The organism is Colwellia sp. NW0002-52-1, from assembly GCF_057550865.1.
On the sequence record NZ_BAAJLU010000009.1, the window covers coordinates 115,343 to 162,804 of the forward strand.

The 47,462-nt window shown below is 38.7% G+C and carries 27 protein-coding genes (1 of these 27 cut by a window edge); 23 read left to right on the forward strand and 4 right to left on the reverse strand.

From position 1 onward, the window contains the following. From AC27H3_RS10970 to AC27H3_RS10995, 6 genes are all read left to right on the forward strand, one after another. A protein-coding gene (locus tag AC27H3_RS10970; protein ID WP_487106206.1) for a glycogen/starch/alpha-glucan phosphorylase crosses the window boundary here: on the forward strand, positions 1 to 950 show its end. 1,516 nt of this gene lie to the left of the window's left edge; only the last 950 of its 2,466 coding nucleotides appear in the window; its start codon lies off the left edge, out of view; the stop codon is at positions 948 to 950. A 147-nt stretch (positions 951 to 1,097) separates the two neighbouring features. Continuing rightward, positions 1,098 to 2,366, forward strand: coding sequence for a glucose-1-phosphate adenylyltransferase (gene glgC / locus AC27H3_RS10975; RefSeq protein ID WP_487106152.1), 1,269 nt, complete (start codon positions 1,098 to 1,100; stop codon positions 2,364 to 2,366). A 174-nt stretch (positions 2,367 to 2,540) separates the two neighbouring features. Then, the gene (glgB, locus tag AC27H3_RS10980) at positions 2,541 to 4,775 is read left to right on the forward strand and encodes a 1,4-alpha-glucan branching protein GlgB (RefSeq protein ID WP_487106154.1); all 2,235 of its coding nucleotides are present in this window, start codon (positions 2,541 to 2,543) and stop codon (positions 4,773 to 4,775) included. Positions 4,776 to 5,013: 238 nt separating this feature from the next. After that, on the forward strand, positions 5,014 to 6,666 hold the full coding sequence (locus tag AC27H3_RS10985) for an alpha-D-glucose phosphate-specific phosphoglucomutase (protein ID WP_487106156.1): 1,653 nt from the start codon (positions 5,014 to 5,016) through the stop codon (positions 6,664 to 6,666). Between the two features lie 104 nt (positions 6,667 to 6,770). Next, positions 6,771 to 8,345 carry a glycogen synthase gene (locus AC27H3_RS10990; RefSeq protein WP_273311956.1) on the forward strand — a complete coding sequence of 525 codons (1,575 nt, stop codon included), beginning with the start codon at positions 6,771 to 6,773 and terminating at the stop codon, positions 8,343 to 8,345. 245 nt (positions 8,346 to 8,590) lie between these two features. Continuing rightward, entirely contained in the window at positions 8,591 to 11,293 is a 2,703-nt protein-coding gene (locus AC27H3_RS10995) for a M14 family metallopeptidase (protein ID WP_487106158.1), read from the forward strand. A gap of 244 nt (positions 11,294 to 11,537) precedes the next feature. Here AC27H3_RS10995 and AC27H3_RS11000 read toward each other — a convergent pair whose 3' ends face one another. Continuing rightward, positions 11,538 to 12,728, reverse strand: a complete 1,191-nt coding sequence (locus AC27H3_RS11000; protein WP_487106160.1) for a multidrug effflux MFS transporter — start codon at positions 12,726 to 12,728, stop codon at positions 11,538 to 11,540. 283 nt (positions 12,729 to 13,011) lie between these two features. On the opposite strand from AC27H3_RS11000, the gene AC27H3_RS11005 reads away from it, so the two are divergent. The 11 genes from AC27H3_RS11005 to nhaA all read left to right on the forward strand — a co-directional run bounded on the left by AC27H3_RS11005 (position 13,012) and on the right by nhaA (position 29,888). After that, positions 13,012 to 13,584 carry a MiaE family protein gene (locus AC27H3_RS11005; protein WP_487106162.1) on the forward strand — a complete coding sequence of 191 codons (573 nt, stop codon included), beginning with the start codon at positions 13,012 to 13,014 and terminating at the stop codon, positions 13,582 to 13,584. Positions 13,585 to 13,667: 83 nt separating this feature from the next. Continuing rightward, on the forward strand, positions 13,668 to 14,993 hold the full coding sequence (locus AC27H3_RS11010) for a hypothetical protein (RefSeq protein WP_487106164.1): 1,326 nt from the start codon (positions 13,668 to 13,670) through the stop codon (positions 14,991 to 14,993). A 427-nt stretch (positions 14,994 to 15,420) separates the two neighbouring features. Further along, positions 15,421 to 16,350 (forward strand): AAA family ATPase, encoded by a 930-nt coding sequence (locus AC27H3_RS11015; RefSeq protein ID WP_487106166.1) that lies wholly within the window; start codon positions 15,421 to 15,423, stop codon positions 16,348 to 16,350. 119 nt (positions 16,351 to 16,469) lie between these two features. Next, on the forward strand, positions 16,470 to 17,546 hold the full coding sequence (locus AC27H3_RS11020) for a DUF58 domain-containing protein (RefSeq protein WP_487106168.1): 1,077 nt from the start codon (positions 16,470 to 16,472) through the stop codon (positions 17,544 to 17,546). A 7-nt stretch (positions 17,547 to 17,553) separates the two neighbouring features. After that, on the forward strand, positions 17,554 to 19,725 hold the full coding sequence (locus AC27H3_RS11025) for a transglutaminase TgpA family protein (protein WP_487106169.1): 2,172 nt from the start codon (positions 17,554 to 17,556) through the stop codon (positions 19,723 to 19,725). Positions 19,726 to 20,073: 348 nt separating this feature from the next. Continuing rightward, entirely contained in the window at positions 20,074 to 20,985 is a 912-nt protein-coding gene (locus AC27H3_RS11030; protein WP_487106171.1) for a LysR substrate-binding domain-containing protein, read from the forward strand. A 219-nt stretch (positions 20,986 to 21,204) separates the two neighbouring features. After that, a complete protein-coding gene (locus tag AC27H3_RS11035) occupies positions 21,205 to 22,344 on the forward strand; it encodes an NAD/NADP octopine/nopaline dehydrogenase family protein (RefSeq protein WP_487106173.1) in 1,140 nt (379 codons plus the stop codon). 46 nt (positions 22,345 to 22,390) lie between these two features. Beyond that, positions 22,391 to 23,800 (forward strand): YfcC family protein, encoded by a 1,410-nt coding sequence (locus AC27H3_RS11040; protein ID WP_487106175.1) that lies wholly within the window; start codon positions 22,391 to 22,393, stop codon positions 23,798 to 23,800. A 153-nt stretch (positions 23,801 to 23,953) separates the two neighbouring features. Then, positions 23,954 to 26,440: a TonB-dependent receptor gene (locus AC27H3_RS11045; protein WP_487106177.1), complete on the forward strand. Its 2,487-nt coding sequence runs from the start codon at positions 23,954 to 23,956 to the stop codon at positions 26,438 to 26,440. A gap of 151 nt (positions 26,441 to 26,591) precedes the next feature. Then, a complete protein-coding gene (locus AC27H3_RS11050; RefSeq protein WP_487106178.1) occupies positions 26,592 to 28,154 on the forward strand; it encodes a tetratricopeptide repeat-containing sulfotransferase family protein in 1,563 nt (520 codons plus the stop codon). Positions 28,155 to 28,532: 378 nt separating this feature from the next. Continuing rightward, on the forward strand, positions 28,533 to 29,888 hold the full coding sequence (gene nhaA, locus AC27H3_RS11055) for a Na+/H+ antiporter NhaA (RefSeq protein ID WP_487106180.1): 1,356 nt from the start codon (positions 28,533 to 28,535) through the stop codon (positions 29,886 to 29,888). Positions 29,889 to 30,017: 129 nt separating this feature from the next. Here the strand turns inward: nhaA and AC27H3_RS11060 are convergent, their stop codons facing one another. Both AC27H3_RS11060 and lgt read right to left on the reverse strand, forming a co-directional pair. Then, the gene (locus AC27H3_RS11060; protein ID WP_487106181.1) at positions 30,018 to 30,797 is read right to left on the reverse strand and encodes a ribonuclease H family protein; all 780 of its coding nucleotides are present in this window, start codon (positions 30,795 to 30,797) and stop codon (positions 30,018 to 30,020) included. Positions 30,798 to 30,829: 32 nt separating this feature from the next. Beyond that, positions 30,830 to 31,618 carry a prolipoprotein diacylglyceryl transferase gene (gene lgt / locus AC27H3_RS11065; RefSeq protein WP_487106183.1) on the reverse strand — a complete coding sequence of 263 codons (789 nt, stop codon included), beginning with the start codon at positions 31,616 to 31,618 and terminating at the stop codon, positions 30,830 to 30,832. Positions 31,619 to 32,093: 475 nt separating this feature from the next. Here lgt and AC27H3_RS11070 point away from each other — a divergent pair, with 475 nt between their 5' ends. From AC27H3_RS11070 to AC27H3_RS11090, 5 genes are all read left to right on the forward strand, one after another. Beyond that, complete coding sequence (locus AC27H3_RS11070; protein WP_487106185.1) at positions 32,094 to 35,072, forward strand: TonB-dependent receptor; 2,979 nt, start codon at positions 32,094 to 32,096, stop codon at positions 35,070 to 35,072. A 25-nt stretch (positions 35,073 to 35,097) separates the two neighbouring features. Then, the gene (gene pulA, locus AC27H3_RS11075; protein WP_487106187.1) at positions 35,098 to 39,378 is read left to right on the forward strand and encodes a pullulanase-type alpha-1,6-glucosidase; all 4,281 of its coding nucleotides are present in this window, start codon (positions 35,098 to 35,100) and stop codon (positions 39,376 to 39,378) included. Positions 39,379 to 39,992: 614 nt separating this feature from the next. After that, complete coding sequence (locus tag AC27H3_RS11080; RefSeq protein ID WP_487106189.1) at positions 39,993 to 42,818, forward strand: TonB-dependent receptor; 2,826 nt, start codon at positions 39,993 to 39,995, stop codon at positions 42,816 to 42,818. 128 nt (positions 42,819 to 42,946) lie between these two features. Then, positions 42,947 to 44,437: a tryptophan halogenase family protein gene (locus tag AC27H3_RS11085; protein ID WP_487106190.1), complete on the forward strand. Its 1,491-nt coding sequence runs from the start codon at positions 42,947 to 42,949 to the stop codon at positions 44,435 to 44,437. A 106-nt stretch (positions 44,438 to 44,543) separates the two neighbouring features. Continuing rightward, positions 44,544 to 45,464 carry an aldo/keto reductase gene (locus AC27H3_RS11090; protein ID WP_487106192.1) on the forward strand — a complete coding sequence of 307 codons (921 nt, stop codon included), beginning with the start codon at positions 44,544 to 44,546 and terminating at the stop codon, positions 45,462 to 45,464. A gap of 356 nt (positions 45,465 to 45,820) precedes the next feature. Here AC27H3_RS11090 and AC27H3_RS11095 read toward each other — a convergent pair whose 3' ends face one another. Next, a complete protein-coding gene (locus AC27H3_RS11095; protein ID WP_487106194.1) occupies positions 45,821 to 46,801 on the reverse strand; it encodes an integron integrase in 981 nt (326 codons plus the stop codon). Between the two features lie 261 nt (positions 46,802 to 47,062). On the opposite strand from AC27H3_RS11095, the gene AC27H3_RS11100 reads away from it, so the two are divergent. After that, positions 47,063 to 47,449 (forward strand): hypothetical protein, encoded by a 387-nt coding sequence (locus tag AC27H3_RS11100; protein ID WP_487106195.1) that lies wholly within the window; start codon positions 47,063 to 47,065, stop codon positions 47,447 to 47,449. Positions 47,450 to 47,462 lie beyond the last annotated feature (13 nt).

Sequence of the window (47,462 nt, forward strand, 5' to 3'; positions counted from 1 at the left end):
TTGCTGATTTTACCCATGTTGAGCAATTAGCAAAATTTGCAGAAGATCATGCATTTCAACAACAATGGCAAGAAAGTAAAAAAGCTAACAAGGTTGTTTTAGCTGACTTCGTAGAGAAGGCTACAGGTGTTAAGTTTGATGTAGATATGATGTTTGACGTACAAGTTAAGCGTATTCATGAATACAAACGTCAATTACTCAACATTTTACACGTTATAGGCTTATATGACCGAATTCGTAAAGGGGATACTGCAGATATAACACCTCGTTGTGTGCTTATTGGTGGTAAAGCCGCGCCAGGTTATGTAATGGCAAAAGAGATTATTAAGTTAATCAATAATGTTGCTGACACTATTAACTTAGATCCCAAAGCGGCTAAGTATTTAAAAGTTGCTTTTGTACCGAATTACAATGTTTCTGCCATGGAAATTATTTGTCCAGCTACTGACTTGTCTGAGCAAATATCTACCGCAGGTAAAGAAGCTTCTGGTACCGGCAACATGAAATTTATGATGAATGGCGCCTTAACTATTGGTACCTTAGATGGTGCAAATATTGAAATTAGAGATGCCGTTGGTGAAGAAAACTTTTTCCTATTCGGCGCTGAGGCTCATGAAATTTCAGATATTCGAGAAAATTATCAACCTAATGAAATCATAGCTAATTCTGAAACATTATCAGCAGTTATGCATTTGTTAGAAAGCGGTCACTTTAATTTATTTGAGCCAAATATTTTTGACTCTATTATAAAAACAATACGTGACCCGCATGATATGTGGTTAACAGCGTACGATTTTGACAGTTATTTTCAAGCACAGCGAAGTGTAGATAAAGCCTATCAAGATCAAACGTTTTGGACCAAAATGAGTATTTTAAACACTGCAGCAAGTGGTGTGTTTTCGAGCGATCATACGATCAGGCAGTATCGAGATGAAATATGGAAGCTTTAGTAATTTACTGATGTACTCGTTGGTTAATATATTGACCATTTTTATGTTAAATAAGAGTGGTTAGGTTATTAATCAACGCAGTATTAAAAAAAGTAAAACGCTATTTATTGAACGTTAATTAATGTTTGTAAAGGTAAAGGATACGTTATGCCCAATTATGTAGAAAGAAGAATAAGTAGTTTAACAAAAGAAACTTATGCGTTGGTTTTGGCTGGGGGGCGAGGTTCGAGACTCTATGAGCTAACAGACAAACGAGCTAAACCTGCTACCTTTTTTGGTGGTAAGTTTAGAATCATCGACTTTCCTTTATCAAACTGTATTAACTCTGGTATTAGGCGTGTTGGTATTGCTACTCAATATAAATCACACTCGCTAATTCGTCACGTTAACCGTGGTTGGGGACACTTTAAAAAAGAGTTGGGTGAATCAATTGAAATTTTACCGGCTTCTCAACAAAAGGGTGACGGCTGGTATCTCGGTACCGCAGATGCGGTATTTCAAAACATTGATATTATCAGACATGAGTTACCTAAATATGTCATGATTTTATCTGGTGATCACGTTTATCGTATGGATTACGGCCCGTTGCTTGCACAACATGTCGCTAACGAAGCTGATATGACCGTTTGTTGTATTGAAACATCGGTAGAAGACGCGGCAGGTCAGTTTGGTGTAATGACCGTTGACGAAGACAGCCGTGTTTGTCGTTTTGATGAAAAACCAGCTAATCCTTCTGAAGTTCCTGGCAAGCCAGGTGTAACTTTAGCCTCAATGGGTAACTATGTATTCAACACTGAGTTTTTATTTGAGCAACTAGAAAAAGATGCTGCTGAAGAAGGTTCTAGTGGTGATTTTGGTAATGATATTATTCCTAGAATAATTGAGTCTCATCGTGTTTTTGCTTTCCCATTTAAAGATCCCGATAGTGAGAAACAACCTTACTGGCGTGATGTAGGTACATTAGACTCTTTTTGGGAAGCTAACATGGAGTTAGTTGCACCAGAGCCACAGCTTAATATGTATGATGAAAACTGGCCAATATGGACTTACCAAGAACAAACAGCACCCGCTAAATTTGTATTTGACCAAGATGATCGCCGCGGTATTGCCATAGACTCTACGGTTTCTGGTGGTGTGGTTGTTTCAGGCTCAACGGTAAAAAGATCCTTGTTATTCTCAAAAGTTAGAGTTAATTCTTACTGCGATATTGACGAGTCGGTTATTTTGCCTGGTGCTGTTATTAATCGAAATTGTAAAATTAAAAAAGCTATTATCGACCGAGGTTGTACGATCCCAACAGGTATGGAAATTGGTATTAACCATGATAATGATCGTGCAAATGGTTTCAGAGTAACCGATAAAGGTGTTGTTTTAGTCACCATGACTATGCTCGAAAAATTGAAAAGTGAAAGTTAATCACTTTAGATGATCATGTCTTTATGTGCAGGGTAATTTCAAATTTAATGAAATTACCCACATTATTGTTTATTTTTAAGTTTATATTAAAATTAATTATAAAGTACAATCACATACAAAATAACCTCAGTAATGTAATCGTATAAAAAGTTAACGGTATACTAGGGAAAAACAATGAAAAACCTAGCAAAAAGCTTGTTAGATAACGAAGAAGTTTCAGCAATAGTTAATGTTAAACACAGGGATATATTTTCGGTATTAGGTATACATAAACACCCTATGACCAGTGGCTTAATTGTTCGCGCTTTTTTACCTGAAGCACTCAGTGTTGAAGTTATTGATACTAAAACGGATGCTTTGGTGGCTGAGCTTAACCAAGTAGATCAAGCGGGATTATTCGAAGGAAAATTAGGCCGAAAACGTAATGTTTTTGACTATCGTTTACGTGTTTCATACAAAAATGAAACCGTTATTGTTGACGACCCATACCGTTATCCTTCGCTATTAAAAAGTGAAGATCTGTACCTTTTTTGTGAAGGTACACATGAACAAGCTTATCAATGGATGGGCGCTCATGAAATTACAGTTAACGATGTTAAAGGCACACACTTTGTTGTTTGGGCACCAGACGCATCACGCGTTTCTGTGGTAGGCGACTTTAACTTTTGGGATGGACGCCATCATGTTATGCGTAAACATCCTGGTTCAGGCGTGTGGGAAATATTTCTGCCTAATGTTTGTGCTGACGCTAGCTATAAATATGAAATCTTGGATAAATATGAGCAAATTCAGCCATTAAAAGCTGACCCGTATACCTTTTCTATGCAATTAGCGCCTGAGACAGCCTCTAAAGTTATTCAAAACAGTGAATACCAGTGGCAAGATTCGCAATGGATGAACCAGCGCGATAGCGCAGCTAATCATTACCATGGTGCGGTTTCAATTTATGAAGTACACCTGGGCTCTTGGAAACGAAATTTAACCAATAACAGCGGTAATTCACACTCACCAAGTTATTTAACTTACCGTGAATTAGCTGAGCAATTAGTACCTTATGTGGTTGAAATGGGCTTTACTCACCTGCAACTTATGCCGGTAAGTGAATATCCATTTGACGGTTCTTGGGGCTATCAGCCTATTGGGCTTTTTGCACCTACTGCGCGTTTTGGTAGCGCAGAAGACTTTAAATACTTTGTTGATTGTTGTCATAAAGCTGGCATTGGCTTATTACTTGATTGGGTGCCAGGGCATTTTCCTACCGATGAACATGGTACCGGTAAATTTGACGGTTCATGCCTTTATGAACATGAAGATTTACGTAAAGGTTTCCACCCAGATTGGAAAACCCTTATCTATAACTACGGGCGCTCAGAAGTACAAAGCTACTTACTCAGCAACGCTATTTACTGGTTAGATCAATACCACATAGATGGTTTACGTGTTGATGCCGTTGCTTCTATGTTGTACCTAGATTACAGCCGTGAAGATGGGCAATGGTTGCCTAACGAACATGGCGGAAGAGAAAACTTAGAAGCGATTGAGGTATTACAAAAAGTAAATACCCGCTCTTATGCAAAACACTCCGGTGTTATGATGATTGCTGAAGAATCTACAGCCTGGCCTGGTGTGTCAAAACCGGTTGATACCGGTGGTTTAGGTTTTGGTTTCAAATGGAATATGGGTTGGATGAATGACACGTTGAAATATATGGAACGTGATCCTATTTATCGTCAACATCATCACAACGAAATGACTTTTGGTTTAGTTTATAGTTTCAGTGAGAATTTTGTTTTACCTATTAGTCACGACGAAGTGGTTCACGGTAAGGGCTCTTTATTAAATAAAATGCCCGGTGATGATTGGCAAAAATTTGCTAACTTACGTGCCTATTACGGCTTTATGTGGACTCATCCGGGTAAAAAACTCTTGTTTATGGGCTGTGAATTTGCGCAACGTAACGAGTGGAATCATGATCAAAGCTTAGATTGGCATTTACTTGAACACGATAGTCATAAAGGCATACAAACGCTGATTAAAGACTTAAACCACGCTTATAGAAACATTCCTGCATTGCATGAACTCGATTGTGACGGCAATGGTTTTGAATGGTTAGATTCGCAAAACAGTGCGCAATCAATTTTGGTTTATTTACGTAAAGGCCAAGAGGGCACTGCTCCTGCTTTAGTTGTTGTTAACCTAACACCCACAAGTTACGAAGACTTTGCTGTTGGTGTTCCACAAGCAGGTTTTTACCGAGAATGTTTAAATACAGATAGCAGTATTTATGGCGGTAGTAATGTTGGTAATGGCGGCGGTGTTAACTCGGTAAATGAGGCTTATGCAGGGCAGGCGCATCAAGTTTTATTGTCTGTACCGCCACTTGCGACCATGATTTTTGAATTACAGTAAAAAGCTAAAACTAAAGCATGCTAAGTCGTTTTTTGTAGGTCGGACTTTAGTCCGTCAATCACTTAGCATGCGGTTAATCTGAAGGGTTAAATAAGTTTATCGTGAGGTTGATGTATTAGAACGGCATTGATCAAGGCAACCATTAATTCAGTATTCAATCTAATGGAATAAAGTTCAGCCTAAGCAAAGTCTTCATGTAATTAAAACGTATAACAATAATATTTTTTAAGGGTAAATTATGACAATTGAACATGTGAACCAAGCGAAGCAAATAAAAACTCAAGCGTTTACCGACCAAAAACCAGGCACGTCAGGCCTTAGAAAAAAAGTTAAGCAATTCCAACAACCGGGTTATTTAGAAAACTTCGTTCAAGCCGTGTTCAATACCATAGCGCCTTGTGCAGGTAAAAAATTAGTTATTGGTGGCGATGGGCGTTTTTATAATCGTGAAGCGATACAAGTTATTATTAAAATGGCTGTCGCGAATGGTTTTTCTCATATTTTAGTTGGACAGGGCGGAATTTTATCAACACCCGCTGCCTCATGTGTTATCAGAAAAAATAAAGCTTGTGGTGGTATTATTTTATCAGCTAGTCATAACCCAGGTGGTCCTGATGAAGATTTTGGTATTAAATTTAATGCTGAAAATGGTGGTCCCGCACCTGAAAAACTTACCGATGCGATATTTCAACAAACCTTATCGATGGCGCAATATTCAACTATTGATGCCGACGATATTAACCTTGATAACCTAACAACACTACAACTTGCACAATGCCAAATTGATATTATTGACCCCGTAAGCGATTATGCCGATTTAATGGAATCAATGTTTGATTTTTCAGCCATGAAAGCCTTAATTTCAACCGGTGATTTTCGTTTATGTTTTGATGCTATGCATGCGGTAAACGGTCCTTACGCCAAAGAAATTATTGAAAACCGCTTAGGTGCGCCCGTTGGCTCGGTTATTAACGGCGTGCCATTAACCGATTTCGGTGGTGGTCACCCTGATCCTAACTTAGTTCACGCTCATGAATTAGTAGATTTAGTTTATGGTGAAAAAGGCTTAGATTTTGGCGCTGCCTCAGACGGTGACGGCGATCGAAACATGGTACTTGGTAAAGCGTTTTATATTAATCCGTGCGATAGTTTAGCCATATTAACCGCTAACGCTAGCCTAATTCCTGCTTATGCGAAAGGTATTGCTGGTGTGGCGCGTTCAATGCCAACAAGTAGAGCGGTTGATCGTGTCGCCGAAGCAATGAATATTCCGTGTTTTGAAACGCCAACAGGTTGGAAGTTTTTTGGCAACTTATTAGATGCAGGAAAAATAACCTTATGCGGTGAAGAAAGCTTTGGCACCGGCTCTGATCATATCAGAGAAAAAGATGGTTTATGGGCAGTATTGTTTTGGCTTAATTTAATTGCGGTTAAAAAGCAGCCAGTAAGTGAAATTGTTGAAAACCATTGGTTACAATATGGTCGAGACTACTTTACTCGTCATGACTATGAAGCAGTAGACAGTGCTAATGCGCATGAGATGATCAGTCAATTAAAAGCTAAAATCCCTACTTTATCTGGCCAAGAAATCTTAGGCGTTAAAGTGACATCAGCTGATGACTTTGAATATATTGACCCCGTAGATAACAGTAAAACTACCGCACAGGGGGTTCGCATTTATTTAGAAAATGGCGGAAGAATTGTCTTTAGGCTTTCAGGTACCGGAACACAAGGTGCCACCTTAAGAGTTTACTTAGACTGTTTTCAACAAGACTCAGCTTTGTTAGCACAAGAAACACAACAAGCCTTGAGTGAACTGATTAAAATCGCAGAATCTGTTGCAGGCATTAAACAATTTACTGGCAGAACTCAGCCTGATGTTATTACATAATAATGACTTTTGAATCGCTAGACTGCGCTAAATTAGCACCTAAGTTAGCAAGCACATAAGCACGTAAAATAAGTAATAAATAGTTAAGAGAAAAAAGGGAAAGCATGAAAATACTAATGGCAGCCGCTGAAAACGATGCATTACCTCGCGGAAAAGTTGGTGGCATAGGTGATGTTGTTCGAGATATTCCTATTGCCCTAGGTAAAATTGACCAGCAAGTCGATGTGGTTACACCTAGCTACGGTTCTTTTTCTAAATTAGAAGGGGCAAAGTACGTAACATCCATTGATGTATCGTTTGGCTCGCATCAAGAGAAAGTTGATATTTTTAAAGTATCGTTTAAAAAGTCGGCAAAAAACTCATCGAAAAATGTTACACAGTGGGTTATTGAACATCCTTTATTTGCCATAGGTGGTGAAGGAAAAATTTATTGTGATGATCCAAGTAACAGACCTTTTGCTTCAGATGCTAGTAAATTCGCTTTGTTCAGTGCAGCAGTAGCTAAAGCCATTATTAGTGATGTGTTTGGTAAAATTGACGTATTACATTTACACGATTGGCATACGGCTATGGTGTCAGTGTTACGTGCTTTTGCCCCTGAATATCAGCAACTAAAAGCCATTAATACTGTTTTTACTATTCATAACATTGCCTTACAAGGTATTAGGCCGTTTGATGGCGATCAGTCTTCATTAAAAGCTTGGTTTCCAAACTTGGCTTTTGATTACAGTAAAATTAACGACCCTCGTTATCACGATTGTTACAACCCAATGCGCGCTGGTATTACCTTGTCAGATAGAGTACATGCGGTTTCGCCAACCTATGCGAAAGAGATATTACTGCCAAGCAATGTTGAACAAGGCCATTTTGGTGGCGAAGGCTTAGAGCTAGATTTACGCCATGCCGCCGATACAGGCCGTTTACATGGTATTTTAAATGGTTGTGAATACCCTGATAGCACAAAAGCGCCGCTTAAGCTCAAAGCTTTATTAACATTATCAGCCAAAGAAGTGGTTAAATGGTTAGGCGATAAGCCATTAGTTGAACAAGCACATTTAGTTGCCGCTGCTCGTTTAGCGCAAGTAGCGAATAAAAGTTATAAAAACCCGCCATTGGTATTAACATCTGTTGGTCGAATTACCGATCAAAAAGTACGCCTTTTTCAAGAAATAATGTCGAATGGCAAAACCGCATTAGAACATTTATTAGCGATATTAGCCGATGATGGCGTTTTTATTTTATTAGGCAGTGGTGATAAAGAGCTTGAAGAATTTTTAACAAATATTGCCATTAAGCATAGTAATTTTATATTCCTCAAAGGCTATTCTGAAGCTTTATCATTGAATATGTATAACTCAGGTGATTTATTCTTAATGCCAAGTTCATTTGAGCCTTGTGGTATTAGTCAAATGTTGTCGATGCGAGCAGGCCAGCCTTGTTTAGCGCATAGTGTAGGCGGCCTAAGCGATACCATTAGTCATAATATTAATGGCTTTAGTTTTAACGGCGCTGATCCACTTCAACAAGCACAAAACATGCTCAGTTGTTTTCAATCAGTTTTAGCGATGAAAAAACATAGTCCAACAGAATGGGCCGCGATATCTGATAATGCGTTAAAATCACGATTTTTATGGAGCGATGTTGCTCATGATTATATTAAATATTTATATAATCATTAATAAAGCTGTGCGTGCTTAATAAGCTAAATTACTTACTTAAAATTGCTACAGGCGTAGAATATGGTTAATTCCATCTAATGTGTTGTAGAAAGTTTAGTGTTGGGCATTCAGCTTATATTTTATAAATTTCATCGATAAAGTGGGTACTTAGCTTAAGTTTTGACGTAGTATTTTAGTGATGTAGTCGTTATACCTATATTCATTAAATCCTGATTTAACCTCAGGACTGCTGACAGAGAAACTCTATGCTAAAAAATTGTGCCCAAATATTTTCATCTCTACTTATTGGCCTTATTTGTTCCTTATCGGTTTATGCTGAATCAACAGAGCAAATGTGGCCAGGAAGCGAATATAACCCATTAATACCCACTTTCAAAAGCGTGCTAGGTTATGACGTAGGCGAGAGAATATCTAATCATGGCGATATGTTACGCTATTTTGAAGCATTAGAGCGTGCAGCGCCTTCGCACATTAAACTCTTTGAGTACGGTAGAACATGGGAAGGTCGTAAACTCATTTATGCTGCAATTGGTAACGCAAAGGTTATTGCAAACCTTGATGATTATTCCGAGAAAATGCAAAAATTGTCTGATCCACGCCTGACTGACAAAAGTGCGGCTAAAAGCTTAATTGAGCAACTTCCGTCGTCTGTTTGGTTAGGGTACAGTGTACATGGCAATGAAATCAGTGGTACAGATGCTGCTATGATGACAGCTTACCACTTACTCGCCGCGCCAAATGAAACGACAAATAGTAAAATTTTAAAGAATACTTTGGTCTTTATTGATCCGCTGCAAAATCCTGACGGACGTAGCCGGTTTACTAGCCGCTATTATGCAACTGTGGGTATGCAACATAGCGATGATAGATTAAGTGCTGAGCACAATGAACCGTGGCCTAGTGGCCGTTCAAATCATTATTTATTTGATATGAATAGAGATTGGTTAGCGATAACTCAGCCTGAAACAGCTGGGCGTATTAAGGCTATGAATCACTATCGCCCGTTAGTAGTGATTGATTTACATGAAATGGGCGGTGACAGCAGTTACTACTTTTCACCTGCTGCAAAACCTTTTAATCCGCATATGACCAAAACGCAAATTGATAATATGTCTGCCATTGGTGAAAACCACGGTAAACATTTTGATCGTTTAGGTTTTGACTATTTTACCCGAGAAATATTTGATGCTTTTTACCCCGGTTATGGCGATAGCTGGCCCGTGTTTTATGGCGCTTCAGCTTCAACCTACGAAGTTTCTTCATCGCGTGGTGAGTTATTCAAAAAGCAAACTGGCGAAACGCTAACCTATAAAAATACCGTTCAACGCCATTTTGTGGCATCAATTTCTACCGCTGAAGGCGTTGCAGATAATCATCAAAAGCTTTTAAACGATTATTATCATTATCAAACCAGTGCAATTAAAGCGGGTAAAAATAATAAAGAACGGGTTTATATCTTGCCGAACAAGCGCAATGTTGCAGGTAATCATAGGCTTGCAACACTGATGGCGCAGCATGGCGTTGAAGTTAAACAAGCTCAAAAAGATTTTAAACAATGTGGTAAGAGCTATCAGGCAGGGGCTTACTTTATTGATACCGCACAACCTAAAGGTCGTTTTGTAACAACAACCTTTACCCAGCAAGTTGATATGTCACCAGCCTTTGTTAAAGAGCAAGAGCGCCGACGAGCAAGAAAGTTAGATGATGAAATCTATGATGTTACGGGTTGGTCTCTACCGTTAATGTTTGATGTAGATGTTGACGCTTGTTCAAAAACGGTAAAAGTTGCTAATAACCTAATTGAAAGTGACAACAAACTTAATGGTCAGGTTATTAACCCTGATGCGACAGTGGCCTTTTTAGTACCATGGGGTGATATGGCGGCAGGTCGTTTTTTAACGGCGGCTTTACAGCAAGGCATCACCATTAAAAGTGCTGACCAAGCGTTTACTTTAGCTAATAATCAGCAGTTTACTGCAGGTACCTTAATTATTGAAAAGCGTCGAAACGATGACGATATAGCAGCCAAAATTACCGAAATAGCTAAAAGTACGGGTGCTCAAGTTCAAGGTGTTGATTCGAGTTGGGTTACCAAAGGGCCAAGTTTTGGAAGTGGTAACACCGTGACTATGTCGGCGCCTAAAATAGCGATGGCATGGGACAATCCGGTAAGTTCGCTAAGTGCAGGTAATACTCGATTTGTGATTGAGCGACAGTTTAATTACCCGGTTACGGCTATACGCACAACGACCCTCAAAAATGCCGACTTATCAAACTACCAAGTACTTATATTACCAACAGGTGATTATAAAAAAGTGCTTGGTGTTAATGGGGCAGACAATATCAAACAATGGGTCGAGCGTGGTGGTGTGTTGATCACCATAGGAAGTGCAACACAATTTGCCGCTGAGCACGACATTGCTTTACTCGATGTTAAAAGAGAGCGTGCGTTTAAAGATACAACTGGCGATAAGGCAGCATCAGCAAAAGCAATTGAAGGTGAGTCTATGGTTGATGGGCAGTTGCTAGCAAGTAAGTCTGCGTTAATATCGGCTAGTGAAAATACGCAGGAAAAACCTGACTTTGTTGCCGGTGTTTTGGCAAATATTGAGGTTGACCAAGAACACTGGCTAACGGCTGGTGTGAATAAAAACTTAGCAGCGATAGCCTACGGAAACGATATATATACTCCAATTAAACTTGCGTCGGGTAAAAATGTAGCCTGGTTTAGTGATGCAGAAAATGTTTTAGCTAGTGGCTACTTATGGGCTGAAAATAAAAAGCAATTGGCCTATAAACCTTATCTTATTCATCAACCTATGGGGCGTGGCATGGTGATAGCCTTCACCCAAGAGCCAACCACTAGAGCTTACTTAGATGGTTTGAATGTTATGTTGATGAATACAATTTTTAGAGCTGCGGCGCATGCCTCACCACTAAATAAATAGTTTAGGCATTGCTTAGATAGTCATTAAGGGTAAATTTTAAGATTATATGACAAGGCTGTAATGGATTTGAAAAAAGCGACGTAAGTCGCTTTTTTTATGTTTATTTCTTGGTGTAGTTTTACTCTCACAGCTCAAAGACTTTCTTGTTTACCCTAATAAGTAACGCTTTGATTTACTCTAGTCAGAGATAAAAATTCATCATTGAACTCTCATCAATCCGCACATTTTTATTGTTAATATCAATTTATAAATTTTGATGATTTTCTAACAAAATATGTTTTTTGACTCGCGGTAATTTCCATATGATATAAACAGGAATAATACTTAACATTAAAAGAGTTAATTGTTCAGCTTCATTTATAGGTAATAACTGTAATAAATAAACAATAACTGCAGATCCGCTCATTTGCATAAAACCGAGTAATGCTGAGGCTGAACCTGCTCTTTCACCAAAAGGTGCCAGCGCTTGACCTGCACAAGCGCCCATGAGAAAAGAAAAGCCAAGCGAGCTGGTCATTATGGGTATCATAAAAGCCATTGCGGTTTGCCAAGGCAATAAAGCTAACATTAGTAAACCGGCTAAAATCAGTAAAAACATACCTAAACCTATGGTAACTCTGGCACCATATTTTCTTAAAAATTTAGGCGCTAAGAAACAGGCAACAATGTTAATTGCGGCATTAACGCTAAACCAAAAAACAAAACTTTGTTGATCTAAACCTAAACGCACCATTAACCAAGCTGGCGAGCTACTAACATAAGCAATAATAATCGCCATTGATAACATAACCAGTAGAGCATTAAAGAGAAATACGGGGTGTTTGATTACCGATGAAAAGTGGGACAAAGAAATAAGTTTTTTCTGTTTTTCAGTGTTAGTTGGCCGAGTTTCTTTAAGCGTGAAAAATAAAATTAAACCGGCAAAAACAGCATACCCGGTCATAAACTCAAAGTTACTACGCCAACCAAAGTTTTCTGTTAAAACATTGCCCAACAACGGAGCAAGGGCAGGAATACAACAAATGGCGCTATTTAAATAAGAATACATTACGCCACTTTCAATGGCATTGTACTTATCACGTACACTGGCAAAAGCAGAAACTACAATCGCACAGGCACCAAAACCTTGTATTAAACGGCTAGCAAGGAAAAAACCTAAACTCTCAGAATAAACCGCCATAATAGAAGCCAAGCCATAAATTATAATACCGCCTATAGCAATTGGGCGACGTCCATAACGGTCGGCAAGTGGCCCACTGATTAATTGACCAAACCCCATACTCAAAATAAATATTGTAACGCTCCACTGAATTTGGTTCATAGGAACGACGAAATCTGCTGCCATGATAGGCAAAGCGGGTAAAAAAATGTCGATAGCTAATGGGCTAAAAATAACCATTAAAATCAACAGGGGGAATAGTTTTTTATTTGTCATTTTAGTCTCAATTATGATGACTGCGCAGTATAAGATATTGCGGTAGCGAGCAGAAGGTAATTATTGTTATTTTACGTAACATTTTACTATGTAATCCCTTATGTTATGAACATTATCTCGGTTTACCTCTGCAAAAAGCACTTTTGAAAGGAGCAAATATTTTAGCCTAGAAAAAGAGCATAGCTGATAATATTAAACTGATTTAAGTATTTTCTTGTCGCGCATTTTTAGGCGTGTAAAATAGCGCCATTATTTACTATCTTCACTATGATTAAATTTATTTATGTTCGAACTAAAATATCAAACACCTAAAGCTTGGGCCGAAGTTGTGCTGAGCGACTTTGACGCCTTTTTAACTGATCATGCTGCTGCAGAAAAAAAAGCTTCTGGTATGGCGATGTCCATGATCTCACATTACCCTGATCGTAAATCTGTTGTAAAAGCGATGGCCGATTTAGCGATTGAAGAGCTTATTCACTTTAAACAGGTATTAAAGCTAATTTATGCTCGTGGTGGACAATTAGGCGCAGATGAAAAAGACCCATACATTAATCAAATAAGAAAAGTATTTCGCAACGGTAGCGATGTGTTTTTTATGGACCGATTAATCGTAGCTGGTGTTATTGAAGCACGTGGTCATGAACGATTCTCACTCATTGCTCAAGCATTACCTGAAGGCAAAGATAAAGACTTTTATCAAACTATTGCCAAGTCAGAAGAGAAACATAAAAACTTATTTATTGAGTTAGCTTACGAGTATTTTGACAAAGCAGAGGTAGATCAACGCTTAGCAGAAGTGTTAGATATTGAAGCTGATATTTGTGCGGCACTGCCACATAGAGCCGCGTTGCATTAATCAAGCACAACACTAAGCTGAGCTAATAAACGTCAGCTTACATGTTGCTTTTAGGCAATATAGACAATAAATAGAATAAGTAAATGAGTAAAAAAATGACTGATCTACAGCAGCACAAAACATCAGCTAAATACCTTACTCATTATGCTGAACCTGAAGTGTTATCGTTAGCAACATTTCCAGAAAAAAACGTTTATCAACACGTAATTGTTATACCCGCATTTCAAGAATCAACACAATTTATTGAACGCTTTATTGATTCAGTGCTCGTTGAGCAGCAATGCTTAATTATCGTGGTTATTAATCAACCCGATAGTGACTTTGGTCGACAGCACCACCAAGATCAAATTGATTTAGCACAGCATATTGCTAACCAAGGGCAAGAAACTTGGCAGCAAGATAATTTACGTCTTATTGAACTCTGCACGGCTAAGGAAAATGGTGTTAAGGAAAATAGTGCAGAGCAAAGAAACACTGAGCAAAACAGTGCGAAGCAAACTAAAAATGTTAATTCCTCAGTACTAATTGTTGACCGTTACAGTAAACCTATTCCAACAGATCAAGGTGTTGGATTAGCAAGAAAAGTTGGTGCTGACTTAGCGATTAAACTTGCTGTAACAGGCAATATAGTATCGACTTGGGTACATTCAACTGACGCCGACGCACATCTTCCAGACAACTATTTATCTGCGCATAACAGCGATAATTCAGCACTAAAAAATGCAGCAGCTACGTGTTGCAATTTTTTTCACTACAGTGAAACCGCGTTTATTCATCAAGCAAACCAGCGTTATGAAAATGCCTTACGTTACTACGTGGCTGGTTTAGCTTATGCAAAATCACCTTATGCTTATTTTACCATTGGCAGTATTTTATCTTTTGATATGTTGGCCTATTGCCAAGCGCGAGGTTTTCCTAAGCGCAGCGCGGGGGAAGATTTTTACCTACTCAATAAACTCGCAAAACTTGGTAGAGTTACATACCTAAATAATGTAATGATAAAGCTCGATGCGAGGCCATCACAACGTGTACCTTTTGGCACAGGTCCAGCCGTGCAACATATAATGCAACTTGAGTCGCAAGGCTTAGATTATGCTTATTATCACCCTGAAATTTTTACCGAATTAAAAACCGTACTAAAAGCATTTGAAAGTTTATGGAAAAACAAACAACACCCACAAGCTTGGCTCGCTGAATTATCTCAAATAAGCCAACAAGCTTTAACTCATGTCGGGTTACTTTCATTTATCACTAAACAAAGCACGGCAAAACAAGAGCAATTCGAAAAGCAATTGATCGTATGGTTCGACAGTTTCAAAACCTTAAAGTTTATTCATGCATTACGTGATCTTGGTTTAGAGAATATGCCATTAGAAAAGGCGATAGAGCGTGCCGCTTTTAACTTATAAGTTTGCTTTAGTATTTAACCTGAACTCTGAATAAGCAGCACTTGCTCAATGCTCCGTTTTAACCCATTCTCTGCGTTAAAACGTCAATAAATATCTCGCTATTCATAATCGTTTTGCCTTGGTAGTGACATAAAATGCAGCAATGATGGCGTATATTCGTGATGTTCACCTAGCGATAGCATTTACTTTACTACCTAAGCTTTTGATTCATTTGAGAATCAAGCACTCATTATCTAGCGTTCAGCTTACTTAGCTTATTAAGAGCAATTGCATAATAAAGTTTTAAGCAGCTGCTCAAAATCACTGCCTATTTTACTAATAAGTTATTGTAATAATATTAATATTGGATGATTTTTCTTGGTATTCACTGAATTCTTATTTATGCTGAAAGCTCAACATTCAACGATAACAGTTAGGAACGACAAATATGCAAACCCTAGTTGCCAATGTATTGGCTCAAATAGAATCTGTCGTTATTGGCAAACCTCACCAAGTAAAGTTAGCTTTGGCATGTTTGCTCGCTAAAGGTCATATTTTAATTGAAGATCTGCCGGGCATGGGGAAAACCACCTTAGCAAACACCTTAGCGCTTACCCTTGGATTGTCGTATCAGCGTATTCAGTTTACTTCTGACTTAATGCCTTCTGATGTTATTGGCGTTGCTATTTTTGATGAAACCAGTAAGTCATTTCAATTGCATCCAGGCGCTATTTTCAACCAAGTGGTATTGGCGGACGAAGTTAACCGTGCAAGCCCTAAAACCCAAAGCGCCTTGTTAGAAGCTATGGAAGAAGGGCGAGTAAGTGTTGATGGTGTTACGCATGAGTTACCGGCACCATTTTTTGTTATCGCTACGCAAAACCCGATGTCGCATGCCGGCACTTATCCTCTACCTGAATCTCAGTTAGACCGTTTTATGATGCGCATTTCTTTAGGCTTTCCAACGGTAGATGCCGAACGAAGAATCCTTCAATCAACGGCTTCTCATCGCGATGTAGAGGATGTTAAAGCGTTTTTAAAAGTAGAGCAGTTACGAGAAATTCAGCAGCTCATCTCAAGCGTTAGAGTTGCCCCTGAGATTGTTGATTATGTTATTGCCTTATGTCGCGTTAGCCGTCTTAATGAGTCAAAAGCGAAAGCGTTATCGCCACGAGCCGGTAAATCTTTATTAGCCGCAGCTAAGTCGTGGGCTTTTATGGAAAATCGTGATTATGTTATTCCTGAAGACATACAAGCGGTTTTCTCGCCTGTGTGTGAACATAGATTAGCACCACAACAACATCATATTTTTGAACATGCAGATGAAATATCGCAACAAATTTTATCGCAAGTTGATCCAACTAATCCGCTAGGTTAAAGGTACAGAGTCAAATGCTTAAGCACTATTGAGTAAGTATGAATAAGTCTTATGCCAATATAACAAAGCGAAAATGCAGCAATGCAATTGAGTTGAGAGCGAAAAAAAGGGGGGACTAATTGCTAACTATACGAAAAAACACAATATTTTCATCACTTAAAGCAAGTATTAAAAGCGCCCTTAATTTGCGTTTTAATTCTTGGTTAGCACGACGCATTCCAAAACACAGTCAGCAAATTATTAACCATCGTAATATTTTCATTATACCCACACGTTTTGGCGCTGGTTTAATGGTGTTTATGTTATTACTTTTTCTACTGGGGACTAACTACCAAAACAACGTTATTATTTTAATCAGTTACTTGCTGGTTAGTTTTTTTGTGGTGGTTTTACTGCACAGTTTCTTTAATCTTTCAGGTCTGAAATTTCAAGCAAATAGTGCTTTGCAAGGCTTTGTAGGTGATCAGGTTTACTTTCCATTAAATGTTTCTAGTAAGAAAGAGCGTTTTAATATTAGCTTTAGTTTTGATCAAGTTTTAAACGATGTTAATAGTAGTGAAGTCGATAACAGACTTAGCGCAAACGAAAGTTATAATAACCAATCTAACGAAGTAACTCTCACTGAAGTCGCTAAAGGCGATAATAATATTAGAGTTCCTTATCGTATTTGTAAGCGAGGGGAATATTCACTAGGGCGGCTATTAATTATTAGCGAATTTGGTTTTGGCTTATTTAAAACTTGGACACGATTAGACTTTGCTCAGCACGTTACTGCTTTTCCAAAACCAGTTGCTAATGTGTGGCTTGATAAAGAGCAAAGTGTTGCTGGTGAAGATGTAGAAAATAAAACTCAAAGCTACCAAGACAGCTTTCAACCCGGCCAAGATGAATTTCATCAATTACAACATTATAAATTAGGTGAGCCGCTGAGCCGTGTTGCATGGAAGCATGTTGCTCGCGGACAAGGTTGGTTCACAAAACAATATCAGCAGGCATTATCAGGCAAGTTACAATTAGACTTTTCACAACTACCTGCCGGCACAGTCGAGCAACGCTTAAGTTGGTTAAGCTATGCGATTAAAGATTGTAGCGAAAAGCAAATTCCCTTTTCGTTAAAGTTAGCTGAACACACCGTTGAATACGACCACAGCGCGCAACATACGCTAAAATGCTTAACCGCGTTAGCACGTTATTGAGTGCAAAATGACTAAAATGACCCAACCAAACCTGAAACAAAGCGTTAAACAAAAACCTAACGCTAGCACAGCTAAAAAAGTAGCGGTTAAAAGCGGCCTAAAGCTTAATAGTAAAATGTATTTCGGTTTGTTAACTTTTCAGCTGCTTAACCTTTTAACCTTAGTGCTGCAGTTTAATTTTATATATTTGATCTTCGCCATCTTTGCCTTAGCGTTGCAGTTTATGGTGCATTTTAAAGCTTTTCGTCAAGCTGCCTCTAACACTAATCCAGCGATAACTTTACACGCATCACCGAAAATTTTTCCGTCTTGGATCATTTTAGTGTTAGCACTATCAGGCAGCGTAGGTATTGCACTGGCAGGACAAACCTTAGGGCTTCTGCTGAGTATGATCCATTTATTATGTTTTGCTTACAGTTTGAAATTATTCGAAATAACGTCTCGAAAAGATTTATATCAGTTGGTTGTTTTGGGCGTTTTTGTTGCCACATCGTCGTTGATTTTCATTCAATCTATTTATTTCTCCATTGCCGTTATTGTTTTAGTGTTAGCAAATTTTTGGATTTTAATTCATTACTTTGCCCCAACAATGGCGCTGCCAAAACAAACTAAATTATTGGCTAAACTGAGTTTGTATTCGGTGCCAGTAGCGATAGTTTTATTTATCGTTTTTCCAAAATTAAGTCCTTTTTGGCAAGTACCTAATGTTGAATCAGCAAAGGTTGGTCTTTCAGACAGTGTTAAAATTGGTGATATTGCCCAGCTAGCTTTGTCAGATGAATTAGCGTTCAGGGTGAGTTTTCAAAATAATAATCCAGAGCATGCGCAGCTTTATTGGCGAGCAATGGTTTTAGATGATTTTGATGGAGTTACTTGGCGACAAGATCAACAAGAAGAAGGTCAACACAATAAGCAACGTTATGGCTCCGCTTCATTAAGTCATACAAAAGATTCAGTGGATGTTGCAATAAAAGGTACAGGGTTAGCTTATCAAGTTATTGCTGAACCGAGTTTTCAGTCTTGGTTGTTTGCACTAGATTTTGCCACCAGTGAGCAAGGTAATATTGGTCAACGAGATGACTACGCTTTATTTTATCGTGGCATTATTAGTCAAACCTTAAGTTATCAAGTAACTAGCTATCCCAAGGCTATACTCGCTCCGAATTTAAGCGAAGAATCACGCGCATTGAATTTAGCACTAAGCACAGACAACAACCCTAAATTATTGGCTAAAGCTCAACAGCTACGTAAACAATATAGCGAAGATAAAAGTTTAATTAATCATGTATTAGCAGAGTTTAATCAACAAGATTATTTTTACACTCTGCAACCTCCGAAATTAAATAATAATAGTTTAGATCAGTTTTATTTTGATACCAAAGCTGGATTTTGTGAGCATTATGCTAGTACGTTTACTTATTTAATGCGCGCCGCTGGCATTCCTGCGCGTATGGTTGTGGGCTATTTAGGCGGCGAGTTGAATCCGAACGGTAATTACTTAAGCGTTTACCAGCGTAACGCCCATGCTTGGTCAGAAGTATGGCTACCTGAAAGTGGTTGGCAGCGTGTTGACCCAACAGCAGCGGTTGATCCAGAGCGAGTAGAACGTGGATTTTCTAACAACTTAAGACAAGAATATAATCATTTATCATCCGGGCTTTTTTCGATGCAATCGTTACGCGCTATGCAGTGGTATCAGCAACTTAAAATGCAAATTGACGCTATTGATTATCAATGGACACGTTGGGTTATTGGTTATACTGGCCAAAAACAATCGCGGGTAATGGCGCAGCTAATTGCAAGTATTAAGCAAAGTAAAAACATAGGTTATTTTATACTGATATTAGTCGGGGGAGCCTTGCTGTTTTATCTTCTTAAATCAGTGCAAGTAAAAGAAAAACCTATAGATAAAATTAAGGCGCTATATTTAAAAAGCTTAGCATTGCTAGCGCAGCATAATGTAGTGAAAGTAAAATCAATGACAGCACAACAGTTTGCCCATTTTGTTGATGCAACACGACCCGAGTTATCGGCACATTTTGCTCCTATTTCTAATAGCTTTACGCAATTAGCTTATCAAAATTTTGATCAAATTAGCCAACAGGAACGTAATGAACGCTTGGTTGCAATACAAGGTAGTTACCGGAAGTTACGTTGGCGGTTATGGCTAGCCAAATAGGCAATGAGGCAACAGTAGAGATTGTACCAAAAGGGCAGTTGACGGCTAAGTATAATCATTTTATTGCATGATACCTTTGTCTAGTCTACTGATAATCATATACCCGAGTATTTCGACAAGAGGACTATTATCAATTATTAATCTAGCCAATATTCTGCTTTGGTCAGGTTAAATCATTGAGAGTCTACCCAATAGCCTCGAAAAAAGATTGTAATACAAACTTGACGAATTAAGATGTTTACTTTGTCATGATGATAATTGAATAAATTGTGTAACACTTAAGCCTTCTATCAAAGGCTTAAGACTACATTGCTCTAACCCATCAGCATTAATCAACAGTGAGGTATAATGCAATTTCAACAATTAAATGCATTTAAAGCAGTTTATGAACTAGGCACGGTAACGGCAGCGGCTGATTTTATTCATATCACTCAACCGGCGGTTAGTCGCTTAATCTTTAGTTTAGAACGAAATGTAGGTTTCCAATTGTTTCAGCGCGTTAAAGGCCGACTATTGCCCACAGATAAAGGACAAGCATTTTATATCGAAGTATCTAAAGCATATTCTGCTATGGAGTCATTGGAAGATTGTGCTAAAGATATCAAAAACAGCCATCATGGAAGTTTACATATAGCTGCTTTTCCAATGTTATCAGCTAATTTTTTACCAAAAATTTTAGGCAAGTTTTTAAAAGAACATTTGAATATATCGACTTCTTTGAAAACTTATCGCTCAGAAGAGGTACAGCGGCGAACGGCTTTACAGTCTTGTGATATTGGTTTCGCATTACTACCTGAAGTTACCGCGGGTGTTACTAGCATCGCCGTAGAGTGCAATTGTGTCTGTATTTTACCGCCAGGTAGTCCGCTAGCCGACTTACCGTTTATTACCCCAGAACTATTAGCTGAGCAGCCGCTAATTAGTTGTGAAAAAGATGAGACACAACAATTAGTTGATAGTGCGTTTAGAAAACAGAAAGTAAAGCAAAAAGAAGTTGTTGAAGTTTCCTTAGCCAGCGCTATAGCTACCCTTGTTGGCGAAGGGATAGGAGCATCAATTGTTGACCCTTTTTCTGCACTTTATGCTGCAGAGACCCACTCAGGCATAACGATTAAGTCCTTTAATCCGACCATACCTTTTCGTTTTTTTATTTTATTACCTACCTTACGAACTCGCTCTGAAGTTATCGATAACTTTATTAGTTTGTTTTTTAACCAAGCTGAATATTATGGTCTTTCACTCACCTGCACGGAACGTTAATACCGACAATTGCCAATGCTAAATATAACAATTAAACATTTCGTCATTATGTGTTATATTTTTAAGTGGTTGTTTTTGTTGGTTTATTTGTGTGTTTTTTGGTTGGTGTATAACATTGGGACATGGCTAGGCGTTACAATGGCATTAGACAAGATCTTGCTAGCCCAATAAAGTCTAAATCAAGTTTCTAGATTGATTTAATATAAATAGGCTTTAAACGTGGTAAAAAACAAAACTAACAAGAATGTTGCACAAGCTAGAGTATCTGTTTTTGGCGCTGGTAATGCTGGTTTAACAGCCGCTTTTCATTTTACTCAACATGGTGCTCAAGTAGCACTTTATGGCTCTAAAGGTTTTGACGAGCAAATTCATGCTATTGCTGTTGAAGGTGGTATTAAGTCGGTAAGTGAATACGGTAACGCTAAATTGGATTATAGCGGTTTTGAACATATTGACTTATTGACTACGGATGTTAAAGCGGCAGTTGAGTATGCTGAAATCCTTGTATTACCGGTTCCGTCGTTTGCACAAGCGCCGCTGTTTAGAGAGCTACTTCCATTTTTATCTTCAGGTCAAACCCTAGTGTTAATGCCCGGCAACTATGGCTCTTTAGCTTTAACCAAAATAAAAAATACAGAAGGATATGCAGATCTAGACATTACCTTTGTTGATGCTATTTCTATTCCTTGGGCAACCCGTATTACTGGAAATGCTGAAATTGCTATTTTTGGTATGAAATCATTTTTACCGGTTGCTGCTTTACCAGCTTCACGTACCGCTGAAAGTATCGAAAAGCTGCAGACTATTTTTCCATTGAAACTTACTGCGCTAGAAAATGTTATAGCGGCTGGTTTAGAAAACATTAATTTTGGTGGCCATCCTTTAATGACTACGTTAAATATTGGTTTGCTAGAAAATTATCCCGGTAAATTTAATTACTATACTGACTGTTGTTCTCCTGCTACGGCTAAGGCTTGTGAAAAACTTGATATCGAGCGTTTAACCGTTGGTCGCGCTTTAGGGTTAGGCCTAAAAAGCGAATTAGAAGCGATGAATGAATTATATGATATGAATGCGAAGAGTGTTTATGAGTTAAATAAAACCTCTACAACTCATGGCAGTGTGAATAGCGCACCAGATTCATCAAAAAGTCGTTATATAACTGAAGACGCGCCTTATTTACTGGTGCCTTGTCTTGAGTTTGCTCAGTTGATGAATATAGCTATGCCGATTGCGACATCTATATTGCATTTAACCAGTGCCTTTAATGACGAAAATTATTTTATCAGTGGTAGAACGCTAGAAAAAATGGGCTTAAACGATATGAGCGCAACTGAAATTATTGCCAAAATAAGTTAAATAAAATTAACTATACAAATAATACTTGAGCTAGGTGCTAACTAATATGCTGAAATTGAAACTACCTTCTGTTTATACAATATTGTTTTTATTAACAATATTGATTGCGGCGCTAACTTGGGTAGTTCCGTCTGGTCAATACGAAATGGCCAATAATGCGTTATTAGGTAAACCCGTTCCGGTTTCAGGTACCTATCAAGAAGTTGCAAGTAATCCACAAGGTATACAAGCGGTATTGTTAGCGCCAATAAAAGGCTTTTATGACCCTGTTACCAACCAAGCTCGAGCGATAGATGTCGCTTTGTTTGTGTTAATTATTGGCGGCTTTTTTGGCGTTGTTAACCAGACTAAGAGTATTGATAGTGCAATTTATCAAATAACGGTGAAGCTTCAAGGTCGAGAAATTTGGCTTATACCGACCTTAATGGGGTTATTTGCTTTAGGCGGTACGTTGATTGGTATGGCTGAAGAAACCTTACCCTTTTATACCTTAGTTATTCCAGTAATGATTGCAGCAGGCTATGACACTATAACGGGGGTGGCTGTAGTTATGATCGGCGCGGGTATTGGTGCTTTGGGATCTACAATAAATCCGTTCGCTACGATTATTGCTTCTAATGCTGCTGAAGTTAGTTTTACTGATGGTTTAGGTCTGAGAATTGTGGTTTTGGTTTTAGCATGGCTACTGTGTGTGGTTTATGTCATGAAGTATGCTAAAAAGGTTAAAAATAACCCTGAGCTATCGTTAGTTGCAGCGCAAAAGGCAGCAGATGAGAAATACTTTTTGCATAACTCAACCGCTAGTCAGGACACGACGTTGTCGGGACAGCAAAAGTTGGTGCTTAGTATTTTATTTCTAACTTTTGCCGCTATGGTCGTTGGTGTTTCTTACTTTGACTGGTGGATGGCGGAAATATCGGCGCTATTTATTGCCGCAACCTTAGTTGTTGGTGTGGTTGCTAGAATCAACGAGCAAATACTGACCTCAAGTTTTGTTGAAGGAGCCAGAGAGTTATTAGGTGTTGCCTTTATTATTACACTTGCTCGTGGCTTAGTTGTACTGATGGATGAAGGTAATATTACTCATACATTTTTATATTACGCAGAAAATTTATTAAGTGATCTTTCACCGATTGTTTTTATCAACACTATTTATTGGGTTGAATCGTTTTTATCCTTGTTGATCCCATCTTCATCTGGGCTAGCGGTATTATCCATGCCCGTTTTAGCGCCATTGGCTGACTTTTCTAATGTTCCTCGAGAGTTGGTGGTTACCGCCTATCAAGCGGCGTCTGGTTTACCCAATTTAGTCACACCTACATCAGCTATTGTGATGGGAGGTCTAGCCATCGGCCGTGTTTCATATAGCACTTGGTTAAAATTTATTTTACCGCTATTAGCGATGATTGTTTTGCTCGTTATGGCGATGTTAAGTGTTGGTGTGATTTTGAGCTAATAGTCTAAGGTTTTGGCGGGATTTATTGGTGAAGTGTACAATAATTGTTTTTTATACTTTACGACAAAAATTTAACAACACGTTAACGAAAAAAATGTATAACACTAAAAAGTTGGCAAATAGCCAGATAAAAAACACTGAGGAGAGACCCTAATGAATATAAATAATTCGCAGGTATTTAAAAAATCTGCCCTATGCTTGGCACTGAGTTCCGCCCTGGCTATACCCAGTTATAGTTACGCCGAAACTGCTGAAAAATTAGCAGTTGAAGGTATTGAAAGAATTCAAGTTACTGCATCGCGTCGTGCGTCAACAGTACAAGAAGCACCGTTAAACATTACCGCACTTGATGGTGATGTTATGAAAGATCAAAACATTACACAACTGTCAGATGTAGCACGCTGGGTGCCCGGACTAAGTGTTGCTGATCAAGGTGGTCGTGAAGGCTCGCCAATAATTGTTCGTGGCTTAAATACTAACTCAGCAGGTCCAGCATCTGACGGTGGTACCGTAGCAACTTATATTGGTGAAATTCCATTGGTTGTCGACATGAAGCTTATTGATGTTGAACGTGTTGAAGTGCTTATTGGACCACAGGGAACGTTATACGGTGCAGGTACTTTAGGTGGTGCTATTCGTTACCTTCCTAATAAACCCATTTTAGATGAAACCTCAGGCTCAATTTATGGTGATATCTTTAGCTTATCACAAAGCGATGATACAGGCAGCGAAGCTGGTTTTGTTTTTAATACGCCTTTAATTGATGATGAATTAGCCGTACGTTTTGCTTTTAACTATTTAAATGAGCCCGGTTATGTCGATTATAACTATGTTGTTCGTGAAGGTGGTGTTTCGTTACCTGATCCCGATTGGTCAAACTCTGATGCAGTTAGCACTAATTTAAAACAACTTAAAGATGCGAACGACGAAAAGACAATGACAGCTAAAGCGATGATTCGCTGGCAGCCAACCGACACTTTTGATGCAACTTTGTCTTATTTTTACCAAAAACAAGATATTGGTGGCCGCTCAATTGTGCATGCAAAAAGTTTAAGTGCCACTAATCCTTTATCAACTGTGATAGGTGACTATGAATCGGCTTACCGATATGAAGAGCCTAGAGAAAAAGAAGACACTTTACTTAGTTTAGAGATGACTTTAGATTTAGGGTTTGCGGAACTAACTTCAGCCACGGGTTACTCAGAGTTTGAAGCCGACGGTCAACGTGATCAAACTGATTTACTTATCCGTTTAGATTACAGTTACGAAGAATTCCCAGGCTTTTCAGCATTTACCCGCGAATTGGATGATGCGACAAACTTCACCCAAGAAATTCGCTTAGTGTCAACGGCTGACTCGCCGCTAACGTGGATTGTTGGTGGTTATTATAATAAGTTTGAAAAAACGGAAGATAGTCGTGAGTTTACCCCTGGCTTCGATCAATATGCCGTTGATAACTGGGGCGCAAACCAACTTCGTCCAGACTCGTTAGAGTATTTATCAATTGTAAAAGAAGAAGTTACGGAATCAGCACTTTTTGGTGAAGTTACTTATAGCGTTACCGATAAACTAACGCTGATGGCGGGTGCACGTTTTTATGACTATGAAGTTAACTCTTCTTCTGCCATTGATTTACCTTTGTACTATACGCTATTTGGTGACTATGCTGCCGATGAAGTTAATCTAGACTTCAAAAGCACGCCTAAGGCAGCAGATGACGGTAGCTTATTTAAAATAAATGCTAGCTATCAATTTAGCGATGATGTTATGGCTTACACGACTATTAGTGAAGGTTTTAGAGTAGGTGGCGCTAACGGTGTTGCTGCCTGTCCTGATGATGTAGCAAGCTCTGACATTCAAAATGTTTGTGCGTTGCCTAACGAAGCGCTCTATGAAGCTGATACCACCACTAACTATGAGCTAGGTTTTAAAAGTACCTGGTTTAATAATAAATTACACTTCAACGCCGCCTTATTTAGAGTTGAGTGGGACAACGCGCAAGTCGCCGGTGCCACTTTTTATGGCCAACAAACCATTACCAGTAACGCTGCAACAGCTGAGGCTAAAGGGATTGAAATTTCAACCCGTGCCATGTTGTCTGATAGTCTAATTGCCTATGCGACTTACGCTTACACCAATGCAGAGTTAACCAAAGACGCGCCATTCTTGTTTAAAGTATTAAGCCAAAGTGAAATTGACGCCGGTGTACAGCAAGATTATTACGACGGTAAAGATGGTGACCGTTTACCTGGCTCACCTGAGCAACAGTTTTCATTAGGTGCAACGTACTCAACAGAAGTATTTGACGATACCGCTTTAGACATTAACTATGGTTTAACCTATCAAAGCGATGTTTACTCTAAAGTTGGTTTAAAAGCGGATGGCGAAGCACTGCCAGGTTATGCTTTATCTAATATCTCAGCTAGGTTTTCTAAAGACGAATGGTCGGTAACTTTATACGTTGACAATATGTTCGACAAATATGCTTATAGCTCAGTGCGTAGAGATAAAGGCGATATTGGTTTAGCTACGTTTCCGGCAATGAACACTAATGATGCTAGTCTGCAACGTAACTATGGCCACTACTTGATCACACCACGAACTGCTGGTGTACGTTTTGAGTATATGTTTGATTTATAATGTTATACCTAAAGAGCAGGAGGTCGACTAGCGATACTTTAAAGGCTTAATGCCTTAACTTTTTATTACAGTAGTATTAAAGGTTTTCCTTCAGGTATTATTCCAATAAAGTGGGATAATACCTTTTTTTTAACGTTAAAATGGCGTCAGTATGAATATTTCAAATCAAATCAATAGTGCCCAAAAATATATTGAAACTAAGCAATATAAGCAGGCACACCAATGTCTTATTGAGCTGTTACAATTTGATAAATATCAGGCTGATGGCTATTTCCTCTTAGCTATTATTGCTAGTGAGCACGGTAATTTTAAAAAAGCCATTGTGTTGATAGAGCAAGCAATGGTTTTAGCCCCAGACAATGCTGAGTATATTGCTCATTTAGCAAAACATTACGCGTTGACCCATGACTATGTAAAAGCTAAAAAGTATTGTCAAAAGGCAGCGTCTTTCGCTCAGCTAAACTCGTTAACGTTAGATACAATTGGCGTCGCCTATAGCAAAATAGGGCTGCATGACTGTGCGATTAAAAACTTTGAGAAAGCAGTAGCATTAGCGCCGAATAATGCTATTTTTCATTTTAACTTAGCCGTCTCACTAAAGTTCACCGGCGATTTTGATTCTTCAAAGTGTGCTTTCGAGAAAACTATTGATTTAGCGCCAAATTATTATAAAGCCTATTCATCACTCTCCAGCCTTGGCGATATTACACCCAAATACCAAGACAAAATACTCAGTTTAGATGTTAACAAGCTTCTGCCTGATGAAGCTTTGTATGTTGGTCACGCCCAAGCGAGAATATATGAAAAGCAAAAGGAATATAATAAGGCTTTTCAAACGCTTAATAATGCAAAAAAAGAAAAAATTGCACAGCTTGATTACAGTGTTGAAGATGACAAAAAACTGTTTTTACACTTGAAATCGGTATTTAGTCAGCAACAGGCTAGCCAAGTGAATGATGTTGTCGATGAACCAATATTTGTTGTTGGTATGCCTCGATCTGGCACCACTTTGGTCGAGCGTATATTATCTAACCATGCTGATGTTACTAGCGCTGGAGAATTGCAAAACTTCGGTCTTTTAGTGAAAGAATTGTCGGCCACACCATCGCCGTTTGTTATAGACCCAGACACTATCGATGCGGCGAGTAGTATTGACTTTAAAGCACTTGCCGAACGTTATGTTGCTAGCACTCGTTTTATTACAGGTGCTACAGCTCGATTTGTTGATAAGATGCCGCTGAACTTCCTTTATGTTGGCTTTATTGTGGCAGCTTTTCCGCATGCGAAAATAGTGTGTTTAGACCGTAATCCTCTTGATTCAATTGTCAGTAATTTTAGGCAGTTATTTTCAGTTAATTTTTCATATTATAATTATGCTTATGACCTAGAAACAACGACTGAGTATTATTTACTATTTAAAGACTTAATTGCTTTTTGGCAAGACAAGTATCCGCAAAATTTCTATGTGGTGAACTATCAAACGTTAGTTAACTCGCCCGTTAAAGAAGCAAAAAAACTTGTTAGTTTTTGTCAGCTGTCTTGGCAAGACAGTTTAGTGAACATTGAAAATAATACTGCGCCCGTAGCTACAGCTAGTGCTGTGCAAGTTAGAAGTCCAATCAATAATAAATCTATCGGTAATTGGCAAAGGTACAGTTTTTGTTTAGAAAAGGTGATTGCAAGATTGCAGACTTCTGGTGTTTTAATCGACTAGTACTTTGGTTGTTGCAAATGCATATTAATTAACGAAGCGTGATGTTTTTCAATACGAGTCGAAAGGCTATGGATGTTTTTCAACATAACTGTATTAAAGTAGGTGAAATAAAATAATTACATCGCGCTATTTTCGCCTTATTACTCTTAAAAATTAGCCTATTATAATAGAGGTAAAAATGAGATCCAAACAACCGTAAGTAGTAATGTTCTTATTTTAATACCAGCATTAAACCTTACAAAAAGTATAGGTATTTGCTATTAGATCTTGGAGTTTATAACGTAGTAGTAACTTTAATCAGCTGGTATTTAATTGAACTATACTTTCAGGCTAAATATGCGGTTTTTAAAGTTGATTCAATTAATTATAGGAGACACGATGTCTAACAATGACAAAAATTTATTAGAACGTGGTTTAGACAACATACAGCCACAGCTTTCCAGTTTCATCCGCGCCCAAACAACGTCGAGTTTATTTCTTCTGCTGTCGACCATTGTTGCGCTATGGTGGGCTAACTCAATTTATTCTGCAAGCTATGTAAATTTAGTGCATACGCCAATTGGCTTACTTTTCGGCGATTTCGAATTTAAAGCGTCGCTTAAGCATATTATTAATGACGGCTTAATGGTGATATTCTTTTTCTTGCTGGGCCTGGAGATCAAACGTGAAGTATTGGTGGGAGATTTAGCCCAACCAGAAAATCGACGAATGCTAATTTTATGTGCACTAGGCGGCATGATGTGCCCAGCATTAATATATTACCTCTTCAATTACTCGCTTGACTCACAAATTGGCTGGGGCATTCCAATGGCCACCGACACCGCTTTTGCGTTAGGTGTGCTAACTATTGTAAGAAAACACATACCTGCCAGCCTTTTAGCCTTTATTGTAGGTCTTGCTATTGTAGATGATGTTGGCGCAATTCTGGTAATTGCTATTTTTTATACCGAGCAAATTTCGGTTATGCACTTGTCGAGCGCATTCGCACTGATTGCTTTTCTTGGCGTTGCCAATTATGCCGGTGTCAGACAACCGCTGTTTTATATTGTGGTAAGTATTATTACTTGGTTACTGATGCTAAAAACTGGGGTTCACCCAACCGTTGCGGGGGTTGCCATTGCTTTAACTGTGCCTGCCAGACCCGAAGTTGCCTCAGGTAAATTGCTTAAAAAAGCCAAATCTATCATTCAATCTATTGAAGAAAAGCCAAAATCGGTAGATGTGCTAGGTAATAAAGACGATCATGAAAAAGTGCTGCAAGTGCGTGATGTAGCAGAAGAAGCGAGTACACCATTGCGCCGATGGGAGGACGCACTGCACTTACCGGTTTCGCTCTTTATTTTACCTATTTTCGCGTTAACCAATGCTGGTGTAGTAGTCAGCATGAGTTCCTTTGGCGAAAGTTTACAAAGCCCAATTGGCTTAGGCATAATTTCTGGTTTAGTTTTGGGTAAATTTATTGGCATATCAGGCATGTGTTGGATAGCGCTTCGATATAAATTGGGCAGTTTACCCAATAGCGTTAATTTTCAACATGTTGTCGGCGCTTCGCTCATCACGGGGATTGGTTTTACAATGTCGACCTTTATTGCAATGTTAGGCTTTGACGGCCAACCTGAGCAACTACAATTTGCTAAAACAGCGATACTCATAGGCTCTGTGCTTGCAGCTGCACTTGGTGCTATATATTTAAGAGTAATCGCTACAAAAACAGATAATGCCTCGCTTAGTTAGCTTAGTGGTCTGGAAATTCGACTCACAATCTTGTTAAGTTAATAAACAAGATTGTGAGAGCGATATTTAGTGATGGGATTTTTTTAATATTATTTAATGACTATTTCATTAGACATTAAACATAAGACATTAGCCTGAAGCCATGGCTAATATGGTTTTAATGTCTAAGGTTTCTTGGTATTGCACAAAGCCTTTAGTGCATTTCATTCTGGCTAATACAGCCATTCTATCTGAAAGTTCATTACCTTCATTGTTCGAATGACCTTTAACATGGCTAATAATTAAATTGCTTTTAAGTGCTTGGTAAAGCGTAAAACATTGCTTTATTACTTCAAGGTTTTTAATTTCTTCGCCTTTACCACGTGTCCAGCCTTTCGCTTGCCATCCTTTTGCCCATTTAGTAATACAGTCAATTGAATACTTAGAATCAGACAGTACTTGTACTGTTTTACCTTGTGCAATATGGCCTTGAGCATATTTAAAAGCGGCCAGCATGCCGTTAAGCTCTGCAGTATTGTTCGTGCCCATAGGTTCGTATAAACCGTACCAAAGTTCTACTAAATTTTGCTTGTGATAAACCGCCATGCCCGTACCAGACTTACCTGGATTTGGGGAACATGCGCCATCGCAATAGATATTAATGTCGGCTAATTTTGCTGTTGCAGGCTGAGAATCAGCTTTAACATAAGCGGCGGAAGCTGCAGGCTTAGCAGTACCACCTTTGCTCATCGAACGCTTGGTTAACGCTTTAGTATAAGTAGATTGAAAAGCTGCATCAGCTTCAGCCTTTGATGGAAACCCCATATACTGTGCATCTGCGCGTCCTTGAGTATGGCTTTTAACATCATTCCACTGTTCAAATACGCCTGTTTTCGCGCCTTTCCATACAACGTAATATTTTTTACTCATAAAATGTAAACCGTAACCTTAATATATTAATCTTAATTAGTTTTTTTGTTGTTTTTAACTGACCAAACTACTAACAATACACCCGCGATAAAAAATGGAATACTCAGCATTTGTCCTGCCGTTAACGCAATGTCAGCGGTATAGGCAGCTTGTTTTTCTTTCAACATTTCAATAAGAAAGCGGGCAGTAAAAATTAAAATTAAGAAAATACCTAAAATAGAACCTTTTGGTGTTTGTGCTTTTTTAAGTTTATAAATAAACATCAACACAAAAAATACACTTAAATAAGCAAAAGCTTCGTAGAGCTGAGAAGGGTGGCGAGCAATGTTATCGATACGTGCGAAAATTACGGCCCAAGGTACATTGCTTGGTGTGCCTAAAATCTCTGAGTTTACAAAATTTGCACTACGTACAAAAAAGCCAAATAACGCAGTACAAATAGCAAGGCGGTCTAACAACCACATAAAGTTCATTTGATATTTTTTACTGTAAAGTCCTGCCGCGATAATAGCGCCTAGGCCGCCACCATGACTGGCTAAACCACCTTCCCATATCGCAAGTATTTTCAGTGGGTTAGCAAAGTAATAGCCTGGTTCGTAGAAAAAACAATGGCCTAAACGAGCGCCAACAATTACGCCAACAACGATATAAACCAGTAAGTTATCAAGAGCAGCTAGGTCTTGTTTTTCGGTTTGAAAAATCCATTTCATAACCTGCAAGCCAGATAAAATTGCAATAGCAAATAACAAACCGTACCAATGAATGGTTAATGGACCTACGGAAAAAAATACGGGATCTAAATCCCAAACTAAATGTTGCAAAAGCGTCACCCTTAATATGGCTTATTTATAATGAAGTTGTTGTGCTTAGACGTTTGAATTAGCACTTATTTGCCGACATTCTATCAAGCTAATTGTTGCTGTGGTGAATTAATTTGTTCCAATGCGTTAATGAGTTTATTTGCCCATCTACTCATCTATAAAATAAAAGTATTGCATACGTATTCAAGTGTTTTTTAAAAAGTCAGTTCCCTTTATTTTAAAGCCAACTCGTTAACATCTAATTAATGGCAAAACCTTACTGCGCCGAGTGAAAAACGGTATTAGTTTATTTAAGTGTCGCTCTTTTAAGCAATCACACTAGAAATTGACTGATTTTGAATACGTATGCACACACTGTGCATAGTTTAACGAGCCCTCTATATTAAATTAGCTAAATTAACTAAATAAGTCATAGCTGCAAATAAAAATAAATAAATAAAATAAAAACTCAAGATCAAATAGGGGGAAGTCTATTATGTTTAAATCTAGGCCTAACAAACTTGCATTGGCGATTTCTTGTGGGTTGTTAACTTTAACTGGAGCTGTGCATGCTCAACAAGTTAATGATAAAGAAATTGTAGAAGCACTAAGCGCTGAAAATAAAAGCGTTGTAGAAAAAAGTACGTCAGAAACTACCAATAAAGTATCCACAAGTAATGATGTTGAAGTAATCGAGGTCACCGGTTTTCGACGTTCACTCATCGAATCGATTAACCAAAAGCGCTTTGCAGACACTGTTTCTGAGCAACTAACCGCTGACGATTTAGGAAGTTTGCCAGATGTTTCTATGGCAGATGCATTAACCCGTTTGCCGGGTATTTCAGCAGTAAGAACAGGGGGGCAAGCCGCAGAAATTAACATTAGAGGCATGTCAGGTGGCTTTATTTCCACAACCCTTAATGGCCGTGAACAAGTGTCTACCAGTGGTCAACGTAGTGTTGAGTTTGACCAATATCCCTCAGAGCTAATTTCAAATGCGGCGGTTTATAAGTCGCCGAAAGTATCGCTTATTGAAGGCGGCGTTGCCGGCACTGTAGAGTTAAAAACCGCGAGCCCTTTAAGCAATAAAAAAGAACATACGTTTACGGTAAATGCTCGCGGTATGTACAATGACTTAGCTGGCGATATACCTGATGCAGCCTCTAGCGGTCATCGTTTTAGTGTTTCTTATCAAGGTAAATATTTCGATGAAACGGTAGGTGTTGCGCTAGGGTATGCACGTTTATTTCAACCCAGTGCTACCACACAGTTTGTGGGTTTAGCTTATAGCAAATCTAAAGAGCTTGATGGTGTTGCTGATGATACAGGCGGCCCAGAAAGTTGTGTTGAGTGTGAGTTCATTAGTGAAGGTTTTGAACTTCAACACAAAGGCGGTGAAGAAACCCGTGATGGTTTTGTGGCTACTTTAGAGTGGCAACCAACTGATAACTTTAACTTGAAATTTGACGGCTTCTATTCAAAATTTGACTCAGAAGAATTTGCTCGCGGTTATCGCGTTAAATTAGAAGGAGATCAAGCTGCAATAAGTAACCCTGTTATAGAAAATAATGCCGTAATTGGAGGTTCATTTAACCGGACTTCAAACAGCTCAACCCGCATAGAAATCGTTAATGATGATAATACTGATTATGACGAAGTCACAAGCTTAGGTATCAATGCCGATTGGGATATTACCGAAAGTTTGCACTTGAGCTTTGATGTTTCCTACTCTTCAGCAGAGAGTGAGTTCAAAAATGGTCTTATTTGGGCTTTAGTAGCTGAAGACGCTAATGCAGAGTCGCCTGATTTTGATAACAATGTGTCAATTAACTATTTACTTAATGGTTTAAATTTACCTGACGTTGGTTTAAATCAAGCTGATGCTTTTACCGACTTAAACCGTGTAATGGTCTCTAAATACGGCATATACCCTTATGTGAACAAAGATGAAGTGAGCGCTGTTCGCTTCGACTTTACCTACCAATTAGACAATAACTATTTTTCATCTATTGAAATAGGTGCACGCTACTCTGAGCGTGAATACAGTAATGACCGTGCTGTTTTTGAATATGGCAGTGACAGTGGCTTTAACTTACTAGAGCCGCCTTTAAATATTACACCTGATATGGCAACCGTGGTTAATTGGCAGGGCGATTTTTCTTATTTTCCGAGCTATTTAGCTCTTGATCAAAATGCCGTGCTTAATGCTTGGTTTCCAGGTGGTATTCCACAACCTGTGCAAACTTGGGGACCAACTGCTGGTGGTGTGGTTAATGGCGAAGGTCGTGGCCAAGGCAATACTGACTGGACATTGAAAGAAAGCGGCAAAGTATTTGAAGATATTTTTGCCTTTTACATTATGGCCAATATCGATACTGAAATTGGTGGCTTACCGGTAACAGGTAACATAGGCGTACGTGTTGTTGATACCAAGCAATCAGCTACGTCTTTACAAGATGTAGGTGGCGATATTGAACTGGGCGCTCAAAACATTACTGATGAAGTCGGTTTAGTCAATAATCGTTACTTACCCACCGTAATTAGTAATAGCTACACTGATTATTTACCTCAGATGAACTTAAACTTTAAGTTAACTGATAATGATCAAATACGTTTTGCGGCCGCCAAAGTCATGAGTCGACCTAATATTGATCGTTTAGCTTCAAATAGTAGTGTCAATATCAATAAAGTGATTACTGAAAATGGCTCGTTCGCTGAGGTTAGTGGTAACGCAAAAAACAGCCCGCATTTGAAACCATTTTACGCCAATCAATATGACTTATCTTTTGAGAAATACTTTGTTGATACCGATGGTTCATTCATTGCGGCTATCTTTTATAAAGACATTGAATCTGCAGGTATTGTTACGCAAACCATCAGTGAATATGACTTTACTGGAAATGGTTTAGTGGTGCCAGATGAATTTATTGACCCCTTAAGTGGTGTGCCGTTAACCATACGTAATGGTAATTTTGAAACCGCATTTAACGATAACAAAGGTGGCTATATTAAGGGTGTGGAAGTTGCTTACACGCAAATATTTTCATTCCTTCCTGATTTATGGTCGGGCTTAGGTTTTACTGCCAGTTACTCTCATACCAAAAGTGAAATACAGCAAATATCACAATTAGGTGCGCAAAACTTACCTATTTCATTGCCAGGATTATCAGAAAACGTGATTCAAACCACGGTGTTTTGGGAATACCAAGGATTTGAAACTCGGGTTAATTTACGTTACCGCGATGCCTTTGTTTCTGAACAAGTGGCTGTTGAAGCGCAAACCGTAAATTACGATGACGAAATGATCATCGACTATCAAGCATCTTACCAAATCAATGAAAATTTTGGTGCTGTATTCCAAATCAATAATGTAACCGACGAACCTACAAAAAGTTATTTTGGCTTTGAAGCACAAACAGGCACGTTGCAGTATTTTGGTCGTCAATTCTTTCTGGGGCTAACTTATGCGTTATAAGCACCGAATTAATGGAGTAAATTTCATGTCTAATAAAAATTCAATGTTAAAGCTGCTGGCGATAACATTATTCTCATTCGTTTTATCTGCCTGTGGTGGTGCTGAAAGTACTAAGTCAGGTCAAAACTTATTAACCTGTGATGTACCAATGGTGCCCAATGCCAGTGGTGATGCATGTATTGCACCTGAGCCAATTCAGTGCCCAGTGCCTACGGTTCCAGATGCTAAAAATGAGTCTTGTGTGGTAGGTGTTGATCCCGAAGCTCCCGCTCCGGTGTTCTTTCCAAGTGAAAGCCAAGCGGTACTTTATTTTAATCGAGCAGATGGTGCTTATGATGAATACAAACTGCATAATTGGAATACGCCAGAATGTGACGCCTATGCTGCTGACTCTATAGCAGCAAGCTGGGATAGTGGGCTTGTTCATACCGGTGTAGATCCTAATTATGGCGCATATTGGGTGTTAAACTTGATTGATGACTTTACTGAATGTGGTAATTTTATTATTCATAAAGGCACCGATGATGCCGGCAAAGAAATGGGCGGTGGTGATTTTAGAATGCCACTTAAACAAGATGATGCCACTTATCAACGAATGAATTTTACTTTCTCTGGTGTTGCCTCTGTTTTTGAATACCCGTTGGTTTCACTTGGTAAGCAACCGCTTAAAATCTCAGGCTTTGCTGCACATTGGATTGATAGCAATACTTTTGTGTGGAATACACCTGAAGAAGTTACTAGCGTTAAGCTTCATCACTCAGTTAATGCCGATATCATCGCGAATGATGAAGATGTTGTTAGCGGTACTGTTGTGTCATTAACAGCAACAACATTGTCAGATGAGCAAAAAGCATTAGCGGTACAAGTTGCCGAGTGGCCAGCTTTTTCAGCCGACATTGATGCCCAAACAGCTAAAGCATTACTTAAAAATCAATTAGTGCTGGTAGGCTACAACACTGAAGATAAAGCGATTACGGCTACTTATGTACAAACAGCTAAAGTATTAGACGGCTTATATACACAAGGTGATGCTGATGCGAATGAAGCAAATTTAGGGCTTAGTTATAATAGCGACGGTGTTAGCGTTTCAGTTTGGGCGCCAACAGCACAAAGTGTCACTATTAATATCTATGATGCCGATAAAACTAAGTTAAATAGTGCGCTAATGACCGAAGATTCCCATACGGGTATTTGGTCTTATCAGGGGGCAGCAGACCTTGATCGTATGTTCTATCAGTTTGAATTATCGGTTTATCATTATCAAAACCAAGCGATAGAAACCTTAACCACAACCGACCCATACTCTGTAGGTTTGTCTACCAATGGTGACTTCTCTCAATTTGTAGACTTAGCTGATACTGAGCTTATGCCAGAAGGTTGGGGTGCTGAACAAAATGTTAATGCTATTACTTTTGAAGACGCGGTGATATACGAAGCACATATTCGTGATTTTAGTGCGTTAGATGAAAGCACCGATGTTGCCAACCGAGGTAAATACTTAGCTTTTACCGAAACCAACTCTTTACCGGTGCAGCATTTACAAAAATTGGTTGATAATGGTTTAACACATTTTCATATGTTACCCGCTAACGATATTGCTTCTATTAATGAAGACCCAACTCAGATTGTTGATTTAACCAATACCGTTGCCGAGCTTTGTGTTGTTAAAGCTAACGCGCCAGTTTGTGGTGTAGAAAGCGCTGATAAAACACTACTTTCTGTACTTGAAGGCTATAACACTTATTCTAATGAAGCGGCTGAACTTATTGATGTGTTACGTGATGTAGACAGCTTTAATTGGGGCTACGATCCTAAACATTTTAATGTACCTGATGGCATTTATGCTTCAAACCCTGATGGCGTTGCACGTATTGTAGAAATGAGATCTATGATACAAGCACTGCAAAACTTAGGTTTACGAGTGGTTTTAGACGTAGTTTATAACCATACCAGCGCTGCAGGTATATCAAGTAATTCTGTATTGGACCAAGTTGTACCTGGCTATTACTACAGTCGCGATATCGAATCAGGCGCGGTTATTCAATCAACGTGTTGTAACGACACTGCACTTGAACATCAAATGATGGACAAGTTGATGGTTGATTCGCTGAAAGTTTGGACGCAACATTATAATTTTGACGGCTTCAGGTTCGATATTATGAGCCACGGTAGCAAGTCACAAATGCTTGCTGCTCGAGCTGCTATTCAAGCGATTGATGCCGATACGCATTTTTATGGTGAAGGCTGGACACGTGATGACCGCGGTTTTGAACAGGCCAATCAATTTAACATGGCAGGTACCGAAATAGGTACCTTTAATGACCGACTGCGTGATGGTATTAGGGGCGGAAAGTTCTTCAGTAACAATAGTGATGATAGCGATGTGTTTAAGCAGCAAGATATTATCAAGCTAGGTCTTGCCGGTTCACTTGCCGACTATGTTTTAAAAAGCGCCAGTGGTACCAGTGTTTTAGGTAGTGCATTTTCACCTAATATGTACGCTAAAGACCCTGCTGATGTGGTTAACTATATTTCAAAACACGATAACGAAAGTTTATGGGATCAGTTACAGTTTACCCTAGCGCCTTCTATGGATATGCAAAACAGGGTGAGAGCACAAAACGTTTCTCAAGCTATTGTTTTACTTTCACAAGGTATTCCATTTTTACAAATGGGCGGCGACTTCCTACGTTCTAAATCACTCGACCGTAATACTTATGATGCTGGCGATTGGTACAACTTTGTTGATTTTACTTACAACACTAACAATTGGAATAAGGGCTTACCACTTGATAAAGGCGGACGCAGCGATGAAGAGCTGCTGCGTATAGGTCTTAACGCACAAAGTAACGTTGGCATGAATGAAATATCATTCGCGTCGAGTGTATTTAACGAGTTTTTGAACATACGTACCTCAAGCCCGTTATTTAAATTAACCACCAGTGCAGATATTGTTAACCGTGTTGGTTTTCATAATATCGGGAAAAATCAAACTCAAGGCTTAATCGTGATGAGTATTGATGATGGTACAGGTCTTGATGATTTAGACTCTGCTCATGATGCGATTGTAGTAGTGGTTAATGGCTCAAACACCACATTGTCGCATACCGTCCCTACTGCTCAAGGTTTTAGTTTACATAGCACCCAGTTAACATCGGTTGATAATATTGTTAGCGGTGCCAGCTTTAGTCAAGGCGAAGTTGAAGGTACGTTTACTGTGCCAGCGCTAACAACCGCTGTATTTGTTAAACTACAAGGTGAGCAACAAGGCGCAGGTTTATCGGCAATTGCTACTGCAGGTGCGCCCGATGTAGTGCCTTTTGGTGATACAAGCTTTTATGTTCGTGGTGGTATGAACGACTGGGGTGAAGTTGACTCATTTATTTATTTGGGTGAAGGCGTTTATCAAGCGTCAATTAAATTAACCGCTAACGATTATGAGTTCAAAGTGGCTTCAGGCGATTGGTCAACAGTTAACTACGGTGCATCTAGTTCAGGAAACCTAGTTGAAGAAGGTGTTGGTTTCACCTTAGCTTCAGGCGGCGATAATTTAGCCTTAACTATTAGTGCAGACTCAACGTATATCTTTACATTAGATGCCTCTAATATCGAGGCGCCAGTATTAACGGTGAGCAACGAAGAGCCTTTTGTTGGAACAACCGTGTTTATTCGTGGCGACATGAATGGTTGGAATGAAGCGAACCCGCTAACCTATATTGGTGGTGGTAAATACTCTGCAACATTTAGTGTTGACGCTGATACGTACAGTTTCAAAGTTGCGTCTGCAGATTGGTCAACCGTTAACATGGGCGCACCAGCAAATGATACCGAAGTGTTATTAGCAGAGCAGCAAGCATTATTATCAGGCAGTAACGATAATTTAACGATCACAATTCCTACTTCGCAAGAATACACTTTTACTTTTGATGCTTCTGATTTAGATGCACCAACTCTATCGGTGCATAAATCGCAAATGTTTGAAGACAGCACCGTCTATATTCGTGGCGATATGAACGGTTGGGGCGAAGTTGATATATTAACGTATCAAGGTAATGCCAGTTATTCAGTAGAAATTGCATTAACTGCAGCCAGTTATGGTTTTAAAGTGGCCTCAGCCGATTGGTCAACATTTAACATAGGCGCTGGCGACAGTGGTGGAGTTGTTAATCTTGATCAACCATTAACGCTACTGCGCGATTCAAATGATAATTTATCATTTGTTGCAGACGAAGAGGCGACTTATATATTTACCGTAACAGGGCCTAATCCAAGCGCTCCAACGGTAACGGTATCGAAAAAGTTGTAGTGTTATCACCCTTTTTTGAACCAATTTTTTAACTTTTGAACCAATACTATAATTTTTTGAACTGATAAAAAGTAAAATTAAAGGTAATTAACAAGATTAAAACGCGCTAGCTTGCTAGCGCGTTTTTTGTTTTTCAAGGTGTATGTTTATTCTTCGAGGTATACCAATAAATAACTTCTGTTCTGCATACGTATTCAAAATGAGTCACTCAAGCATTAAATTCATACATAGTTAACTCAACAACCTAAAACTTAACTTATTAATACATCAAAAGTGAAAATGTTATTTTATGATGTTTTTTATTTTAGTTACTGTATATAAAGGATATTTTAAGTTTTTTGTTGGTAGGGATTTTAACCAAACTGCATTTGTTGATATAAATTAGCAAATGTAATTATTCATTTGTTAAGTATTAACTACTCGTGAACATTATATTTTTTTTCGTTAGCCGTTACGAGCACATGATGAATACGTATGTAAAGTGTATTCATCATCAAGCGTCCGCTTTATATTAGAATCATCTGCAAAAATATGCAGAGTAAAACCAAATTAACGAGATCAGCGACGGATCGCTGAATAATAATTAAAGCACGGATGTATAGGGGAGTTCACCAATGTTAAATTTCAAACCTAGCCGAGTAACTTTGGCTTTGCTATCAAGCGGTTTCATGGCGCTAAGTATGCCTGCTCTTGCTGAAGAAGTTGCCGCTAAAACAGCGAAAGAAAAAGAAGTAGAAATCATCACAGTTACCGGTATTCGTGGAAGCTTACAGCGAGCCCAAGCCATTAAAATGAGTTCAAACTCTATCGTTGAAGTACTATCTGCCGAAGACATTGGTAAATTACCCGATACAAGTATTGCAGAATCATTAGCACGACTTCCTGGAGTAACCGGTGAAAGACGAAATGGGCGAACCAGTGGTTTATCTGTTCGTGGTTTTAATGAAAACTATGTAGGCACCTCACTAAATGGTCGTGAATTACTCGGCATGGGTGATAACCGCGGCGTAGAATACGATTTATATCCAACTGAAATTGTTTCAAACGTTGTGGTTTATAAAACGCCTGAAGCGGGTTTAGTTTCTCAAGGTATTGGTGGAACGGTTGATTTACAAACGGTAAGCCCATTAACGTCTGATCCTGTTATGGTTTTTAATGCCAATTTCGAACAAAACAAACGCGACTCTGCCAACCCCGATTATGACAATGACGGTCACCGCTTTTCATTTAACTTCGTCGATAAATTTATGGACGATACCTTAGGTGTTGCCCTTGTTGTATCTTCAATTGAAACACCACGCCAAGAAGAAAACTTCCGCGGATGGGGCTACCCAGAAGTAGGTTTCGAGTCATGTGATGAAAACGGTGAAAATTGCATTAAGCGAAAAGATTCGGCTGGAAATGATATTGAACCATCAACAAAAGTTTTAGGCGGCCACGACTCGTTTTCTCGTTCAGCGTTGTTAGAGCGAGACTCTATTGCCGCTATTATCGAATATGCACCGAGTGACGATTTAAAAATTCAGTTTGACGCGCTATACATCGATTTCAGCGAAAATGACGTACGCCGAGGTCTTGAAGAGGGCGGTCCAATATGGGGCGGCGCTAACTTCACCGCAAATCCGGTTGAAAATGGTTTAATAACGTCTGGTAATTGGGATGGCTTTCATTCAGTAGTGCGTAACGACGCACGTACCCAAGATTCAGAATTAACCACTTTTGGTTTAAATATTGAATATGACATAAACGAAAACTGGTCAGCAGAGTTAGATATTTCAACAGGCTCAGTTGAAAAATCTATTATCGATGTTGAAAGTTACTCGGGTGTTGGTCGTGCTGGTATTGACGGTCGCCCAAGCGCCGCTCGTGCTTGGCAAATGACATCAACAGGTGTTATGTACAACGATCACCCAACGTTGCCGGGTGTTGATTATACCGACGAAAGTTTAATGCGTTTAGCAGGGCCTCAAGCTTGGGGGGCGCCTATCATTGGTAGTGACGCTCAAGATGGCTTTATTAATCGCCCTGAATTCGAAGAAGACTTAGACAGTGTTCGCCTACAAGTTAATGGTTTATTAGAGTACGGTATTATTTCAGGTGTTGAAGCTGGTGTTCGTTACTCTGACCGTAAAAAAGAAAAAGTTAATGAAGGCGACTATTTAACTGCTCCTGAGTACCCAGGAGACGGTCCAATTCCTAACGTTTTAGGCGTTACTAATTTAGACTTTATTGGTATCAATGGCGTACTTGCATACGATAGTTTAAGTTTATATAAAAACGGCTACTACACTGCAACAGCAGCATCATTGGTTCAAACCGACAGACTTGGCGATACTTATACCGTAGAAGAAGAGCAATTATCTGCTTATGTAAAACTAAATTTAGAAGCTGAATTTGGCGATATATTCATGACGGGTAATATTGGCTTGCAAGTTGTTGATGTAGAACAAAAATCATCGGGATTTTCAGTGCTTGATAATGCCAATGGTCGTGTCGATGCAAGAGTTGTAACCGGTGGAGACTCTTATACCGACATTTTACCTACCTTGAACTTAAGCTTTGAAATTGCAGAAAATCAGTTTATTCGTACGGCTATGGGTAAAGTATTAAGTCGTCCACGTATGGATGATATGAAACCGAATAATCGTGTTACATTCGGCTTTAACGATTCGCAAATTACGAGCTCAGATATTGAGAATAGTCCATGGTCTGGCGCTTCTGGTAATGCATCTCTTAAGCCATTAGAAGCAAATCAGTTTGACTTATCATACGAAAATTATTTCACCGACGATGGTTATTTTGCAGCAACTTTCTTCTTTAAAGATTTAAAAAACTGGCATAGAAGTGGAAAAACGGTAACAGATTTCTCAGAGTTTTATATCCCGGGTTATCATCAAGGCTCAGAAGGGCAAACTCCTGCAAGTTTTGTCGGCTTCGTTGACTCAACTGAAGACGGTTTAACAGGGTTTGTAAGAGGCTATGAATTACAAGCCAGTGTGCCATTTCGTTTATTCCACGAAAGCTTAGACGGTTTTGGTATGGCAATTAGCGGCACATTCCTCGACGGTGAGTTAGATGACGGCGGCAGAATTCCGGGTTTATCTGAAGAAAGTTACTCGTTAACGGCGTACTATGAATACAAAGGTTTTGAAATTCGTATTGCCGGTACTAAACGCGATGAGTTTGTTACTGAAACACGCGGCCAAAGTTTAGCTTTAGTTGCTACTGAAGATTTAGGCTCAGAAATTTGGGACGCGCAAATTAGCTATGACTTTAAAGACTCTGGTATAGAGTCACTTGAAGGATTACGTATAACCTTGCAAGCACAAAACTTAACTGATGAAGATACGATACAAGCTGAAGCAAGTGATTCACGCCAAATTACGTCTTATCAATCGTTTGGTGCAAACTACTCGTTAGGTCTTAATTACAAGTTTTAATTAGCCAGTGTAATTAGTTAAACGTATGTAAAATTAAAACCTGCTAGGCTTCTGGCAGGTTTTATTATTTGTACTCCAATATAGTTTTATACTGAATCAATGCAGTGGTAATAAGTAGAGAATTACACATGACAAATAAAATTAAAAAAGTGGTTGTTCTAGGTGGTGGTACTGCGGGTTGGATGTCAGCCTCGTTAATTAAAAAGCTCATGGGCAAGACAATTGACGTTGAATTGGTTGAGTCAGAAGACATAGCCAGCGTTGGTGTAGGAGAAGCCACTATTCCTCCTATTCGTTTATTCAACAGCGTACTTGGTATCAACGAAGCAGAGTTTTTACGTGAGACTAAAGCGACTATAAAACTTGGTATTAAATTTGAAAACTGGAAAAACACCGAAGAAAGTTATTTTCATACCTTTGGTGCAGCAGGAAAAAGCCTACCTTTTTGCCATTTTCATCATTATTTAAAACGAGCACAAGATGCTGGCTTAAAAGATAATTTATGGGATTACGACCTTAATTACTTATGTGCAACCCAAGGCAAGTTTGCACAAATAAAATCAAAAGACCCAATAATTGATATTCCTTACGCCTTTCATTTTGATGCTGGTTTATACGCACAATTTTTAAGAAAGTTTAGCGAAAAAATAGGTGTTAAACGCACAGAAGGCATGGTCGAAAATGTTGAACAGTGCAACAAAACGGGCAACGTAACATCATTACAATTAAAAAGCGGTGATGTAATAAAGGGCGATTTATTTATAGACTGCTCAGGCTTTCGAGGCTTGTTAATTGAACAAACGCTAAATACCGGATATGAAGACTGGGGCCATTGGCTACCTTGTGACCGAGCCGTTGCTGTAGCCTCTAAAAGGTTTGAGAAAACCGTTCCTTATACTCGCTCGATTGCTCATGCTGGCGGCTGGCAATGGCGTATACCTTTGCAGCATCGCAATGGTAACGGTTTAGTTTATAGCAGCAAACACTATAGCGATGAGCAAGCCAAAGCACTGTTATTAGCCAATATAGAATCAGAGCCTTTGGCTGAACCTCGCGTTATAAAATTTACCACTGGCCGTCGACGTAAACAGTGGCATAAAAATGTGATTGCGGTCGGGCTATCGAGTGGGTTTTTAGAGCCGCTTGAGTCAACGAGTATTCATTTAATTCAATCAGCCATTGTTCGCCTTATTCATATGTTCCCGCACAACGGCATTAGCGACGCGCAAGTAAATGAATACAATCGCCAATCGAAAGTAGAATATGAACAAATTCGCGACTTTATTATCTTGCATTATCACGTTAACCAAAGAGATGACAGTCAGCTATGGCGTGATTTACGTGCTATGGATGTGCCTGAGTCGTTAACAGCAAAAATTAAACTTTTTCAAGAAACCGGGAAAATTTTCCGTGACCAAAACGACTTGTTTAATGAAGGGTCATGGTTACAAGTCATGTTAGGGCAAGGGATTGAGCAAGAAGATTATCACCCATTAGCCAATGATATGTCTCTTGAACAGCTCACCTCAATGTTAGAGAAAATTAAAGCGATTAAGCACGAGCCACTTTCAAAGTTGCCTAGCCATGACGACTATCTAATCAATTATTGCCGGCTGTAGTCGCTTTAAACGTTAACCACCTTACTGATAATAAATAGCTATTAGGTAAGCGTTAATCGCTTTAACACATAATGTGTAAATTCAAATTTTAATGAAGAGTATCAACATGGAAAAAACAACAATTGGCAGTTCGAATATTGAATCATCACGCCTGATCTACGGTTGTATGCGCATAGCAGGTGACAATACAATTGCAGATAGAAATAAAGGCAAAAAAGCCATAATGGCAGCGTTAGATGCAGGCTATACACACTTTGATCATGCTGATATTTATGGCTCGGGTAATAGTGAAAGCTTGTTTGGTGAACTACTAGCTGAGCAACCTAGCTTGCGTGATAACGTTATACTGACATCAAAAGCCGGTATTCGACCAAAGATAAACGAGCCAAATGCCTACGCACCAACACGTTATGACTTTAGACAAAAATACTTGCTCGACAGTGTTGAAGGCTCTTTAAAACGTTTAAATACCGATTATCTAGACTTGTTTTTACTACATCGCCCCGATTACCTATTTGATGCAAATGAAGTCGCAGAAACTTTCGCCTTGTTAAAAGCCAGCGGTAAAGTAAAACACTTTGGTGTTAGTAACTTTAAACCTTCTCAAGTTGAGCTATTAAAGTCGGCAATGTCGATGCCTTTGTTGGTCAATCAAGTAGAAATTAATATTCACAATATTGATACGTTACTCGATGGCACGCTTGATCAATGTCAACAACACAACATTACGCCTATTGCTTGGTGTCCGTTAGGCGGTGTAGCTTATGCGGCATGGGGTAATACCTTTTCAGCGGCAGACGAGCAACGTATTGCTAGCGAATTAGCCCAACAAAGCGAAAAATATAGCTGTGCACCTTGGCAGGTTATTCTCGCTTGGTTATTAAAGCACCCAAGCAACATTTGTCCAATTATTGGTTCAACAACCCCAGAGCGTATAGTTGCTGCTAAACAATCACTTACAATAGAATATACCCGTGAAGATTGGTATAGATTGTTAGAGTCTAGAAATGGCCAGGCTGTGCCTTAGTCGATAGATAAATTCGTTTTATAGAGTCATTTTATAAAGCCACTTGATAAAGTGCTTGGTGTTAACAGCATAATATATAGTGGCTCTAAATTTATCTGACACCTTTAAATGACAGGGCTTAGCTAAATATTATATTGACAATGCAAGTTTCTGTTCATGTCATAACTGGCTACGCAATTGTTTATAAATACTTTATAGAACGGTTAAATAAGCATATAAGTCATTTAATCTGCTCGTACCTCGCTTATTGTAATCCGCTATTTTATTGCTTCTTAATGAGGTATTTAAGATGGGCTTTACCTTGGATAGTAGTTGTAGAATCTAGTAACTAGTTGATATAAAATAATTTAAATTAATCAACTTGGGATTATTTTCATTAGATCGGATAACGGGCTAGTAACGCCATCAGCGCCACATTCGATCACATGAGTATATATTTGTGTTGTTCTAACGTCAGTATGACCTAATTGCTCCTGAACCGTGCGAATATCAGCACCTCGCTGTAATAAGTGCGTAGCAAAGGAGTGACGTAATGTATGACAAGTAACATTTTTTTCTATACGCGCTTTCTTTGCCGCTTGTTTTACTATTTTTCTTATCGATGTTTCATTTATATGATGTCGTCTAAGCGCATTTACTTCAGGATCTATACTGAGTCTTTTTGAAGGAAATAAATAATGCCATCCGAACTCTTTTCGTGCATTAGGGTACTTCCTACTGAGTGCGAAAGGCAAATACACACCCTGATAATCAGGGTTTTTAGAGTCACAGCTAAAAAGTAGTTCAACGCTATTTATTTGCATCTTTAATGCATCAACAAGCTCTTTTGCCAAAGTCACACAGCGGTTTTTTCCTCCCTTACCTTGCCAAACTCTTACAGTATAAAAATCAAAGTCTATATCTTGTACTCGTAAACGAACAGCTTCCATTAATCGTAGGCCGCTACCATACATAAGTTGACAAATTAATTGATAGTTAGCGTCAATTTGTACAAGCAGTGCTGATACTTCTTTTTGAGTTAGTACGACAGGCAGTTTTTGCTGAATATGGCTTTTATTAAAGTTTAATTCCAATGTTAATTCATTTTTAAGCACATATTTGTACATATACGATAAGGCATTCAATGCTAATGCCTGTGTTTTAGGCGCCACATTGATGACATTAGACAAGTGAGAGAGAAAAGACTCAACCTCATGATTATGGCAAGTGTTAGGGTGCCGCTTATTATTAAAAATGATAAACGCTTTTATCCAATATAAATACGACTCGATAGTGCGTTTAGCATACCTTTTTGTCCACATCTGCTCTTTAATATGGGTAAGAAAAAGAGAACTCATATATTTATCCTTATTTATTTTGTTACGCAATAAGAGGTACTGTATTTTTGTACAGTTTAGTGCGATTTCCTGCTTTCAGCCAATAAAAAGGAAATATTCTCGTTTATGTCTTTAACATAACGAAATGTTTCATTAGTAACTTATTGTAGATATTGAATAAATAAGGTATGTTTTGATTATCTTAAGATATGAAAGAAGGATATTTTCCTTGTTTAAACAAGGATTTTTTCCTCATAATAAGCTGTTAGCATGCTAGGAATTATGTGCATCAATCTAGATTCATTTGAAATTTTAAATCTTGTGTTAGGGAGCCAATCAAGTTTACCTGATGGAAATCATCAAAATGGTAGTGTTAGCTTTCATATTCAAGATTCAATTATCAAAAATATATGTGTGCGCCTTAGTGAGTTTTACTCTAAAGGCGATATTTACACAGGTGATTTGGTAATTGATGGAGAAATTATTTTGGTAAATACTCAATTCCAACCTGAAACAATTCGGCATAAATTCTTAATGCAGACTGAACATTGGGATGATGGAGTAGAAGTTAATTATCAATTTCAAGTCGCAAACGTTAATATTGAATTTAGTTGGCATTGGCTTGCAGATAACTTAGTGCCAAACTATATCGATATAGAAATTGATTAGTGTAAAAGCATGC

What these genes read in the sequence shown, in the direction of transcription:
- AC27H3_RS11100 (WP_487106195.1), top strand. Translation starts at nt 47,063, where the DNA reads ATGTGCATCAATCTAGATTCATTTGAAATTTTAAATCTTGTGTTAGGG.
- AC27H3_RS11010 (WP_487106164.1), top strand. Translation starts at nt 13,668, where the DNA reads ATGAGTAAAAAAATGACTGATCTACAGCAGCACAAAACATCAGCTAAA.
- AC27H3_RS11005 (WP_487106162.1), top strand. Translation starts at nt 13,012, where the DNA reads ATGTTCGAACTAAAATATCAAACACCTAAAGCTTGGGCCGAAGTTGTG.
- AC27H3_RS11030 (WP_487106171.1), top strand. Translation starts at nt 20,074, where the DNA reads ATGCAATTTCAACAATTAAATGCATTTAAAGCAGTTTATGAACTAGGC.
- glgB (WP_487106154.1), top strand. Translation starts at nt 2,541, where the DNA reads ATGAAAAACCTAGCAAAAAGCTTGTTAGATAACGAAGAAGTTTCAGCA.
- AC27H3_RS11040 (WP_487106175.1), top strand. Translation starts at nt 22,391, where the DNA reads ATGCTGAAATTGAAACTACCTTCTGTTTATACAATATTGTTTTTATTA.
- AC27H3_RS10995 (WP_487106158.1), top strand. Translation starts at nt 8,591, where the DNA reads ATGCTAAAAAATTGTGCCCAAATATTTTCATCTCTACTTATTGGCCTT.
- AC27H3_RS11045 (WP_487106177.1), top strand. Translation starts at nt 23,954, where the DNA reads ATGAATATAAATAATTCGCAGGTATTTAAAAAATCTGCCCTATGCTTG.
- AC27H3_RS11015 (WP_487106166.1), top strand. Translation starts at nt 15,421, where the DNA reads ATGCAAACCCTAGTTGCCAATGTATTGGCTCAAATAGAATCTGTCGTT.
- glgC (WP_487106152.1), top strand. Translation starts at nt 1,098, where the DNA reads ATGCCCAATTATGTAGAAAGAAGAATAAGTAGTTTAACAAAAGAAACT.
- AC27H3_RS11060 (WP_487106181.1), bottom strand. Translation starts at nt 30,797, where the DNA reads ATGAGTAAAAAATATTACGTTGTATGGAAAGGCGCGAAAACAGGCGTA.
- AC27H3_RS10985 (WP_487106156.1), top strand. Translation starts at nt 5,014, where the DNA reads ATGACAATTGAACATGTGAACCAAGCGAAGCAAATAAAAACTCAAGCG.
- AC27H3_RS11085 (WP_487106190.1), top strand. Translation starts at nt 42,947, where the DNA reads ATGACAAATAAAATTAAAAAAGTGGTTGTTCTAGGTGGTGGTACTGCG.
- AC27H3_RS10990 (WP_273311956.1), top strand. Translation starts at nt 6,771, where the DNA reads ATGAAAATACTAATGGCAGCCGCTGAAAACGATGCATTACCTCGCGGA.
- AC27H3_RS11090 (WP_487106192.1), top strand. Translation starts at nt 44,544, where the DNA reads ATGGAAAAAACAACAATTGGCAGTTCGAATATTGAATCATCACGCCTG.
- AC27H3_RS11095 (WP_487106194.1), bottom strand. Translation starts at nt 46,801, where the DNA reads ATGAGTTCTCTTTTTCTTACCCATATTAAAGAGCAGATGTGGACAAAA.
- pulA (WP_487106187.1), top strand. Translation starts at nt 35,098, where the DNA reads ATGTCTAATAAAAATTCAATGTTAAAGCTGCTGGCGATAACATTATTC.
- nhaA (WP_487106180.1), top strand. Translation starts at nt 28,533, where the DNA reads ATGTCTAACAATGACAAAAATTTATTAGAACGTGGTTTAGACAACATA.
- AC27H3_RS11000 (WP_487106160.1), bottom strand. Translation starts at nt 12,728, where the DNA reads ATGACAAATAAAAAACTATTCCCCCTGTTGATTTTAATGGTTATTTTT.
- AC27H3_RS11070 (WP_487106185.1), top strand. Translation starts at nt 32,094, where the DNA reads ATGTTTAAATCTAGGCCTAACAAACTTGCATTGGCGATTTCTTGTGGG.
- AC27H3_RS11050 (WP_487106178.1), top strand. Translation starts at nt 26,592, where the DNA reads ATGAATATTTCAAATCAAATCAATAGTGCCCAAAAATATATTGAAACT.
- AC27H3_RS11080 (WP_487106189.1), top strand. Translation starts at nt 39,993, where the DNA reads ATGTTAAATTTCAAACCTAGCCGAGTAACTTTGGCTTTGCTATCAAGC.
- AC27H3_RS11025 (WP_487106169.1), top strand. Translation starts at nt 17,554, where the DNA reads ATGACTAAAATGACCCAACCAAACCTGAAACAAAGCGTTAAACAAAAA.